This is a genomic window from Paenirhizobium cremeum, assembly GCF_047553425.1.
GTDB lineage: Bacteria > Pseudomonadota > Alphaproteobacteria > Rhizobiales > Rhizobiaceae > Allorhizobium > Allorhizobium cremeum.
The window spans coordinates 4,038,079-4,091,769 of record NZ_CP180217.1; the positions used below are offsets into that span (position 1 = coordinate 4,038,079).

Annotated in this window: 57 protein-coding genes and 2 tRNA genes (1 of these 59 only partly in view); 26 read left to right on the forward strand and 33 right to left on the reverse strand. The window is 62.5% G+C overall.

From position 1 onward, the window contains the following. The 5 genes from ACLBKR_RS19450 to ACLBKR_RS19470 all read right to left on the reverse strand — a co-directional run bounded on the left by ACLBKR_RS19450 (window position 1) and on the right by ACLBKR_RS19470 (window position 5,096). On the reverse strand, window positions 1–1,104 hold the full coding sequence (locus ACLBKR_RS19450; RefSeq protein WP_112827528.1) for an ABC transporter permease: 1,104 nt from the start codon (window positions 1,102–1,104) through the stop codon (window positions 1–3). Between the two features lie 7 nt (window positions 1,105–1,111). Then, window positions 1,112–2,632, reverse strand: a complete 1,521-nt coding sequence (locus ACLBKR_RS19455; protein WP_113447061.1) for an ABC transporter ATP-binding protein — start codon at window positions 2,630–2,632, stop codon at window positions 1,112–1,114. Between the two features lie 166 nt (window positions 2,633–2,798). Further along, on the reverse strand, window positions 2,799–3,791 hold the full coding sequence (locus ACLBKR_RS19460; protein WP_112827530.1) for a BMP family lipoprotein: 993 nt from the start codon (window positions 3,789–3,791) through the stop codon (window positions 2,799–2,801). Between the two features lie 247 nt (window positions 3,792–4,038). After that, window positions 4,039–4,698 carry a peptide-methionine (S)-S-oxide reductase MsrA gene (gene msrA, locus ACLBKR_RS19465; protein ID WP_113486572.1) on the reverse strand — a complete coding sequence of 220 codons (660 nt, stop codon included), beginning with the start codon at window positions 4,696–4,698 and terminating at the stop codon, window positions 4,039–4,041. Between the two features lie 80 nt (window positions 4,699–4,778). Next, window positions 4,779–5,096, reverse strand: coding sequence for a hypothetical protein (locus ACLBKR_RS19470; protein WP_112827821.1), 318 nt, complete (start codon window positions 5,094–5,096; stop codon window positions 4,779–4,781). A gap of 207 nt (window positions 5,097–5,303) precedes the next feature. On the opposite strand from ACLBKR_RS19470, the gene ACLBKR_RS19475 reads away from it, so the two are divergent. Further along, window positions 5,304–5,393: transfer RNA gene (locus ACLBKR_RS19475), tRNA-Ser, on the forward strand. A 44-nt stretch (window positions 5,394–5,437) separates the two neighbouring features. Here the strand turns inward: ACLBKR_RS19475 and ACLBKR_RS19480 are convergent. Beyond that, on the reverse strand, window positions 5,438–6,625 hold the full coding sequence (locus ACLBKR_RS19480) for an IS481 family transposase (RefSeq protein WP_414900064.1): 1,188 nt from the start codon (window positions 6,623–6,625) through the stop codon (window positions 5,438–5,440). A 313-nt stretch (window positions 6,626–6,938) separates the two neighbouring features. Between ACLBKR_RS19480 and ACLBKR_RS19485 the strand changes: the two genes are divergently transcribed. Both ACLBKR_RS19485 and ACLBKR_RS19490 read left to right on the forward strand, forming a co-directional pair. Then, window positions 6,939–7,118, forward strand: a complete 180-nt coding sequence (locus tag ACLBKR_RS19485; RefSeq protein WP_162708159.1) for a hypothetical protein — start codon at window positions 6,939–6,941, stop codon at window positions 7,116–7,118. Window positions 7,119–7,136: 18 nt separating this feature from the next. Next, window positions 7,137–7,724 carry an IMPACT family protein gene (locus tag ACLBKR_RS19490; RefSeq protein WP_113486017.1) on the forward strand — a complete coding sequence of 196 codons (588 nt, stop codon included), beginning with the start codon at window positions 7,137–7,139 and terminating at the stop codon, window positions 7,722–7,724. Between the two features lie 31 nt (window positions 7,725–7,755). Here ACLBKR_RS19490 and ACLBKR_RS19495 read toward each other — a convergent pair whose 3' ends face one another. Further along, on the reverse strand, window positions 7,756–8,559 hold the full coding sequence (locus tag ACLBKR_RS19495; protein WP_112827822.1) for a tetratricopeptide repeat protein: 804 nt from the start codon (window positions 8,557–8,559) through the stop codon (window positions 7,756–7,758). 201 nt (window positions 8,560–8,760) lie between these two features. On the opposite strand from ACLBKR_RS19495, the gene ACLBKR_RS19500 reads away from it, so the two are divergent. The 5 genes from ACLBKR_RS19500 (at window position 8,761) to ACLBKR_RS19520 (ending at window position 12,844) form a co-directional block, all read left to right on the forward strand. Next, window positions 8,761–10,152, forward strand: a complete 1,392-nt coding sequence (locus ACLBKR_RS19500) for a leucyl aminopeptidase family protein (protein WP_113443957.1) — start codon at window positions 8,761–8,763, stop codon at window positions 10,150–10,152. A 93-nt stretch (window positions 10,153–10,245) separates the two neighbouring features. Further along, on the forward strand, window positions 10,246–10,596 hold the full coding sequence (locus tag ACLBKR_RS19505; RefSeq protein WP_113338522.1) for a MarR family transcriptional regulator: 351 nt from the start codon (window positions 10,246–10,248) through the stop codon (window positions 10,594–10,596). Window positions 10,597–10,603: 7 nt separating this feature from the next. Continuing rightward, a complete protein-coding gene (locus ACLBKR_RS19510) occupies window positions 10,604–11,473 on the forward strand; it encodes an NlpC/P60 family protein (RefSeq protein WP_113486019.1) in 870 nt (289 codons plus the stop codon). Between the two features lie 178 nt (window positions 11,474–11,651). Next, entirely contained in the window at window positions 11,652–12,038 is a 387-nt protein-coding gene (locus tag ACLBKR_RS19515) for a hypothetical protein (protein ID WP_113486020.1), read from the forward strand. 80 nt (window positions 12,039–12,118) lie between these two features. Further along, on the forward strand, window positions 12,119–12,844 hold the full coding sequence (locus ACLBKR_RS19520; RefSeq protein WP_113338519.1) for a DUF1003 domain-containing protein: 726 nt from the start codon (window positions 12,119–12,121) through the stop codon (window positions 12,842–12,844). A 103-nt stretch (window positions 12,845–12,947) separates the two neighbouring features. On the opposite strand, the gene ACLBKR_RS19525 is transcribed toward ACLBKR_RS19520, so the two are convergent. Further along, a tRNA-Leu gene (locus tag ACLBKR_RS19525) sits at window positions 12,948–13,032 on the reverse strand. A 298-nt stretch (window positions 13,033–13,330) separates the two neighbouring features. Between ACLBKR_RS19525 and ACLBKR_RS19530 the strand changes: the two genes are divergently transcribed. After that, complete coding sequence (locus ACLBKR_RS19530; RefSeq protein ID WP_113338504.1) at window positions 13,331–13,798, forward strand: BA14K family protein; 468 nt, start codon at window positions 13,331–13,333, stop codon at window positions 13,796–13,798. Between the two features lie 48 nt (window positions 13,799–13,846). On the opposite strand, the gene ACLBKR_RS19535 is transcribed toward ACLBKR_RS19530, so the two are convergent. Continuing rightward, complete coding sequence (locus ACLBKR_RS19535) at window positions 13,847–14,158, reverse strand: SelT/SelW/SelH family protein (protein ID WP_113447055.1); 312 nt, start codon at window positions 14,156–14,158, stop codon at window positions 13,847–13,849. A 149-nt stretch (window positions 14,159–14,307) separates the two neighbouring features. Here ACLBKR_RS19535 and ACLBKR_RS19540 point away from each other — a divergent pair, with 149 nt between their 5' ends. From ACLBKR_RS19540 to ACLBKR_RS19560, 5 genes are all read left to right on the forward strand, one after another. After that, on the forward strand, window positions 14,308–14,754 hold the full coding sequence (locus ACLBKR_RS19540) for a DoxX family protein (RefSeq protein ID WP_113447054.1): 447 nt from the start codon (window positions 14,308–14,310) through the stop codon (window positions 14,752–14,754). Window positions 14,755–14,842: 88 nt separating this feature from the next. Further along, complete coding sequence (locus ACLBKR_RS19545; protein WP_113447053.1) at window positions 14,843–15,553, forward strand: type 1 glutamine amidotransferase; 711 nt, start codon at window positions 14,843–14,845, stop codon at window positions 15,551–15,553. Window positions 15,554–15,578: 25 nt separating this feature from the next. Then, on the forward strand, window positions 15,579–16,136 hold the full coding sequence (locus tag ACLBKR_RS19550; RefSeq protein WP_113447052.1) for a sugar O-acetyltransferase: 558 nt from the start codon (window positions 15,579–15,581) through the stop codon (window positions 16,134–16,136). 93 nt (window positions 16,137–16,229) lie between these two features. Beyond that, window positions 16,230–16,805, forward strand: a complete 576-nt coding sequence (locus ACLBKR_RS19555; RefSeq protein WP_113447051.1) for a hypothetical protein — start codon at window positions 16,230–16,232, stop codon at window positions 16,803–16,805. Window positions 16,806–16,956: 151 nt separating this feature from the next. Beyond that, entirely contained in the window at window positions 16,957–17,448 is a 492-nt protein-coding gene (locus ACLBKR_RS19560) for an acyl-CoA thioesterase (RefSeq protein ID WP_112827544.1), read from the forward strand. A 63-nt stretch (window positions 17,449–17,511) separates the two neighbouring features. On the opposite strand, the gene ACLBKR_RS19565 is transcribed toward ACLBKR_RS19560, so the two are convergent. Continuing rightward, window positions 17,512–17,889 carry a YegP family protein gene (locus ACLBKR_RS19565; RefSeq protein WP_112827545.1) on the reverse strand — a complete coding sequence of 126 codons (378 nt, stop codon included), beginning with the start codon at window positions 17,887–17,889 and terminating at the stop codon, window positions 17,512–17,514. A gap of 232 nt (window positions 17,890–18,121) precedes the next feature. Here ACLBKR_RS19565 and ACLBKR_RS19570 point away from each other — a divergent pair, with 232 nt between their 5' ends. After that, a complete protein-coding gene (locus ACLBKR_RS19570; protein ID WP_113447050.1) occupies window positions 18,122–19,111 on the forward strand; it encodes a hypothetical protein in 990 nt (329 codons plus the stop codon). A gap of 204 nt (window positions 19,112–19,315) precedes the next feature. Here the strand turns inward: ACLBKR_RS19570 and lepA are convergent, their stop codons facing one another. The 4 genes from lepA to ACLBKR_RS19590 all read right to left on the reverse strand — a co-directional run bounded on the left by lepA (window position 19,316) and on the right by ACLBKR_RS19590 (window position 24,057). After that, entirely contained in the window at window positions 19,316–21,139 is a 1,824-nt protein-coding gene (lepA, locus tag ACLBKR_RS19575; RefSeq protein WP_113338496.1) for a translation elongation factor 4, read from the reverse strand. Between the two features lie 91 nt (window positions 21,140–21,230). Beyond that, a complete protein-coding gene (locus ACLBKR_RS19580) occupies window positions 21,231–22,484 on the reverse strand; it encodes an MFS transporter (RefSeq protein ID WP_113447049.1) in 1,254 nt (417 codons plus the stop codon). A 111-nt stretch (window positions 22,485–22,595) separates the two neighbouring features. Then, window positions 22,596–23,468, reverse strand: a complete 873-nt coding sequence (locus ACLBKR_RS19585) for a carbon-nitrogen hydrolase family protein (protein WP_112827550.1) — start codon at window positions 23,466–23,468, stop codon at window positions 22,596–22,598. A gap of 1 nt (window position 23,469) precedes the next feature. After that, window positions 23,470–24,057, reverse strand: coding sequence for a GNAT family N-acetyltransferase (locus ACLBKR_RS19590; RefSeq protein ID WP_112827551.1), 588 nt, complete (start codon window positions 24,055–24,057; stop codon window positions 23,470–23,472). Between the two features lie 81 nt (window positions 24,058–24,138). Between ACLBKR_RS19590 and ACLBKR_RS19595 the strand changes: the two genes are divergently transcribed. From ACLBKR_RS19595 to ACLBKR_RS19605, 3 genes are all read left to right on the forward strand, one after another. Further along, on the forward strand, window positions 24,139–24,540 hold the full coding sequence (locus ACLBKR_RS19595; protein ID WP_113447048.1) for a ketosteroid isomerase-related protein: 402 nt from the start codon (window positions 24,139–24,141) through the stop codon (window positions 24,538–24,540). Window positions 24,541–24,660: 120 nt separating this feature from the next. Further along, on the forward strand, window positions 24,661–25,230 hold the full coding sequence (locus ACLBKR_RS19600; RefSeq protein WP_113447047.1) for an XRE family transcriptional regulator: 570 nt from the start codon (window positions 24,661–24,663) through the stop codon (window positions 25,228–25,230). Window positions 25,231–25,254: 24 nt separating this feature from the next. Then, entirely contained in the window at window positions 25,255–25,773 is a 519-nt protein-coding gene (locus ACLBKR_RS19605; protein ID WP_113447046.1) for a GNAT family N-acetyltransferase, read from the forward strand. A gap of 4 nt (window positions 25,774–25,777) precedes the next feature. Here the strand turns inward: ACLBKR_RS19605 and ACLBKR_RS19610 are convergent, their stop codons facing one another. From ACLBKR_RS19610 to ACLBKR_RS19620, 3 genes are all read right to left on the reverse strand, one after another. Continuing rightward, on the reverse strand, window positions 25,778–26,842 hold the full coding sequence (locus ACLBKR_RS19610) for a dienelactone hydrolase family protein (RefSeq protein ID WP_113447045.1): 1,065 nt from the start codon (window positions 26,840–26,842) through the stop codon (window positions 25,778–25,780). 124 nt (window positions 26,843–26,966) lie between these two features. Further along, window positions 26,967–28,172: an MFS transporter gene (locus ACLBKR_RS19615; RefSeq protein ID WP_113338610.1), complete on the reverse strand. Its 1,206-nt coding sequence runs from the start codon at window positions 28,170–28,172 to the stop codon at window positions 26,967–26,969. A gap of 25 nt (window positions 28,173–28,197) precedes the next feature. Continuing rightward, complete coding sequence (locus ACLBKR_RS19620) at window positions 28,198–28,803, reverse strand: TetR/AcrR family transcriptional regulator (protein WP_113447044.1); 606 nt, start codon at window positions 28,801–28,803, stop codon at window positions 28,198–28,200. A 166-nt stretch (window positions 28,804–28,969) separates the two neighbouring features. On the opposite strand from ACLBKR_RS19620, the gene ACLBKR_RS19625 reads away from it, so the two are divergent. The 6 genes from ACLBKR_RS19625 to ACLBKR_RS19650 all read left to right on the forward strand — a co-directional run bounded on the left by ACLBKR_RS19625 (window position 28,970) and on the right by ACLBKR_RS19650 (window position 36,239). Continuing rightward, complete coding sequence (locus tag ACLBKR_RS19625; RefSeq protein WP_113447043.1) at window positions 28,970–29,995, forward strand: histone deacetylase family protein; 1,026 nt, start codon at window positions 28,970–28,972, stop codon at window positions 29,993–29,995. A gap of 107 nt (window positions 29,996–30,102) precedes the next feature. Further along, window positions 30,103–32,982, forward strand: a complete 2,880-nt coding sequence (locus ACLBKR_RS19630) for a P-loop NTPase fold protein (RefSeq protein WP_113447042.1) — start codon at window positions 30,103–30,105, stop codon at window positions 32,980–32,982. A 145-nt stretch (window positions 32,983–33,127) separates the two neighbouring features. Continuing rightward, window positions 33,128–33,688: an isochorismatase family protein gene (locus ACLBKR_RS19635; RefSeq protein WP_113486092.1), complete on the forward strand. Its 561-nt coding sequence runs from the start codon at window positions 33,128–33,130 to the stop codon at window positions 33,686–33,688. Continuing rightward, window positions 33,685–34,689, forward strand: a complete 1,005-nt coding sequence (locus tag ACLBKR_RS19640; protein ID WP_113447040.1) for a helix-turn-helix domain-containing protein — start codon at window positions 33,685–33,687, stop codon at window positions 34,687–34,689. The genes ACLBKR_RS19635 and ACLBKR_RS19640 overlap by 4 nt, the downstream gene beginning before the upstream one ends. 148 nt (window positions 34,690–34,837) lie before the next feature. After that, entirely contained in the window at window positions 34,838–35,788 is a 951-nt protein-coding gene (locus ACLBKR_RS19645; RefSeq protein ID WP_113447039.1) for an aldo/keto reductase, read from the forward strand. A gap of 4 nt (window positions 35,789–35,792) precedes the next feature. Next, window positions 35,793–36,239 carry a GNAT family N-acetyltransferase gene (locus tag ACLBKR_RS19650; protein WP_113447038.1) on the forward strand — a complete coding sequence of 149 codons (447 nt, stop codon included), beginning with the start codon at window positions 35,793–35,795 and terminating at the stop codon, window positions 36,237–36,239. A 9-nt stretch (window positions 36,240–36,248) separates the two neighbouring features. On the opposite strand, the gene ACLBKR_RS19655 is transcribed toward ACLBKR_RS19650, so the two are convergent. Next, window positions 36,249–37,139, reverse strand: coding sequence for a LysR substrate-binding domain-containing protein (locus ACLBKR_RS19655; RefSeq protein ID WP_414900079.1), 891 nt, complete (start codon window positions 37,137–37,139; stop codon window positions 36,249–36,251). 149 nt (window positions 37,140–37,288) lie between these two features. On the opposite strand from ACLBKR_RS19655, the gene ACLBKR_RS19660 reads away from it, so the two are divergent. Then, a complete protein-coding gene (locus tag ACLBKR_RS19660; RefSeq protein ID WP_414900081.1) occupies window positions 37,289–38,284 on the forward strand; it encodes an aldo/keto reductase in 996 nt (331 codons plus the stop codon). A gap of 289 nt (window positions 38,285–38,573) precedes the next feature. On the opposite strand, the gene ACLBKR_RS19665 is transcribed toward ACLBKR_RS19660, so the two are convergent. The 6 genes from ACLBKR_RS19665 to ACLBKR_RS19690 form a co-directional block, all read right to left on the reverse strand. Beyond that, on the reverse strand, window positions 38,574–39,428 hold the full coding sequence (locus tag ACLBKR_RS19665; protein ID WP_414900083.1) for a GNAT family N-acetyltransferase: 855 nt from the start codon (window positions 39,426–39,428) through the stop codon (window positions 38,574–38,576). Next, window positions 39,425–40,171, reverse strand: a complete 747-nt coding sequence (locus ACLBKR_RS19670; RefSeq protein WP_414900085.1) for an aspartate/glutamate racemase family protein — start codon at window positions 40,169–40,171, stop codon at window positions 39,425–39,427. Before ACLBKR_RS19670 ends, ACLBKR_RS19665 begins: the two co-directional genes overlap by 4 nt. Continuing rightward, window positions 40,171–40,989 carry an ABC transporter permease gene (locus ACLBKR_RS19675; protein ID WP_112827566.1) on the reverse strand — a complete coding sequence of 273 codons (819 nt, stop codon included), beginning with the start codon at window positions 40,987–40,989 and terminating at the stop codon, window positions 40,171–40,173. The genes ACLBKR_RS19670 and ACLBKR_RS19675 overlap by 1 nt, the downstream gene beginning before the upstream one ends. A gap of 1 nt (window position 40,990) precedes the next feature. After that, complete coding sequence (locus tag ACLBKR_RS19680) at window positions 40,991–41,896, reverse strand: ABC transporter permease (RefSeq protein WP_112827567.1); 906 nt, start codon at window positions 41,894–41,896, stop codon at window positions 40,991–40,993. A 194-nt stretch (window positions 41,897–42,090) separates the two neighbouring features. Next, complete coding sequence (locus ACLBKR_RS19685) at window positions 42,091–43,383, reverse strand: ABC transporter substrate-binding protein (protein ID WP_112827568.1); 1,293 nt, start codon at window positions 43,381–43,383, stop codon at window positions 42,091–42,093. A gap of 49 nt (window positions 43,384–43,432) precedes the next feature. Beyond that, window positions 43,433–44,521, reverse strand: coding sequence for an ABC transporter ATP-binding protein (locus ACLBKR_RS19690; RefSeq protein WP_113338479.1), 1,089 nt, complete (start codon window positions 44,519–44,521; stop codon window positions 43,433–43,435). Window positions 44,522–44,765: 244 nt separating this feature from the next. On the opposite strand from ACLBKR_RS19690, the gene ACLBKR_RS19695 reads away from it, so the two are divergent. Next, the gene (locus tag ACLBKR_RS19695) at window positions 44,766–45,494 is read left to right on the forward strand and encodes a GntR family transcriptional regulator (protein WP_414900089.1); all 729 of its coding nucleotides are present in this window, start codon (window positions 44,766–44,768) and stop codon (window positions 45,492–45,494) included. Window positions 45,495–45,582: 88 nt separating this feature from the next. Here the strand turns inward: ACLBKR_RS19695 and pheT are convergent, their stop codons facing one another. From pheT to ACLBKR_RS19740, 9 genes are all read right to left on the reverse strand, one after another. After that, window positions 45,583–48,006 carry a phenylalanine--tRNA ligase subunit beta gene (gene pheT / locus ACLBKR_RS19700; RefSeq protein WP_113447032.1) on the reverse strand — a complete coding sequence of 808 codons (2,424 nt, stop codon included), beginning with the start codon at window positions 48,004–48,006 and terminating at the stop codon, window positions 45,583–45,585. Continuing rightward, window positions 48,003–48,632 carry a 3'-5' exoribonuclease domain-containing protein gene (locus tag ACLBKR_RS19705; RefSeq protein WP_113447031.1) on the reverse strand — a complete coding sequence of 210 codons (630 nt, stop codon included), beginning with the start codon at window positions 48,630–48,632 and terminating at the stop codon, window positions 48,003–48,005. Before ACLBKR_RS19705 ends, pheT begins: the two co-directional genes overlap by 4 nt. A 30-nt stretch (window positions 48,633–48,662) precedes the next feature. Then, window positions 48,663–49,748, reverse strand: a complete 1,086-nt coding sequence (gene pheS, locus ACLBKR_RS19710; protein ID WP_112827575.1) for a phenylalanine--tRNA ligase subunit alpha — start codon at window positions 49,746–49,748, stop codon at window positions 48,663–48,665. A 132-nt stretch (window positions 49,749–49,880) separates the two neighbouring features. Further along, window positions 49,881–50,285 carry a 50S ribosomal protein L20 gene (gene rplT / locus ACLBKR_RS19715; RefSeq protein WP_112827576.1) on the reverse strand — a complete coding sequence of 135 codons (405 nt, stop codon included), beginning with the start codon at window positions 50,283–50,285 and terminating at the stop codon, window positions 49,881–49,883. A 41-nt stretch (window positions 50,286–50,326) separates the two neighbouring features. Further along, window positions 50,327–50,530, reverse strand: coding sequence for a 50S ribosomal protein L35 (rpmI, locus tag ACLBKR_RS19720; protein ID WP_099056273.1), 204 nt, complete (start codon window positions 50,528–50,530; stop codon window positions 50,327–50,329). A gap of 174 nt (window positions 50,531–50,704) precedes the next feature. After that, the gene (locus ACLBKR_RS19725) at window positions 50,705–52,027 is read right to left on the reverse strand and encodes a sensor histidine kinase (protein ID WP_113447030.1); all 1,323 of its coding nucleotides are present in this window, start codon (window positions 52,025–52,027) and stop codon (window positions 50,705–50,707) included. Continuing rightward, window positions 52,024–52,689: a response regulator transcription factor gene (locus ACLBKR_RS19730; RefSeq protein ID WP_113447029.1), complete on the reverse strand. Its 666-nt coding sequence runs from the start codon at window positions 52,687–52,689 to the stop codon at window positions 52,024–52,026. Before ACLBKR_RS19730 ends, ACLBKR_RS19725 begins: the two co-directional genes overlap by 4 nt. Before the next feature lie 4 nt (window positions 52,690–52,693). Further along, a complete protein-coding gene (locus ACLBKR_RS19735; RefSeq protein WP_162757792.1) occupies window positions 52,694–53,161 on the reverse strand; it encodes a hypothetical protein in 468 nt (155 codons plus the stop codon). Between the two features lie 153 nt (window positions 53,162–53,314). Beyond that, window positions 53,315–53,691 carry the 3' portion of a hypothetical protein gene (locus ACLBKR_RS19740; protein WP_414900095.1) on the reverse strand. Its footprint extends 142 nt past the window's final position, so 377 of the gene's 519 nt are visible here — the last part of the coding sequence; its start codon lies off the right edge, out of view — the gene reads right to left on this strand; it ends in the stop codon at window positions 53,315–53,317.

Here is a 53,691-nt window from a genome sequence, read left to right on the forward strand (position 1 = left end):
TCAACCTCTCACGAATTGCTGGTAGATGCGCACGATCGCCGGACGGAACATGTATTCCAGCGCGCCGGCAAACAGGATGACGAGACCCTGGATCACGACGATCATGTCACGGGTGATGTTCGGCATGTCGAAGGAAAGCTCGGCGCCGCCCTGGTAGAGCACCCCGAAGAGGATGGCCGCGAGCAGGATGCCGAGAGGGTGGCTGCGTCCCATCAGCGAAACCGCGATGCCGACGAAGCCGGCCCCGCCGACGAACTCGACCTGCAGGCGGGCGGAGGCGCCGAGCACCGGATTGAGCGCCATCATTCCGGCAAGCCCGCCTGATATCAGCATGGTGACCATGACGATCTTCACATAGGGAATGCCGGCGTAAGCCGCTCCCGGGCGGGAAAGCCCGAGCGTGCGCATCTCGTAGCCGAGCTTGGTGCGCCAGATCAGCACCCAGACGACGACGCACATGAAGAGCGCGATCAGGAAGGAAACATTGAAGGGGGCCGGACCGAGCTTCAGCCCGAACAGCGCCATCAGCCAGTCGAGCTTCGGCAACTGGCCGCCGGGCAGGAAGGTGCGGGTTTCCGGAGCCATCTTGCCCGGCACGATCAGCACGTTGACGAGCAGGTAGACCATCAGCGCCGCGCCGATGAAATTGAACATGATGGTGGTGATGACGATATGGCTGCCGCGTTTGGCCTGCAGCCATGCGGGGATCAACGCCCATGCCGCGCCGAAGGCGGCGGCACCCAGAACCGCGAAGGGCATCGTCACGTACCACGGCACGTAATGGTCGAGCGCCAGCGCCACGAGTGCCGCGCCGAGACCGCCGACATAGGCCTGGCCTTCCGAGCCGATGTTGAACAGTCCCGCATGATAGGCGACGGCGACGGAGAGGCCGGTGAAGATGAAGTTGGTCGCATAATAGAGCGTGAAGCCGATGCCCTCGCCGCGCCCGAGTGCGCCGGCGAGCATGAGCTTCAGCGCCTCATAGGGATTTTCGCCGATGATCCAGACGACGAGGCCGGACACCAGAAACGCCAGGATGAGGTTGAGCAACGGCAGAAGCGCGTAGTTGATCCAGTTGGGAAGGGGTACGGAAGCGGTACTCATCAAAACCTCATGCGGCAATGCCGGCCATCATCAGGCCGAGTGTCTGTTCGCCGGTTTCCGGGCTCTTCTCGCCGACGATCTTGCCGGCGAACATCACCAGGATACGGTCGGAGAGCGAACGGATCTCGTCGAGTTCGACGGACACCAGAAGCACGGCCTTGGCGGCGTCGCGGGTCTCCACGATCCGGCGATGGATGAATTCGATGGCGCCGATATCGACGCCGCGGGTCGGCTGGCCGACGATCAGAAGTTTCGGGTCGCGCTCGATTTCGCGAGCGACGACGATCTTCTGCTGGTTGCCGCCGGAGAAGTTTGCGGTCTTGAGCCGTGGGTTCGGCGGCCGGATGTCATATTTCTCGATCTCTTCGACGGCCGCCTTGCGGATGAGGTCGGGATCGAGGAACGGGCCTTTGCCGTAGCGCGGATCGCGGTGGTAGCCGAGAATGGCATTCTGGCTTTCCTCGAACGGCAGGATAAGGCCCATGTGATGCCGGTCTTCCGGGATATGGGCTAGACCGATTGAGCGCAGCTTCGCCGGATCATAGCCGGCGACCGGTTCGCCGCAAATGAAGATCTCGCCCGATGTCGGCTTGCGGATGCCGGTAATGGCTTCCAGCAGTTCGCTCTGACCGTTGCCCGCCACGCCCGCTATGCCGACGATCTCGCCGGCCCGAACGTCGAAGGAGACGTTGTCGACCATGGTGACGCCGCGGCTGTCCTTGACGGTGAGGTTGCGCACCGAAAGATAGACGTCTCCCGGCTTGGCGCTGCCCTTCTCGACGTGCAGCAGCACCCGTCGCCCGACCATCAGTTCGGCGAGTTCCTCCACCGTCGTCTCCGCCGTCTTGCGGGTTGCCACGATCTCGCCGCGGCGCATCACCGACACCGTGTCGGTGATCGCCATGATCTCCCGCAGCTTGTGCGTGATCAGGATCACGGTCTTGCCCTGGTCGCGCAGCACGCGCAGGATCTTGAACAGGTGATCGGCCTCGGCCGGCGTCAGAACCCCGGTGGGTTCGTCGAGGATAAGGATCTCGGCACCGCGATACATGGCTTTCAGGATTTCGACGCGCTGCTGCAGGCCGACCGGCAGTTCCTCGATGACTGCATCCGGGTCGACCTCGAGCTCGTAATCGTCCTCGAGCTTCTTCAGCGCCGCGCGTGCCTTGTCCGTGCCCTTGCCGAGCAGGGCGCCGCCTTCGGCGCCGAGCATCAGGTTTTCAAGCACGGTGAAATTTTCGACCAGCATGAAGTGCTGGTGCACCATGCCGATGCCGGCGGCGATCGCCGACTGGCTGTCGCGAATCGCAACTGGCTTGCCGTCGATGTGTATGCTGCCGCTGTCGGCATGATAAAAGCCGTAAAGGATCGACATCAGCGTCGATTTTCCGGCTCCATTCTCGCCGATGATGCCGTGGATCGAACCCTTGGCCACGGTCAGGTTGATGTTCTTGTTGGCATGCACGGCGCCGAATTTCTTGTCGATGCCGATCAGCTCGATCGCCGGTGCCCGGTTCGTTTCGCTCATTCCAATCCCCCGGAGCGTTGCCCGCAAGCCTGCAGTGAACGCCCTCTTTTATGGATTTTTGAAGCAGCCCGCCCGTTTGATCGTCCCGCTTCCGGCGCGGACAGGATGCTCAAGACATGGAAAGGGCGCAAGACGGCCGATCATGCCGTCTTGCGCCCGTATCAGATCACTTCGGGCAGGAATTGTCCGACATGTAGTCATGGACCTTGATCGTGCCGGCAATGATGTCGGCCTTGGCCTTTTCGACCGCTGCCTTCATGTCGTCGGTAATCAGCTTGGCGTTGTTCTCGTCGAGGGCATAGGCAACACCGTCTTCCTTGACGCCGAGCGCCTGGACGCCGGCGGTGAACTTGTCGCCCTTGGCATCGGCATAGGCGTTGTACACGGCGAGGTCGACGCGCTTGACCATCGAGGTCAGAACCGAACCCGGATGCAGGTGGTTCTGGTTCGAATCGACGCCGATCGAAAGCTTGCCGTTGTCAGCGGCGGTTTGCAGCACGCCGAGGCCGGTGGCGCCGGCTGCTGCATAGATGACGTCCGCGCCCTGGTCGATCTGGTTCTTGGTGAGTTCACCGCCGCGAACCGGGTCGTTCCATGCCGCACCGGTGGTGCCGGTCATGTTCTGGAAGACCTGGATGTCGGCCTTGGCGGCGCGTGCGCCCTGCTCGTAGCCGCATTCGAACTTGCGGATCAGCGGGATGTCCATACCGCCGACGAAGCCGACCTTGCCGGTCTTGGAGGCGAGGCCAGCCAGGACGCCGACGAGATAGGATCCTTCCTCTTCCTTGTAGACGACCGAGCGGACGTTCGGCAGATCGACGACGCTGTCGACGAGAACGAACTTGGTGTCAGGGAATTCGGCTGCGACCTTTTCGATCGCCGAGGTCCAGGCAAAGGAGACGGCAACGACCGGATTGTAGCCCTTGGATGCGAAGTTGCGGATCGCCTGTTCACCCTGGGTATCGCCGGTCGGCTCGAAATCGCGATACTCGATGCCGGTTTCCGCCTTGAACTTCTCTGCGCCGGCATAGGCCGCCTCGTTGAAGGACTTGTCGAATTTGCCGCCTGTGCCGTAGACGAGCGCCGGCTTGATGTCCGCGGCAAGCGCCGTGGCCGACATCGCGGTCAAGGCAAAGAGGCTCAAAAGGGTTTTTTTCATTGTGCAGCCCTGTTGTTGCTATTGATCTTGTTGGGTCCTCCCGCAAGCCCTTTGGAAGGCATGTCTGCGGAACCACCGACCCCCTCATCAAGGGCCTGGCTGCGCGCATCCTTGCATGGCTCATGGAAAAATTCACCAGATTTTTTTCATCCGGTAAAGGAATAGTGGAACCGCAGGATTTCCGGCGACGATTGCCGAAAATCCTGTCAGATCAATGAGCTTTCTGCCCTTGTCTTGGGCAGGGCGCTTATGCCGCGGGCGTGATCGGGCAGGAGACGCCGGTGCCGCGAAGACCGCAATAACCATCCGGATTCTTCGCCAGATATTGCTGGTGATAGTCCTCGGCATAATAGAAGGGACCGGCCGCCGCGATCTCGGTCGTCACCGTCATCTTTCGGCCGGATGCGATCAGCGCCTCCTGGAAGGCGTCGCGCATGCGGATCGCGGTGTCTATGTCGTCAGGGTTCTCGGCATAGATGGCCGAGCGGTAGGTCGTGCCGATGTCGTTGCCCTGGCGCATACCCTGCGTCGGGTCGTGCGCCTCGAAGAAGATCTTCAGCAGGGCTTCGAGTGTCACCTGTCCCGGGTCGTAGACGACCTTGACCACTTCGGTATGGCCCGTGAGCCCTGTGCAGGTTTCCTGATAGGTCGGGTTCGGGGTGATCCCGCCCTGATAGCCGGCGGCAGTCACCCAGACGCCGGGCGTGTTCCAGAGCAGGCGTTCAGCCCCCCAGAAGCAGCCCATGCCGAGATAGACCGTCTTCAGGCCCTCAGGATAAGGTCCCTTGAGCGGCCTGCCTGAGACGAAATGGGTCTCCGCGGTCGGGATCGGCTGGTCGCGGCCGGGCAGGGCCGTGTCCGGGGTGGGCATGGTGGTCTTCTTGTTGAACATGTCGATCAGGAACATTCTTGCCTCTCTCTGGCCGGTGAAGCGGCCTCTGGCTTTTCATGTCGCATATATAGGTACGGCGCACCGCCGCCGACAGGTCAGGCGGCAAAACGGCCGGCGGGCGAAGGCTTCCGGTAACCGATCATCCACAGCAGCAATGCCAGGAGCAGAAGCACGGCAAAAGCCGGTTGCGGCAGCAGCCAGGCCGAAATGATCTGCCAGACGGGCTTGCCTGCATAGGCTTCCACCAGGGACTGCGCGCCGACCAGAGTTGCAGGGCTAGTCTCCGCCCAGGTCGTGGCGAGCGGAGTGACGGCGACCTGCGAGATCGAGACAGACTCGATCGAATCGATCGTCGCCACGATCACTGCGAGGCAGAGGCAGAGGAAACTCAGGGCACGAAATACAAAGCGCAGCATTTCCATCTCCAGCTTTTGCCGAGAGGGACGGCGAAACGCACAGCACCCGCAGCCAGGCCCCCTTCCTGTCCGCGAAGAGCTAATAGATAGGTATTTGCGCGGACAAGTCAAAAATCTGTCAGATTTGGGTTGATCCGCGGAAATTCATCGGTATATATCGCGCCCGACCGGCTGCACTGCCCGATAGAGGCAGAGAGCTGTTAAGGACAGGTGGCCGAGTGGTTGAAGGCGCACGCCTGGAACGCGTGTATACGTGAAAGCGTATCGAGGGTTCGAATCCCTCTCTGTCCGCCATATCCAACACTGTCCGACCCGGAGACATAGGTAACAGTCTGTACCTAAGACATAGGTGACAACCTCGTGCCGAACGGGTTGTCGATGGTTTGCAAAGTCCTCTGTTCCAGGTCGATATATCCCAGATCATAATGCATGAAGCTGACGAGCCAAATACCGTCGTCGACTTCCTTGATTCCCAGTTTCTGTCCTGCCAGCACGGTCGAGATGTTGATCTTCTTGCGATAGATGCAGATCCGGCCGCACTGGGTCACCAGCGCCTCTCTGTCGTGGAAAGGGTAGTCGATCTCCGGCAGGCCCTGGTAGGGGCGTGACGAAGCGACGTAGAGATCAGCCGGCACCTTCATGTTCAGCGCCTCGTGCGGCCGCTCCTGATTGAATTCGCGGACGAATACATCGAAGCGAGCCTGCTGCTGGAGGATTTTTCTGCCGGGCGGGCGAGTGGCCTCCTTCTTCAACGTCAGGTGCATGCGCTCATGCCGGCCATTCTCTTGCGGATGGCCTGGCTTGATGCGCTCAAGCACGATCCCGAGCCGCAGCCACCAGACGGACAGCTTCGAGAGATTATAAAGGCCGTTGGGGCTGGCGAACGGCAGGCCGTTGTCGCTGCGGATCGCGGCCGGCAGGCCGCATTCGGCAAACAGCCGCCGGAATGCGTCGAAGACAGCCCGCTCTCGCGTCGACTCAAAGGCTTCGCAGGCGAGAAGATAACGGGACGCCTGGTCGGTGACCGTCAGTGGGTAACAATAGCGGCCGTCACCGAGCTTGAACTCGCCCTTGAAGTCCGCGCACCACAGCTCGTTCGGCAGCGATGCCTGAGACAATGCTGTTCCTTCGGCTCGATGGCGTTGCCGTTTGCGCGCATGGGCGACCAGCCCGTGCCGGTCAAGAACGGCATGCACCGTGCTCTTCGACGGCACGCGCACATCGCCGGCTAGGCGTTTCACCAAAAGCTCCCTGATCTTCCTGGCACCCCAATGCGGCTTGTCCTTTTTGAGCCGCACGATCATGGCCTCCACCGGCTCGGGCAACTGGTTGGCATAACGCACCGGCCGCCGAGACCGGTCCGTCAGCGCCTCCAGGCCGTCGTCCTTGTAGCGATTGAAGATCTTGTAGCCGGTCTTGCGCGAGATGCCGAACGACCGGCACACATCGCTCATCCCTTCGCCCTCCAGCAGTCGGGCAACAAATCGTAGACGTTCCTCCATCACCGAAGCCTCTTTCCACGGCATCAACACCTCCCGCCAAAAAGCGAAAAGTGTTACCCATGTCTCCGGTACAAAACGTCACCTATCTCTCAGGTCGGGCACACAATGAATCTGCAGCAGGAAATTGAATCTGCAGCAGGAAATTCTTGTCGATTGATCGGATCGATGAGGCCGAAGCCGGCGCGTGAGAGAGCTCCGAAGGGCACTCTCTCGGTGACCGGATGCCGTCAGGCTTCTGCTGGATCGTTTTAACGAAGCGCGACGTCTGCGTTTTTGTCGCCAAGGGGGCAAAAAACGGCTTTCCGGGGCCGTCCAGCCATTCCTCGAGTGAACTGAGATGGCCGAACTCCTGCTCGAGCGCCCCAATATCGGCTGCACCGGCAAGCAATCCGTCGTCCAAAAGCTCGGCCAGGCGTTTCAGAAAGGGATTGCTGGCGAGCAACTGGTCGGAAATTGCGTGAAAACAGAGAGATGGAGCATTGACGGCGACTCCGTTTTCGCTGGAAACGCTCTATGAGGGTGTCTGGAGAAAGAGATGTTTACCCTCAAGCAGCGCGAAACCTTCACGCAGGATATCAGGAAGAGCCGTTTCATCGCCCATGCCGCGCCGGTCGCGAGCGAGGACGAGGCCAAGGCCTTCATTGCGACCGTGTCGGATGCATCCGCCAACCACAATTGCTGGGCATGGCGTATCGGTCAGGCCTATCGTTTCAGCGATGACGGCGAACCGAGCGGCACGGCCGGAAAACCGATCCTTCAGGCCATTGACGGCCAGGCGCTGGATGGCGTGGCGGCGGTGGTGACGCGGTTTTTCGGCGGCATCCTGCTTGGCAGCGGCGGTCTTGTGCGCGCCTATGGCGGCACGGCGGCCATCTGTCTGAAGGTGGCGGAAAAGGTCGAGATCATCCCACGTTCGTTGGTCCGCTTTGGCTGCGGCTTTTCCGATCTCGCGCTCGTCAAGTCACGCCTGCTTGGCGTTTGCGACTTGCATATCGAGAAGGAGAAGTTCGGCGCCGAGGGCGCATGGCTCGATGTCGCCGTTCCGGTGGCGGAGGTGGAAGCCGTCAACCGTATGGTCACGGATCTGACGAGCGGCCGCGCTCTGATCGACACCGTCGACTGACCGGAGCGCTGCTGATACCGGAAAGCGGATCTCAGTTGGTGCCGTTGTCGGGGCTCGCCTTGTCCTTGGAGGCAAGCTGTTTCCAGGAATTCTGCTGGGACAGCATGGAGCGCAGATAGGCGACGTTCGCATCGGCCTGTTGCGGATCGAGTTCCTGCCGGGCGACCTGTTCGGCTTCCTGGAAACGGCCCTGCAGGCCGATCACCAGAGCAAGATTCTGCCGGACGCGGCTGTCTGCGCCGGGCTGCTGCGAAGCGGATTTCAGGTAGGTTTCGGCGGTGCGCAGATCGCCGCTCAGCACGTAGGACATGCCGAGATTGGAAAGGATCGTCGGCTCGTTCGGCTTGAGGTCGAGCGCCATGCGATAACGCGAGCGCGCCTCGTTCGAGCGGCCGAGCTGGTCGAGAACGGCGCCTTCGGCGGAATAGAGGCGCCAGTCGGGACGGTCGGGGGTCTGCGCCCTGCCGATCGTGTCCAGCGCCTTCTCGAGCTGGCCCGCCGCCGCCTGTGCCTTGCCGAGGGCTGCGAGCACGTCGCGGTCCGATGGATTGGCGATCGCCACCTGCTGCATGACGGCCAGCGCCTGCGTGTTGCGGCCCGTCATCATCAGGACGTTGGCATAGGTCATGCCGACATTGCGGTCCTTCGGATTGCGTTCATAGGCCTGGCCGATGCTTGCAGCAGCATTTGCGAGCTCCGGCGCGGTCATGCTTTCGACCGGTTTGGAAAGTCGCGGGATCGAACCGGTGGTAACCGATCGGTCGGGCCGGGACGTGGAGCAGCCGGCCAGCACGCTCGCCGCCATCAGCAGGCAGATGCCGCCGAAAATTCTCATCCGGCGACCCGTGCCGACCCGATGATGCGAAGACCTGTGCCGAATAACCATGTTCTTCTTCCTGCTGCGATGGCGTTTGCGCGCCCTGCCATGGTGAAAAGCGACGCAATCTCCGCTCCAGCAATAATCTGTTAACCCTAACGGAGTGTTAATCGGGCTCACGCCCTTTGATTCCGCCCGTACCTTTCCGAAAGACAGCTTATGGCCCCCTACCAGTATATCGAGAGACATAACCCCTTCAGTTCCAAGGGGGGGAAGACCCTGCCCGTCTTCGCCGTCACCCCGGCCCATATCGAGACCGGCACGATCGATCCGATCGCGCTCGACTGGGCCCGCAAGGCCGGCTTCAAGGCGGAAGCGGGATCGGTGCTGCTCATCCCGACAGCGGATGGCCATCTCGGCGGCGCGCTCTTCGGCCTTGGTTCCAACCCCTCGGAAAATCCGTTCCTCACCGGCAAGCTGGCCCGCAGCCTGCCGGCGGGCGACTGGCACATCGAGACTGCGCCATTGACCGCCAACCGGCTGCTGCTCGGCTACGGTCTCGGCTCCTACAGCTTCGACCGCTATCGGTCCGAGCGCCCGGCCGAGCCCAAGCTTCTGATCCCGCAGGATGCCGACGCCGCCGACATCAAGCGCCAGCTTGCCGGCGTCTTCCTTGCCCGCGACCTCATCAACACCCCGACCAACGACATGGGACCTGCCGACCTGGAAAACGCCTTCCGGGCGCTGGCGGAACACTACAAGGCCGAAGTCACATCCATCGTCGGCGATGAACTGCTGGAGAAGAACTTTCCGCTGGTCCATACCGTCGGCCGCGCCAGCGCGGTTGCGCCGCGCCTTCTGGAAATGCGCTGGGGCAAGAAGGGGCATCCGCGTGTGACACTCGTCGGCAAGGGCGTCTGTTTCGATACCGGCGGCCTCGACATCAAGCCGGCCTCGTCCATGCTGTTGATGAAGAAAGACATGGGTGGCGCGGCCAACGTCCTTGGCCTGGCGTTGATGATTATGGACGCCAAGCTCAAGATCGACCTGCGCGTCATCGTTCCCGCCGTCGAGAATTCCATAGCCGGCAATGCATTCCGCCCGGGCGATATCTACAAAAGCCGCAAGGGCCTGACCGTCCAGATTGACAATACCGATGCCGAAGGGCGGCTGATCCTTGCCGATGCCCTCGCCTATGCCGACGAGGACGCGCCGGATCTGCTGGTCGACATGGCCACGCTGACGGGTGCTGCCCGCGTGGCGCTCGGTCCGGACCTGCCGCCCTTCTTCACCGACGACGAGGATCTCGCCCATGAACTCGTCGACGCAAGCCTCGAGACCGACGATCCGCTCTGGCGCATGCCGCTCTACAAGGGCTACGAGAAAAACCTGAGGACTTCGATCGCCGATCTCACCAATGCGCCGGCTGGCGGCATGGCGGGCTCGATCACCGCTGCCCTCTTCCTCAAGCGCTTCGTCGGCAAGTCGAAGAGCTGGGTGCATTTCGATATTTTCGGCTGGGCGCAGAGCGAACGGCCCCATTCGCCTGTTGGCGGAGAGGCCCAGGGCATCCGGGCGCTCTACCGCTTCCTGCGCTCCGGGCTGAAGTAATGGCCCCACGGGCGGTGGCCGGCGGTCACCGCTCTTGCAATGCCGCGTCGATTGCCGGAAAAGAAATGCGCAAACGACGTCGCGGACCCGCCCATGACTGTTGAACTGACCGCCACGGAGGCGCTTGGCCTCTGGCACAAGGTGACGCTGCAGCAGGTGCAGCAGGACAAGCGCGACCTGACGCTGCGCCAGATGGCGATCCTTCTGGAGATCTACCTCGTGCCGCCGCCGCATACCGTCCGCGGGCTTGCGGCGAGATTGAACGTCACCAAGCCGGTCATCACCCGTGCCCTCGATACCATGGGCGAAATGGGGCTGGTCGATCGCGTTCGTGATGAGCGCGACCGCCGCAGCGTCATCGTCAGGCGCACGGTGGGCGGCGCGCTCTTCCTCGAAAAATTCGGCGACCTGGTCATCGAGCAGGGCCGCAAGCTGGGCTATTGAGAACACCATGAATACCACCGAAAACATCCTCGACCGCAGGCTCAATGCGTACCGCGCCGATCTGGCTGAGGCCGCTCTGAAAGGGCAGGTGGAAGCGGCCCGCTTCGTCGAGGGAACGCCGGCAAGGTTGGCTGTGCCGGTCGCGGCGCTGCGACCGAGGCCCGACCTCGCCGTCGGCATCGATACCGAACTGCTCTTCGGCGAAGAGGTCACGGTGTTCGACCGGGCCGGCGGTTTCGCCTGGGTGAAGGCCAGGCAGGACGGTTATGTCGGTTACCTGCCGGAAGCGGCGCTCTCCGATGCCGAGGCCGCTCCGACCCATCGTGTCGTCGTGCCGCGCACCTTCGTCTATCCGGGGCCGGACCTGCGTTTTCCCGCCTCATCGGCATTTTCCATGGGCAGCCTTGTCACTGTCGTCGGCGAGGCCGAAACGCGGGGCACGCACTACCATAATCTGCCAGACGGCCGCGCCATCGTCGCCGGCCATTGCTTGCCGCTCGGCTCCTGGCCGTCCGACGATTACGTCGCCATTGCTGCCCGCTTCCTGGAGACGCCTTATCTCTGGGGCGGGCGTTCGGGTTTCGGCATTGATTGTTCGGGTCTCGTGCAGCTTTCCCTGCAGATGACCGGGCGAAGCGCGCCGCGCGATTCCGACATGCAGGCATCGGGTCTCGGAGCGATCATTTCGCGCGAGGAGCTTCGTCGCGGCGATCTCGTCTTCTGGAAGGGACATGCCGGCATCATGGAGGACGAAAACACGCTCCTTCATGCCAACGGCCATACCATGACCGTGGCGCGCGAGGATTTCGAGGCCGCCGTCAGGCGCATCGGCTGGCTCTACGACATGCCGACCGGCTATCGCCGCCCGACTGCCTGAATCCGCCCGACTGCCTGAACCCGGTTGCCAGAAAGCCACGCACCGATCACAAAAGCGTATGCCTCTTTTCGTCGGGATGGTGCCGTCATTATATCTGATAACGAAATGGCCAGCCGGCAAACGATCCCGGCCGATCGTGCCGAGACGAAATGAGGATATGATGTCGGACAGCAGAGGGATGAAGCAGAGACCGGGGGAAGCGGGCCTGAAGCGCGTCCTGATGGCGGGGCTGGCTGTCGCCGTTTCCGTCTCGTCCTTTTCCGGCCCGGTATTGGCCGCCGAAGGGCTGCGCCTGCCGAAAACCTTCGAGCGGTCCGGCGACGCTACCTATTCCGACCTGCCGGGTGTCCGCCCCATGGCGCCCGGCGAATTTTCCTCCGACTCGAACTACGAGTGCCACACCGTGACGCGTTTCGTCGATCGGGGCCGGGACAGTCCTTTCCGAAGCAGCAGCGGCGTGCCGGTCGTGGTTTACCGCTGCACCAGGGACGGCATGGTGTTTGAAGGCCGCAACCCGCCCTCCAGGGGCTGGTATCCGGGCGTCAATCCGCGCAACATCGACTGAGCCGGCTCCCGATCGCTTGCCTCCTTGCACAAGCGTCGCCACCATGGCGGCGATTCGTCACCCGTATCGGAGCCATCGGCATGCCGCACCATCCCGCCCGTCAGAGCCCCCAGGAAACCTGCGGCGTCTGCAAGCGTCTGAAATCGAGACGGGACATGACCGCCTGCGATGTCGTGCGTCCCTCGCTTGCGGAAGAGCTGGACCGGATCACGCCCGACTGGCGCTCCACCGGCTGGATCTGCCGCGATGATCTGCAGGAGTGCCGCCGCCGCTCGGTGGAGGACATGATCCGCCGGGAGCGCGGGCAGTTGAGCGAACTCGACCGGGAGGTGATCGAAAGTATCGCCGCGCACGAGACGGTGACGGAGAACACCGAGGAGAGCTACGAGGAGACCGTCACCCTCGGCGACCGTATTGCCGATCGGATCGCCTCCTTCGCCGGTTCCTGGACATTCATTCTGTCCTTCCTCTTCTTTCTCGTCGCCTGGATGTTCGTCAACGCCATTCCGGCCATCTTCACGAGCTTCGATCCCTATCCCTTCATCCTGCTCAATCTCTTCCTGTCGATGATCGCCGCCTTTCAGGCCCCGCTCATCATGATGAGCCAGCGCCGGCAGGAGGAAAAGGACAGGCTGCGTTCGCAGAACGACTACCAGATCAATCTCAAGGCCGAACTCGAGATCCGGCATCTGCACGAGAAGCTGGATCATATTCTCGTGGGACAGTGGGAAAGACTGTCGAAAATCCAGGCAATGCAGCTCGAACTCTTCGAGGAACTGTCGGAGACGCGAAAATCCCCGCGCTGACGGGACGAAACCCGCCCAAGCCAAAACACTCCGGCGGAAGCCGGTTTGCCTGTTTCGATTTTTTAAAGCTAAATCCTTGATCTGGCAGCGATCAAGATTGGAATGGTGCCCAGAAGAGGACTCGAACCTCCACGCCTCGCGGCACAGGTACCTGAAACCTGCGCGTCTACCAATTCCGCCATCTGGGCGACGAGGAGCCGTGTAAAGGCAGCGACTCGGACTGTCAACTGGCTTTTTGAAGTTTTCGTGTCGGATATCGCAAAGCAGGCCGAAGAGCCTTGGAACGACGGGACCGGCAGTCTTGGAAAAGCCATGATATCGCGGAGGATTAGGCATGTTCGGGGACGGTGGCGCCAGGCATCGTCTTCCGGAAGGCAGGCGGAGAAGCGGCTGGACAGAAGGCCGCATCTGCCGGAGATTGCCGATGCGGGGAAGGGCGCTCCCGATGTCCGTCATGGACGGACGAATCTTCTGGCTGGAGGTAACATGATCAGATTGTTTGGAAAAATCCTGCTGGGGTCCTTCCTGGGCCTTGTCGGATTGTTGCCTGCCGTAACGCAGGCAGCGATGCCGATGACGCAGGTCGCGCCGCCCGCTGCAGAGCGGTCCGGCGTCGAAAAGGTGCAGGTTTACTGCGATGCGTATGGCTGCTACGAAACCCGCCGTCCGCCGGGCTATCGGCGGCCACCGCCGCCTCCCGGCTGGGACGATGGCTACCGCCGCCCGCCACCGCCGCGGTGGGACGATGACTATCGCCGTCGGCCCCCGCCGCGCTGGGATGACGGCTATTATCGTCGCCCCCCTCCGCCGCCTGCCTATGGCATGCCGCCGGGACGCAACTGGAACCGTCACGTCCGCTGGTGCCTCGACCGCTACCGGTCCTACAATCCGCAGACGAACAGGTTCCTGTCCTCCAGTGGTTACTTCAGGGTCTGCCGGTCGCCCTATTATTGACCGGCCCTGCAGCAATCCGGAAAGGGGTGGGCGAAAGCCTGCCCTTTTTCAGTTTTCACCGGCATTACTTGAAGCCGCCGTCACCCGGTCCGCATGGCCGAGGTCGCGTTCGGGTTCGATGATGTCGCGCAGCCGTTGCTTCAGTTCCTTCGGTCCGGGAAAACCGCCGTCGCGCTTGCGTTCCCAGATGAGTTCGCCATCGACGCGGATCTCGAAATTGCCGCCTGTGCCGGGAATGAGCGCCACTTCACCAACACTCTCCGGAAAGGTCTGCAGCAGTTCCTGCGCCATCCAGCCGGCGCGCAGCAGCCAGTTGCACTGCGTACAGTAGAGTATGGTCACCCGCGGCTTGTCACTCATCGTTCCTTTTCCTCGTTACATCTTCACGATAAAGTCAACTCTTAAAGTCATGTTTTTACCGAGGCATGCTTGAGCCTGGCTGTCTTTGCAGCCATTAGCATAACCGCAACAAACCGAGACCCGGAACGCAAAAATCAAGGAGTGCCGACATGTCCAACCCTGTCGACCGCAATCGGCTGATTGTCCCTCAGCTTCGCCCTGTCTACGCCGCCGGCTACGAGACGGTGGAGACCGTGCTCCGCGTCGTCGCCGGCTTCCTGCTGGTGACCCATGGCTACGGCAAGATCATAAATCCGTTCGGCGCCGTGGGAATGGTCGAGAGCCTCGGTTTTTATCCCGGCGCCTTCTGGTCTCCCCTTCTCTCGGCGACCGAATTCTTCGGCGGCATTCTCGTCGCCATCGGCCTCTTCACGCGCCCCGCCGCCTTCGCGGCGATGATCGTGCTGCTGGTCACGGTCTATTTCCACTGGATCGTCAAGGCGGAAGGCCTGGGTGGGGCTGAAAAATCGATCCTCTGGGCGGCGATCTTCCTGTTCTTCTCGATCCGTGGCGGCAATCGCCAGTCGGTTGACGGGCGTCTCGGAAAAGTCTTCTGAGGCCGGGCCGCAAGCATCGTGGCATGCCCTTGAAGAGCGCCGCCGGTCGTGGTCATCTCCGTGGTGGGCGAGTCGGCGGAGACGGACAATGCGCGTGGCGATCATCGAAAACACCCGATATTCGGATCCGGGCCAGGTGGGTATAGCGCTCGCCGAAGCCGGAGCGACAATCGAGGCGATTCGTGCCTATGCCGGCGAACCGCTGCCGGCGACCATTCATGGGCACGACGCCCTCGTTGTCTTCGGCGGCGAGCAGAATGCGCGTGACGACGAGAAGCATCCCTATCTGCCGGCGCTGGCGACGCTGATGCGCGACTTCGGCGATGCCGGCAAGGCCGTGCTCGGCATCTGCCTCGGCAGTCAGGTGCTGGCGCGGGCCTATGGCGCCGAGAACCTGATCGGAGCGGCGCCTGAATTCGGCTGGCATACGGTTTCCCCCACCGAGGAGGGACGGAGCGATCCGGTGATTTCGGCCGCCGCCGCAGCGCCGGGGGAGGGCTTTGTTTCCTTCCAGTGGCATGACGACACGTTCACCCTGCCTCCGGGCGGCGTGCACCTCGCCGGCAATGCGGCGGCCGTCAACCAGGCCTTCCGCGTCGGACGCGCAGCCTATGGCATGCAGTTTCATTTCGAGGCGAACCGCGCGGTGGTTGCGGAATGGAACCGGCTTTTCCCGGAGCATGTCGAACGCAAGGAACCGGGCTGGCTTGCGCGCCACTCGCAATATGCCGCGGCCCATGGCCCGGCCGCCGAAGCGGCGGGTCTTGCGATCGCCCGCGCCTGGGTCTCGCGCATCTGACGGCAAGGCGAGCGGGAGGAAGGAGATGACGGCGAGCGAACGGGAAAAGATGGCCGCCGGCCTCTGGTACAACTGCATCGATCCGGAACTCGACCGCCTGCGCATCCGGGCGCGGGAGGCCGTTCATAGCCACAATACCATGCCGCCCGCGCAACGCGGCTCCGCGGCGCCGGAGCTCGTGCAGCTCTTTGCCGGCTTCGGCGACGGCGCCTTTGTCGAAGCGCCCTTTCATTGCGGATACGGGTTCAACATCACGCTCGGCGAAAGGGTCTATATCAATGCCGGCTGCGTGATCCTCGACAGCGCGCCCGTTGTGATCGGCGATGGATCCATGCTGGGACCCGCCGTGCAGATTTATTGCGCCGAGCACCACAAGGACACCGCCCAGCGCGCCGCGGGCATCGAAATCGCCAGGCCGGTGACCATCGGCAAGGACGTCTGGATCGGCGGGGCGGCGGTCATTCTTGCCGGCGTCACCATCGGCGACGGTGCGATCGTCGGTGCCGGCGCCGTGGTGACCCGCGACGTTCCGGCGGGCGTAACCGTTGTCGGCAATCCGGCGAAGCCTTTGCCGTGCCCGTGAGAGGGCGCGGGCCCCCGACACATTGACCCGTGTCAATTCGCGGCGCATCGTTTGCGCTATGGTGGCATCCGTTCTGTTCCCTGGAAGATATCCATGAGCCTTTTCGCCTTTGCCGCCGCCGTGCTTCTTCTTCTGTTGACGCCCGGACCGACCAATACCCTGCTGGCGTTGTCCGGCGCGGCGAAAGGCGTGCGGCGTTCGATGCCGCTGATGGGCGGAGAGCTTGCCGGCTATATGACCACGGTCCTTCCGCTCGCCACCTTCGCGGGCCCCTGGCTGGAAGGTCAGCCGCTTCTCGCCGATATCGTGCGTCTCTGCGCCGCCGCCTGGGTGCTGATGCTCGCCGTCAGGCTCTGGGCCATGCCGGTGGCGTCGGCGAGTGAAGCGCATATCGATGCGCGCGCCGTCTATTGGACCACGGTCATGAATCCCAAGGGCCTCATCATCGGCCTCGTGCTCGTCCCGCCGGCGGGCTTCCTCGCAACCATCGCCTATCTCGGCGTGCTCACGGGGCTGATCCTCCTGGTCGCAAGCTTCTGGCTTGGCTTCGGCGCGGCGATCCTGCGGCTGATCGCCCGGCGGCATCCGACGCTTGTCGGACGCATGGCCGCCGGCTTTCTTGTCTTCTTCGCCGTTGCCCTGACCGGTCAGGCGGCCGGCTGGGTGTGACCGTTTCACCCCGTTCATAGCAGGCACGTCATCGGGTAAGCAGTCTTTCGAGACCCGGCGCCAAAACACGCGGCCCCTTTTCGAGGCTTCGAGGAGCGGTTACAGCTTCGGGGAACATTGCTCGCCACAGCGTATTGCGAAAGGACATTTGATGGACCGTGCCCATGATCCGAGCCAGTTGGAAATGGTGGTGCTGATGACGCCGGACATGGCGAATTTTTCCGGCAAGGTGCATGGCGGCGCGCTGCTGAACCTGCTCGACCGGGTGGCCTATTCCTGCGCCTCGCGCTTTTCCCAGCAATATGCCGTGACGCTCTCGGTTGATCAGGTGGTGTTCCGCCAGCCGATCCATGTGGGCGAACTCGTGACCTTCCGCGCCTCGGTCAATTTCGCTGGCCGCACCTCGATGGAAATCGGGATCCGGGTGGAGGCCGAGAATATCCGGACCGGCGAGCGGCGCCACACCAATTCCTGTTATTTCACCATGGTGGCCGTCGATGCCGAAGGCAAGCCGACGGCGGTGCCGGAGCTCGGGCTCGATACGGAGGCCAAGCGGCGGCGCGCCCGACAGGCCGTCGAACGGCGCACGCTGCGTCACGAATTCGAGACGCGTTTCCGGGAAGTCAAGGAAGGCAACGATTGACCAGGCGTCCGTGCCGGTCCTGCCACCGGTCGCGGGGATCGCGCGGCGGGCGGACCCGTCCGCTCAGGCTGTCGCGGCCGTCTCGTCCTCGACCGGCGCCTCGGGGGCATTCTTCTTGACGGACTCGGCGCAGTTCCTGGCGCTCGATTTCGAAGAATAGGTTTCGGACCGGACCATGATCTCGCCGTTTGCCGCGCGGAAACGGACAAAGGTCTCTCCGCTCTTCGCCGCGTCGATTTCGAAGCGATAGCCGCTGCCGGTTTCTTCCTTCGTCAGGTCGACGATGGCCGCGCCGGGGGCGTTCTTCTTGATGGATTCGACGCAGTTCTTGGCGCTTGCCTTGGCCGCGTAGTTTTCCGACCAGACCATGACTTCCGAATTGTAGACGAACTGAACGCGGAACTCGCCTTTTTCATTCTTCAGGATCTTGAACTTGTGCATGTTTCCTCCGAACACTCAAGTCGTTGCTGTTCTCAGCCGGCAACTACCAGGAATACTTAGAATGCAATTGCGGGAAGCACAAGACGGACGCCGGCCGGGTCGTTGGATCGAATGCGACCGATGTGATTAGCGGCATGGAAAGCCTGAAGCCAAGGTTCCCTTTCCCGTTAACGGCTCGCTCAGTTTTGCCGGCCAGTCTCGCCGCGAAACAGAAGGGAATGAAGGACGGCGGATGGCGAAGCGGGATCGGGAATGCGGGAAATTCCTGCCGAAAATGCTGATCGGCCTCGCGGGCGTTCTGACCGTCTTTCCAGCCGCGCCGGCTCTCGCCTGGACCCAGGTCGAGATCGATGCCGCGATTGCCACGCTTGACACGCCCGAGGCCCGGCTTTGCCCCGAATCGAACGGTTCGAAGCTCGAGCTTCCTTACGAGATCAAGGACATCAACGGCGATGCCGTCGATGAGATCGTCGTTCACCGGCGGGCCAGCGGCGCGGCGAGCTGTTTCGGCCGTGCCGGCTCGGAAATCAGCCTCCTGATCTCGGACGGAAAAGGTGGCTGGACCGACGCCTTTGGCTTTCCGGGTTCCGATCTCGCCTTCCATCCGCGCACCGACAGCGACTGGCCGGATGTCGAGATCCTCGGTCCCGGCTTCTGCTTTCCCGTCTGGCGCCACCATGAGGGCAGCTACGGCATCTGGCGTACCTGCGAGGACGGAAAACTCGTCTATGCCGAGGGCCTGCGCGACAGCGCCGTGCCGAGCGGTGTGACAAAGGCGAAGCCGGTGAGCCATCCGGGCAGCAACGGCATCGGCACGCTCTCCCCCGTCGAGGTGATCGACATTGCCTCCCTCGACGGCATTCCCTACGACCACAACGGCTCCATCATGATCGTCGACGGCGCGAAGGGGGTTATCGTCTATGACCGGCCCAAAAGCTCGATTGCCGGCACCGTCAAGCGCGGCACCGTGCTCTTCCGGGGCAAGCCGTGGGACATGAACAATCCTGACGGCGCCCTGATCGACGGCGTCGCCCATACCTTCAAGAAGGGATGCGACGCGACCGAATATCCCGTGCGTGGCCGCTACCACGTCATGTACGGCATGTCGCAGTTCATGCTCGAAGGGGCGGCCCCGGTGCGCTCCAAGGCCAATTGCGATATCACCGGCCACTCCATGACCAGCGGCAATGCCAAGCTGAAGTTCGATATCGCCTGGGATTGAGGAGCGGCGGGCGTTGAAAAACGCCTTTCAGAAGCCCTGAAAGAGGAAATCGGTGGCGGCGGTGACGTTGTTGTCCCCCAACGCCTCTATCGTCTGTCTAAACGATCGACGCGGAAGGCGCTTCCGTTGTACCTATGGTGAAAACCGGCCGAATATCCCGGGCTTGTTCGGAAGCGGAATGAAGAGGAGCGAGAACCTGAGTCCTCACTCATCCCCCATCTTCAGCGCTGCAATAAACGCTTCCTGCGGGATCTCGACCTTGCCGAACTGGCGCATGCGCTTTTTGCCTTCCTTCTGCTTTTCCAGAAGCTTGCGCTTGCGGGTGGCGTCGCCGCCGTAGCATTTCGCGGTCACGTCCTTGCGCAGCGCCCGCACCGTCTCGCGGGCGATGACCTTGCCGCCGATCGCGGCCTGGATCGGGATCTGGAACATGTGCGGCGGGATGAGTTCCTTCAGCTTTTCGCACATGGTGCGGCCGCGTCGCTCGGCCGCGGAGCGGTGGACGAGCATCGACAGTGCATCGACCGGCTCGCCGTTGACGAGGATCTGCAGCTTGACCAGATCGCTCTCGCGATAGTCCGCGAGATTGTAGTCGAAGGAGGCATAGCCCTTGGAGATCGACTTGAGGCGGTCGTAGAAGTCGAACACCACTTCGTTGAGCGGCAGTTCATAGGTCAGCATGGCGCGATTGCCGACATAGGTGAGCTCGGTCTGGATGCCGCGGCGGTCCTGGCAGAGTTTCAGGATGCCGCCGAGATAGTCGTCCGGCGTCAGGATCGTCGCCTTGATCCACGGCTCGCGGAATTCGCGGATCTTGACCACGTCAGGCATGTCGGCCGGATTGTGCAGCTCCTTCTCTGTGCCGTCGGTCAGCGTCAGCTGATAGACGACCGAGGGCGCGGTCGCGATGAGATCGAGGTCGAATTCGCGGGAAAGGCGCTCCTGGATGATTTCGAGGTGCAGCAGGCCGAGGAAGCCGCAGCGGAAACCGAAGCCGAGGGCGGCGGAGGATTCCATTTCGAAGGAGAAGGAGGCGTCGTTGAGCCGCAGCTTGCCCATGGCAGCGCGCAGTTCCTCGAAATCGGCAGCGTCGACCGGGAAAAGGCCGCAGAAGACCACCGGTTGCGCCGGCTTGAAGCCCGGAAGGGCCTCCGCCGTCGGGCGCTTGTCGTCCGTGATCGTGTCGCCGACGCGGGTATCGGCCACTTCCTTGATCGAGGCGGTGATGAAACCGATCTCGCCGGGGCCGAGGCTGTCGACATTCACCATCTTGGGGGTCAGCACGCCGACGCGCTCGACCGTGTATTTCGCGCCCGTGCCCATCATGCGGATCTGCTGGCCCTTGGTCAGCACGCCGTCGATGATGCGCACCAGAACCATGACGCCGAGATAGGTGTCGTACCAACTGTCGACCAGCAGCGCCTTGAGCGGCGCGCTCTCGCCACCCGTGCTCTTCGGAGCCGGCAGCTTGTGCACGATGGCTTCCAGCACTTCCGGAATGCCGAGGCCGGTCTTGGCGGAGATCAGGACCGCCTCGGATGCGTCGATGCCGATCACTTCCTCGATCTGTTCCTTGATGCGGTCGGGTTCGGCGGCCGGCAGGTCGATCTTGTTGAGAACGGTGACCAGTTCGTGGTTGTTGTCGATCGCCTGGTAGACATTGGCGAGCGTCTGCGCTTCCACGCCCTGGGAGGCGTCGACGACGAGCAGCGACCCCTCGCAGGCCGAGAGCGAGCGCGACACTTCATAGGCGAAGTCGACGTGGCCGGGCGTGTCGATGAGATTGAGGATATAGGTCTCGCCATCCTTGGCCTTGTAGTGCAGACGCACCGTCTGGGCCTTGATAGTGATGCCGCGTTCGCGCTCGATGTCCATCGAGTCGAGCACCTGTTCCGACATTTCGCGTTCGGCCAAGCCGCCGGTCAGCTGGATCAGGCGGTCGGCGAGCGTCGATTTTCCGTGGTCGATATGCGCGACGATCGAGAAATTGCGAATATGGTCGAGGGGCGTGCGGTTCTGTGTGCTCATGGCCTGCGCATATAGCAGCGGCAATGAAGCCCGCAAAGCGGAAAAGCAGGGATTTGTTCACCTTGAGGGGTGGATTGCCGGCCTTTTCGCATCAGCGCGGTTGCCGGACGTTCTCGCCATCCGGTTCGGTGATGACGCTGGCGTTCGGCACCTGGGCGCTGCGGATCTCGAAGCCGTCGCGGCCGGTGGCTTCCGCAGGCTTCCGCCGCTGCATGCGCCAGACCACGAAGGCGAGATAGAGCAGCGCCACGCCGATGGCCGCGAAGATGAAGGTCTGCTGATCGAATACCGGCGTTGCGAGCGTGACCGCGAGCGGCACGAGCGTCGCCGAGGTGGACCAGGCAACCAGTAGCGTCGACGACAGCGGCACGAAATCCTCTGGCGCCGTGCGGTCGTTGGCATGGGCGTTCGCAACCGAATAGATCGTCTCCACCGCACCGGACCAGATTGCGAATACCAGCATCAGAAGCAAGAGGTTGTTGAAGGACACGAAGAAGGCGCTGACCGCCATCACGGTGATAAGACCGCAGGTGATGATGAGCACGACGCGACGGTCGATCCGGTCCGACAGCGCTCCCAGCGGATATTGCACGAAGAGCATGCCGAGCTGCATGACGAACATCAGCATGGCCACGTCGCCCTGTGACACGGCGTTGTCGGCGGCATAGATCGGCGTGAAGCCCTGCACCACCATCGACAGTCCGCCGGCAGCCAGAACGCCGACGAGGCCGACCGGCGAATTGCGCCAGACCATGGGAATATCGACGCTGACATGGGCTGGCGGCGGTGGGTTCGGCAGGCGGGTGAGGCTGATCGGCAGGATGGCGAGCGCCGTGAAGAAGATGGTGGCGAGCGGCGCGAGATTGCCGTCGGCCGGGATCTGCCCGAAGATCCAGGCCCCGGCGCCGAGCCCGATGACATAGGTCATGTAGAAGAACGACATCGCCTTGCCGCGCCATTCGTTTGATGCGGCATGGTTGAGCCAGCTCTGGGCGATGATGAAATTGGTATTGCCCGCCGCTCCGTAGAGGCCGCGTCCCAACACCCAGAAGATCGGATTGACGCCAATGGCAATCAGCAGGGCGCCGAGGGTGACCAGCGCCATCGAGGCGGCAAAAAGCCGTGCATGGCCGACACGGCGGATGAGCGGCCCGGCGACCACGCAGCCGATGAGCCCGCCGAAGGCGACCGCGGTGATGGCCGCGCCGGCGGCCCAGGAGGGTGCTCCGGACCGGGTGAGCACGAAGGGAACATAGGCCGACATCACGCCGTTGCCGAGCGCCACCGCCGTCATCGAGACGATGATGCTGGCAATGGAAAGGGGGGAATTCCTGCGGTTCTGCATGATTTTTCACGGGCTTGCCGGACGGAGCGAAATGGTCCGGCCGGTCCGCACACTAGCCGGCGCCGCGCAAAAGGCAACCGGCCCGCAGGCGCATCCGCGCCGGGTTTCCCGTCAGACCGAAAACTGTTCCGGCCAGTCGCGGCGGGTGGCGACCTGTCCTTCGGTACGCAGCTTTGCGACAGCGGCAAGGTCGATGGAGGTAACGAGCCAGCTGGTCGCCTCCACCTCCGCGCTCTCGCTCTCGGCAAAGACCCCGCTCGGTGGCATGCCGTAGTCCGAGGGCACGTAAAGCGCGGCGCGGCCCCGGTTTTCGTCGAGCGCCGGCGACCAAGGGGCGGTGCCCGCCGTTGGCGAGGCAAGCACGGCGAACTGGTTTTCGAGCGCGCGCGCCTGCGCGCCGATCCGCACGCGGTAGGCTCCCGCCAGCGTGTCGGTGCAGCTTGGGGCCAGCACCAATTCGGCGCCCATCTCGGCGAGCTTTCGGCTGAGCATCGGAAATTCGTTGTCGTAGCAGATCAGGATACCGAGTGTGCCGACCGGCGTTTCGAAGACCCGCAACCCCTCCGCACCCGCGGCTATGCCCCATTGCTCACGCTCGAAGCGTGTCATGACGATCTTGTCCTGATGGCCGATCAGCCCGTCCGGGCCGAAGAGCCAGGCGCGGTTGCGATATTGCCCGTCGGGGTCCCGAACGGGCGCCGAGCCAGGCTGCAGCACGACGGAATGCTTGCGGGCTAGTTCCTCGCAAAGCCTCAGCCAGTCCGGCAGCAGCGGTTGGATGCCCGCGATGGAGCCGTGCAGGTCGGAGCGAACGGCCTCGTCCAGTTGGCCGGCGAGCACGAGGCCGGCATATTCCGGCAGGAGCAGCAGTTCCGCACCCCTGCCAGCGGCTTCCTCCACCAGCTTCGTCAGGTGGAGGATGTATTCCTCCCAGGTCTCGATCAGTTCGATCTTGTACTGGCAGGCAGCGAGGGTAACGGTCATCTCAGAGTTTCCGGATCCAGAAGGAGAGAGGTTTCGGGCTTTCGCTGGTTTCGTCGAGGTCGCGCCAGGAGAAGGTGGTCCGAAGCTCGGGGTGATGGGCGTAGCCGCGTTTTGCCCAGAACGCATCGAGTGGCTGATAGTTTTCGGGGCGCCGCGGATGGTCTGTGGGGCGCTCGACCGCGCAGAAAGTGGCGTAACGCAGGCCGAGTTTTCGCGCCTGGGCCTCGCGGTTCTCGAAGAATTTCACGCCGATGCCCCGGCCGCGATACTGGGGAAGCAGCACGCTTTCGCCGAAATAAAAATACTGGGCGGGATCGCGGCCGGCGGCGATGAACGGTGCCTTCACCTCGTCTGTTTCCGCAGTCATGGGCGTCCCCGTCGAGGCTCCGACAACGACATCGTCTTCGATCGCCAGGACGAAGATCGAGCCCTGCGAGCGTGCATAGATTTCCATGTACTGGCGCTCGTAGTCGCTGTCGCCATGATAGAGATAGGGAAAATCGCGGAACACCGCGATCCGCAGTCGCGCCAGGTCGTCGAAGAAGGGGCTCGCGTCGCCGCCTGAAAAGGATTTGATTTCCAGAGTCATAGATTGTCTTCTAGCGTTTCAATGCCGGTTATACCGTCTCGAATCATCCGATCCAAGTTTGCATGCGCCAGGGAGTTTTGCATGACCGCCGCCGACACCATCCGCGCCTATTACGATGCCTTCAACGTCCAGGACATGGAGCGCTTCCTGTCGCTCCTGACCGACGATGTTGCCCACGACATCAACCAGGGCGACCGGCAGATCGGCAAGGAGACCTTCGCAAAGTTCATGGACCACATGAACCGCTGCTATAAGGAAGAACTGACCGACATGGTCATCATGGTCAACGCCGACGGCACCCGGGGTGCTGCTGAGTTCATCGTCAACGGCACCTATCTCGCGACCGACGAGGGCCTGCCGGAAGCCAAGGGCCAGACCTACAAGCTGCCGGCCGGCGCCTTCTTCGAGCTGAAGGACGGCAAGGTTGCCCGCATCTCCAACTACTACAGCCTCCCGGACTGGATCCGTCAGGTTCAGGGCTGAACAGACAGGCGCGGGGTACCATCAGCACTTATCACAGGGCGGGCGGTCATCGTGACCCCCGCCTTTTGTTCGTCGCTTGACTCCACTATAAGAGAAATGCATTCTTTTATAATGGAATCAATGGATGCATATTTCGAAAAGACGGTCGGTGAGCGGGTGAAGCGCCTTCGTGGCGAGCGCAACTTGACGCTTGACCAGCTGGCGGAGCTTTCCGGCGTCAGCCGGGCGATGATCTCGCGTATCGAGCGTGCCGAGGCAAGTCCGACGGCGGCTCTGCTGGCGCGGCTCTGCTCGGCGCTCGGTGTTTCACTTTCGGTGTTTTTTGCGAGTGCGGGGCCCGAGGTTTCGCCCATTGCCCGACGAGAGGACCAACCGGTCTGGCGCGATCCGGAAAGTGGTTACCTCCGCCGCGCCGTCTCGCCCGGCGGCACCGGTTCGCGGGTGGATGTGGTCGAGGTGGAGTTTCCACCCGGTGCCGAAGTGCGTTTCGATGGGCAACAGGCGAGCCGCGCCCAATGGCAGCATGTCTGGCTGTTCGAAGGCGAGATGGAGCTGACGGTCGGCGACACGGTCTACACGCTTCGGCCGGGAGACTGCGTCTTCATGAATGTCGGCGATGTCCACGGCTTCCGCAACGCCACCTCGCAACCCGCCCGCTATGCCGTCGTCATCGACCTCGGCCACCGATAATTCCCGCCTCCCGGAGACGCTCTCATGGTCACGATCCGCATGCTTGACGAACAACAGGCGCTTGCCGCCCTGCCGGACCTTTGCGAGGTGCTGGCCGATTGCGTGGAGGGCGGCGCTTCCGTGGGCTTCATGTCGCCATTTACGCCGGAAGATGGCGAACTCTACTGGCGGGGTGTGGCCGCAGCCGTCGGCCGGCGTGAGGTGCTGCTCTTCGTCGCCGAGGTGGATGGCCGTGTCAGTGGCACGGTGCAGATCGGTTTCGCCTTGAAGCCGAACCAGCCGCACCGCGCCGACCTGATGAAGCTGCTCGTGCACCGCCGCGCGCGCGGCCTTGGCCTGTCGAGGCTCTTGATGCAGGCGGCCGAAGCCGAGGCCGCGAAGCACGGCCGCAGCCTGTTGGTGCTCGATACCGCGACCGGGGAACTGGCCGAGCAGATCTACGAAAAACTCGGCTGGACCAGAGGCGGTGTCATTCCGGACTACGCGCTCTTCCCCGATGGTCGCTACTGCGACACCACCTTCTTCTGGAAGCGCGTCGGCTGACGGTTCATTTTCCCGCTTGCAACGTGCGCTCGAAGGCGGAGACGATCAGGCCCGTCAGCTCCTCGTGGATGCTGGCGCGCGACCTCTTCGGGTTCTCGTTGCAGATCGGGTCGGGTTCGCCGATGGATGCCAGGAAGTTAGCCGACCCCGGCTTGCAGATGGGCAGGAAGCTGAAATGATCGGAATTGTCCACCTGCGCATAGCTGGCCTTCCGCACCTGTTTCGCCAGGTTATCCGATAGCACCGCGACCGGGATTTCGCCCGCGCTGCCGAGATTGATGAAGGTTAGCGGAATGTCTATGGCCTCCACGCTTTCCGGTTTGAACACGGTGGCAAGGCCCGGATCGACCAGCACGGCCGAGACGATGCGCGGATCGCGGTTCGATTGCTCGAAGCGGGTCCGGTCGATCCTGCGCAGGTCGAGCTTTTCCACCGTGACCTCTTCGTTGTCGGCAAAACCCCTTCCACCGCGGAACCACCGGCAATCCATCATCGCGGGATAGGTCTCGCAATAGCGGGCAAAGGCGTCGAGATCGGCGCGCGCGCCGGCAAGTTCCATCGCCGTGCTGCCCCCGAGGGAAAAGCCGAGGACGCCGATGCGATCCCTGTCGATACTGTCCCTGAAACGGCTGTCGGCGGTCAGCGCGGTGACGATCTCCGAAAGATCCTTTGTCCGCTCCCAGATCTTCGGCGTGGCGGCAGGCGTGGAATCGCCGCTCGTGGTGCCGGGATGGTTGGGGCCGGCGACGATGAAGCCGGCCGCTGCGATCCTTGCGGCGATCCATGCCATGCCCTCGACACGGGAACCGGAGCCGTGGGACATGAGCACGAGCGGGAAGTGGCCCCGCTTGATGGAGGCGTTCCTCAAGGCGGGAGATCCCTCGAAGATGCGGTTTTCCCCGGCGATCACCTCTTCGCCGTCACCCGCGGAAGGATACCAGACGGTGACCGCAAGCGACCGGTCCCGTTCTGGGGAAACGACGCTGATCTTCCGGATACCGACTGTCTCGGCGGAGAATGCCGGGCAGGCGGCCAGAAGGAAGGCAAGGAGTGTGAGTTTCAATCGCATGGGAGCTTATCCTGTTTTGCTGGAGAAGGCTCCCTCTTCATGCCGCGACGGGTCTTTCGCGACCTTGATCGCGTTCGAGGACGTCCCCGAACGCGATCCTGTCCGGCTGCGTCAGAGTATCCTGTCAGGCTGTCGCGCGCTTCTCCGTCAGGAAGTACAGGAAGGCGAGAGCCGGAAGCGCAAGGCCGATCATCGAGGCAAGCGGCCATCCGCCCTCGGCAAAAGCCCATGCGCCGACGGCCGAACCGATTGCGCCGCCGAGAAAGAAGATGGCCATGAACAGGCCGTTGAGGCGGCTGCGCAACTCCGCGCCGAGGCTGTAGATGGCGCGCTGGCCGGTCACGAGCGTCATGCTCACACCGAAATCGACGAGGATGGCGGCGAGCGTCAGCAGGGCAAGCGCAAGCGTGCTGCCTTCCGGTGCGACATGGGTGACAAGATAGCCTGCCGCGACGCTGGCGATGCCGAGTGCGGTCGCCGGCTTGCCGAGGCCCCTGTCGGCCAGCCTTCCGGCAATCGGCGAGGCGATGGCGCCGGCAACGCCGGCGAGCGCGAAGAGCGCGATGCCGGCCTGGCTGAGATGGAAGGCGGGGCCGGCGAGATAGAGTGGCGTCACCGTCCAGAACAGGCTGAAGGCCGCGAACTGGCAGGCCTGATAGGCGGCGCGTCGCTGCAGCACCTTCTGCGTGGCGAGCTGAATGCCCATCGAGCGGAGAAGACCGAGATAGCCAAGATGCGTTGTCGGGCGGCGGGCGGGCAATCTTGCGGCCAGCAGGACGGCGAGCGCCACCATGACGCCGGCCGAAACGAAGAATACGGTGTGCCAGGAGGTAAGGCGGGCGAGAAAGCTCGCAACCGGCCGGGCCATCATGATGCCGATCATCAGGCCGCTCATGACATTGCCGATCACCCGCCCACGGGCGTAATCCGGCGCCAGATTGGCGGCGAAAGGTACGATCATCTGCACGGCGACCGAGCCGAGGCCGATGGCGAGCGATGCCGCGAGGAAGGGGACGGGGCTTAAGGAAAGGCCGGCGGCGATCAGCGAAAGCGTGACAACGCCGATCATGGTGAGGATCAGCCGCCGGTTCTCGACGAGGTCGCCGAGCGGTACGAGGAAAAGCAGGCCGAGCCCGTAGCCAATCTGCGTCAGCGTCACGATCAGGCCGGTGGCGTGCACCGGCAGGCCGATGGCTTCGGCAATCGGGCCGGCAAGCGGCTGGGCGTAATAGAGGTTGGCGGCGATCAGGCCGCAGGCCGCAGCCATGACGAAGGTCATTCCTGCGGATATGCCGGGTGCTGCGGTCGGGCTGGCGGAAAGGGAGGTCATGGAAAAATCCTTCGGGAGAGGAGGGTCAATCGAGAATTCTGAGAAGCGCATCGGCGGCGGCATGGGTGGCCGCCGGCTTCGGGCCGGTCTTGCCAACGATGCGGATGCCCTGGAGAAAGGCCATGACGGCAAGCGCGGCTGTATCCACATCGACATCGCGCGAGATCGACCCGTCCGCCTGCCCGTCGCGAATGAAGCCGCGGATCTGCTCCAGTGTACGGGCTTGCGAGAGGGCGACCCGTGCATCCACTTCGGCGTCGAAAAGGGCGAGTTCGACGGCGGCGCCGATGGCAAGGCAGCCGCGGCGTCCGGTCTCGCCGCAGGCTGCGTCTGCATAGAAATGCAGCATGCCGCGCACCTTGTCGCGGCCGGTCGAAAACGGTGCAAGCTCGGCTTCGAGCAGGGCGTTGCGCACCTGCTTGTAGCGATCGAAGGCCGCAAGGAAGATCGCCTTCTTGTCCTGGAATGCTTTGTAGATGCTGCCGGCCGTCAGGCCCATCGCCGCCTTGAGATCGGTGATGGACGTGCCGTGATAGCCGCGCTCGGTGAAGACGACGATGGCCGCGTCGAGCGCGTCATCAATGTCGAATTCCCGGGGACGGCCTGCGGTGCGGTAACTGGTGGCGGACATGATCGAACCGTATTGGCGGTTAATTTGGAAATGATTGTTTCCAAATAGAGAAAGAATTGCCCGCCGTCAAGGCCGGCCGACAGGCTGCAATGGTGTCCTTCTCTTCGCTTGCCTGCCGCGACAGGCGGCGCTAGCCTCCGCCCAGCGTTAGAACAGAGGGAACGAGATGCGGGTTTTCTATTCCGAAAAACATAAGCTTAGGGATGCCAAGACGGAGTTGCACGGCGGCCTGCTGGTGAAGCCCTTCGAGGGGCCGTTCCGGGCCGAATGGATATTGGCGGCGGTGAAGGAAGCGGGTTTTGCCGACGTGGTGGCCCCGGCGGAATATGGCCTCGACACTGCGAAAAAGGTGCATGACGAGAACTTCCTCGAATTCCTGCGCACCTGCTGGGATCGCTGGACGGCGGCCGGTTATCCGGGCGAAGCGATCCCAACGGCTTACGCTTATCGCCGCAGCCGTAACCGCGCGCCGCGCAATATCGACGGCGCCGTCGGTTATTATGCCAATTCCGTCGAGACTTCGATCTCGGGCGGCACCTATGAGGCGGCGCTATCGTCGATGAATGTCGCGCTTTCCGGCGCCGACTGGCTGAAGGAGGGCAACCGCTTCGCCTTCTCGCTCTGCCGTCCGCCGGGCCATCACGCCGGCATCGATCTTTTCGGCGGCTACTGCTTCATCAACAATGCGGCCGTTGCCGGCCAGCGCCTGCTGGACCATGGCGCGAAGAAGGTGGCGATCCTCGATGTCGATTTCCACCACGGCAACGGCACGCAGGACATCACCTATCATCGCGGCGACATTTTCTTCGCCTCCCTGCATGGCGATCCGGCTGACGCCTTCCCCTATTTCCTCGGTTATGCCGACGAAACCGGCGAAGGCGCTGGCGAGGGGCTGAACGCCAACTATCCGATGCCGGCCGGCACGCCCTTCGACGTCTGGTCGGAAGCCCTTGCGGATGCGCTGAAACGGATCGAGGCCTATGGCGCCGAGGCCATCGTGCTGTCGCTTGGTGTCGACACCTTCGAGAAGGACCCGATCAGTTTCTTCAAGCTGACCACACCGGACTATATCCGCATGGGCCGGATGGTGGCCGCAACCGGCCTGCCGGTGCTCACCGTGATGGAAGGCGGCTACGGCGTGCCGGAAATTGGCCTCAACGTCGCCAACGTGCTGAAGGGGCTGGAGGGGTAGGAGGCATCTTGAAGATGCGGCCGCGGCATCCTGAATATCCCTTGATTGCACTATTGTAATTATGCATCTTATGAGTGTCTTCAGGAGGTGTTTTTCAGGGGGGCTGGATGGCCAGTTTGATTATTGAGGATGGTTCCGCTTCATTGCGGACTGTTGAGGAGGCAGAGCGTTCTTTCCTGCTGTCGAGAACGGTCCGCGATCTGCTGAGGCATGGACGGACGGTTGATCATTCTGACGGACCCATGCTGAACGCCACCGGCTTTCTCGCCACCGCGGTGGAGCGTGGTGGCCCGCTAACGGCCGCCATGGCGTTACAGAACGTTCTCGGCGCCGAAGACAAGGCCAGATTGCAATCGGTCAGCGGCAGGGCATCGGAACGCGCAAGACCGGGCGTCCTGCTCTCGGAGGGGCTTTGGAAAGCGTTGTCCGAGGCCCAGTCGCTGCGATTGGGAACAGGCGGGAACGATCAGTTCGTTGGCCTGCGTTATGTGCTGTTCACACTTTTCACATCGACTGACGCAGTCATAAGCGGCGAGATCGACGAGGTTTATTCGCTTCTCGATCTCAACCGTGACGACGCTCGGCTGCGGGTCGCGGACTATTGCATCCAGTATCACGAACCGACCGAGAATCTTAATCTCTGGCACAGGATCATGGTGGAGCGGGGTCTGAATTCGGTGTTGGAACGGTGGAGCGCGGGTGAAATATTGTCGGTGCCGCTCGTCGATAGCGAGCCGAGAGCAGCCGCCATTGCACTGCTCAAGCCCGACGACCCCTGGTCGGTCACGGTCGATGATGAGAGCGGCGCCGAACTGGAAGCTCGGGCATTCGCGGACATGATTGTTGCAAAGGAATTCGAGCCTCCACTTGCTGTCGGCATTTTTGGCGATTGGGGGGCCGGCAAGTCCTATTTCATGCGCCTTCTGTATGAAGCCGTCGCGGACAACCGCCGGCGATTGGCCCGTGACAGCCGCTCCGGCGGTATCACCTTCTGCCAGAGGGTTGTCCAGATCCGGTTCAACGCATGGCATTATGCCGAGACCAACCTTTGGGCGAGCCTTGTCGACCACATCTTCACTTCGCTCAATCAATGGACAGTTGCGACCGGAACGGCCAGCGAAGCGGATCATCTGTTCGAGAAGCTGACCACCGCGCAACGATTGACCATCGAGGCTGCGTCGGAACTTGCCGCTTCACGTCGTGCCCGGGCAGATGCTGCCAAAAAGCTCATCGAAGCCGAGGAGGCACTGAAGGCAAAACGATCGGAGCTCGCGGCAAGTCCTGCGACTTTCCTCAAAAGCGCCTTCAAGCTCGTTATCGGGAATGAGGAGTACAAGGCCCAGCTTGCGGCGGCCGGCAAAAAGCTCGGGCTTTCGGAAATCGCGGACGATGTCGAGGCATTGAAGAGCGCATCGCGCGCGCTTGATGACGAGGTTTCCCGTTTCGCCCTGTTACGGAACGGGATGGTACGCCAGTTGGCATCGCCTGTTGTGGTCATTCTGGTCGCTGCTGGAACATTGCTGTTGCCGCCGCTGGCAAGCGCTGTAGCCGGATGGTTCGATTTGCAGGTTGCCCAATTCGGGGCCTCCATCGGCGGCTTCGTTGCCCCCATCGTTGCTGCGCTTGGATGGGCGACAGCGAAGACAAACACAGCCGTCACCGTGGTTGGCCGCTATAGGTCGCAACTGGACGCGGAGCTGGACAAGCTGACCGAAAGTCACAATCAGGAGACTGCCGAGCGTGAAACGGCACTGGTTGCCGCTGAAGCGAAAGCAGCTGAAGCAGCCGAGGCGCTGAAGCTCGCAACGGCCTCCGCCACCGAGGCAGCTCTCGCATACAACAGCGAAACCGGCGGTGGCCGGGTGCTGCGGTTCGTCCGCGATCGCGCCGCCAATGGTGAATATGCCAAGCATCTGAGTTTCATAGCGACGGTCCGCAGGGATTTCGAGGAACTCAACCGGCTAATGACCGAAGCGTCCCTGCCGACCCCGGATGCGGCTACCGCCCAGCGGGCTCATCGCAGGCGCATTGAGGATTTCCTTGTTCGCGACGGCTCCCTGCTGACAGAACCGGAAAGGGAAAAACTTCTGGCAACAGCGGAAACGCCGGACGCCCCGGTGGAGAAGACCTTCGAACGCATCATCCTCTATATGGATGATCTCGACCGATGCGCGCCCGAGCAGGTTGTTGCTGTGCTCCAGGCAATTCATCTTCTTCTGGCCTTCCCGCTTTTCGTCGTATTCGTGGCTGTCGATGTTCGCTGGCTGAGACAGGCACTCGCGCAATATTATCCAGGACAGATCAGTGAGGAAGACAATACCAGCGCCAGCACAAGCGACTATCTAGAGAAGATCTTCCAGATTCCATATTGGGTGCGTGCATTCGATGCCGACGTGACGCGCCGTGTGCTGGAGGCAAGGATTGGACAGCAGTCGGCAGCGTCTGGAGACGGAGAAGTAGAGGCAACGACACCGAAGCTGCCGACCAAGGAAGAGGTAGGAGCCTCGCGGCCACAGACAACAACGAAAGCCGCGAGATGGTTGCCGCCGGAGGAAACCTATACAAATGTTCGCTCCCTCAGCCTTGCAGATAGTGAAAGGCAGTGCATTTCACAGATTGCCGACGTTCTGGATGGCTTGCCACGACGGACGCTGCGTTTCATTAACACCTACTGGATCATCAAGGGGGGGCTGAACGATGGCGACCAGTTGCGACTGGAAACAGGTGGCTGCAGAGCATTGGCCGCCCTTCTGGCTATAGCAATTTCCATGGAGGATGGTTATCCGGGCTTCGCCCTAGCGTTGGGGCGGCTAAAGGCGGGAACCGACCTGAAGGTAAATCTGGCTAAGGCGACAGGGGTAAGTTCCGAAATGGCGGACCATGCTGAACGGTGCTTCACAGTGGCGGGCGACCCGGCGCTTGCGGATGTGCAATACTATGCCGGTCTGGTGTCGCGCTACAGCTTCCATCGCGGGCTTGGCGCCTGACGAACGCCGAGGCTCCAGCCCGAAACCGGCCATCTGGTGAGGCATGCCTTTGGCCGGATATGTCCGCCATTCGTCCAGTCCGATGCTTTTTCCCTATGTTGAAAGGGCTATTCTCGGCTATCTCAAAATTCATGGAGAGCGAGAAATGTCCGATATCAACACCGCATTGATTGTCATCGACGCCCAGGAGTCCTTTCGCCAGCGGCCCTACTGGGATCAGGAAAGGGCTGAGATATATATCGAGCGCCAGCAGGCTTTGATCGACGGCGCCCGCGCCGCGGGCATTCCGATCGTGCGTATTTTCCATGTCGATGCCGATGAACCTTTCACGCTCGAAAGCGGCTTCGTGCGCACGCTCGCCGAACTGCGGTTTGAGCCCGACGTTACCTTCCACAAGAGCCGGCATTCAGCGCTCGTCGGGTCCGGCCTCGATGTCTGGCTGGTGGAAAACGGCATACGTCGGCTGATTATATCCGGTATCCGCACGGAGCAATGCTGCGAAACGACGACGCGGCATGCCTCCGATCTCGGTTGGGACGTCGATTTCGTTTCCGAGGCGACGCTGACCTTCCCGATGACCCATGCCTCGGGCGAGACCTTCGATGCCGACGCCATCCGCAAACGGACCGAACTGGTGCTTTCAGGCCGCTTCGCCCGCATCGCGACCGTCGAGGAAGCGCTCGGGAAAAAGGCGCTTGCCGCATGACAAGGAGCGGTCCGGAAGGAGAAAGGCAGACCGTTCCGGTGTTCACGCTGGTGCCGCCGGAGGCGCTGCTGATCGATATCGCCGGACCGCTCGAAGTGCTGCGCTATGCCAATATCGAGCAGAACGACCTGCATTTCGATTGCCGCTATATTTCCGACCGCGCCAGTCAGACGACCTCAATCGGGTTGAGGATCGACGGCCTCGAACCCCTGCCGGAGCAATTGCCGCAAGGGGCGATGCTCGTCATCTCCGGGAGTCTTTCGGTCGGGCTTGCCGAATTGCGCGGCGATCCCGAGCTTCGTCGGCTGAGAGACTGGCTGCGCGCGGTCGTCACGGACGATACGCGGTTGGTGACGGTGTGCTCCGGCGCCTTGCTCGCGGCTGCGGCCGGGCTGATGGATAGCCGGCAATGCACTACCCATGCGGATTGCATCGAAGAGCTTCGGTCGATCGCGCCGACCGCGGACGTGCTGGAAAACCGGCTCTATGTCGAGGACGGCAACCGCTTTTCCAGCGCCGGCATTTCCACCGGCATCGACCTCATGCTGCACGTGGTCGCGCGTCTCACTTCGGCGCGAGTTGCACTCGCCGCCGCCCGCCGCATGGTCATCTATCTGAGGCGGAGTGGGTCCGATCCGCAATTATCGCCCTGGCTCTCCGGCCGCAATCACATCCATCCGGCCATCCATCGCATTCAGGATGCGGTAATGCAGGAGCCGGCGCGGGATTGGAGCCTTGGCGATCTGGCGCGTCTCGGGGCGCTCAGCGAGCGCCATCTGACGCGGCTCTTCCGCGAGCATACCGGCCTGTCGGTGACGGAATATGTCAACACCATGCGGGTCGCGCTCGCCCGCGATCTCCTTTCCCAGACCCGTCTCGATATGGAAAGCGTTGCGGAACGCGCAGGTTTCTCTTCGACCCGCCATCTGCGCCGCGTCTGGGCCGAACATCAGCCCCTGCCGCCGAGCCAGTATCGCAGGGAGAGATACGGAGAAGGGTGAAGACAGCTTTTTTGGACGGCGAGGCTTTCGCCCGCCGTCGCGAATGTCGGATTACAGAAATTGAATGGTGGATCGTCTCTCCGGTTGCTAACCTTGCGCAATACCTGCCTGACCATCATGGTCGTTTTCAAGATTCCGGAGTTATTTCATGCAGATGCGCGCACTCGGCCGTACCGGCCTTTCGATCTCCCCGGTCGTTTTCGGCGGCAACGTGTTCGGCTGGACGGCAGACGAGAAGACCTCCTTCGACCTGCTCGACGCCTTTTTCGACGCTGGCTACAACGCCATCGACACGGCCGACGTCTATTCCGCCTGGGTGGATGGCCATGAGGGTGGCGAGAGCGAGACGGTCATCGGCAGGTGGCTGAAGCGTGGCCATGTTGCCCGCGACAAGGCGGTGATCGTTACCAAGGTCGGCTTCGACAACAGGGGACGCAAGACGGGGCTCAGCGCCAAGTGGATCGCGGAAGCCGTGGAGGCTTCGCTCCGCCGGCTGCAGACCGATTACATCGACCTTTATCTCTCCCACGCCCCGGATACGGACGTACCCCATGAGGAAACGCTCGGCGCCTTCTCCAGGCTGAAGGAGCAGGGCAAGGTGCGCGCCATCGGCTGCTCCAACTTCGATGCCGGTCAGCTTGCCGCATCCTTCGAGGTGTCCAAGGCGAACAACCTGCCGCGCTACGACGTGATCCAGCCGGAATACAATCTCTACACCCGTGACAAGTTCGAGGGTGCGCTGGGCGATCTCTGCATCGCAGAGGATATCGGCGTCATCAGCTACTACGCGCTGGCCGCCGGCTTCCTCACGGGCAAGTATCGCGAAGCCAAGGATACCGAGGGTGCGGCCCGCGGCTACCGCGTCAACGATTACCTGAACGACAAGGGTTTCCGCATTCTGGCCGCGCTCGATCAGGTGGCGAAGGAAACGGGGGCGACGCCTGCCGCGATCGCGATCGCATGGGTTGCCGCGCGCCCGGGCATCACCGCGCCGATCGCCAGCGCCACCAGCCTGCGCCAGCTTGAAAGCATGATCGCGGCCGGCAAGCTGCAGCTTTCCGATGCGCAGATGGCGCTTCTGACCGCGGCGGGTGCCTGAGGCTATGTCGTTTGAGATCCGTGACGTGCGGCCGGAAGACGAGGCGGCGTGGCGCCGCCTCTGGGCCGGCTATCTCGCCTTTTACAAGGTGACGCTCGGCGAGGATGTCGTCGCGAGCACCTGGTCCCGTATCCTCGATCCGCAGTCCCGCGTTGCCATGCGGGTGGCGGTCGTAGACGGGGAACTCGCCGGCTTCGCCATCCATCACTACCATCATTCGACCTGGGTGAAGACGCCGGACTGCTATCTGGAAGATCTCTATCTCGACGAGCGGTTTCGCGGCCATGGTATTGGCCGGGCGCTGATCGACGACCTGATCGGGATTTCGCGGGAGAAGGGCTGGTCCCGCCTCTACTGGCACACCGACCGCGACAATGAACAGGCGCGAAAGCTCTATGACACCTACGCCCGTGAAGACGGGCACGTGCGCTATCGGCTGACACTCGACTGACGTCTGTTGTCAGTCCGTATGCCGGAAGAAATCGATGAAGGCTCTGAGCGCCGGCCGCATCTGCCGGCGCGATGGATAATAGATGTAAAAGCCTTCGAAGGGTGGGCACCAGTCTTCCAGCACCCTGACCAGCTGCCCGCTTTGAAGCTCCTCGTGGATGCGGGCATCGAACAGATAGGCGAGCCCAGCGCCGTCGAGACAGGCCGAAAGGATGAGCTTGTCATCCGGCAGGATCAGCGGGCCATCGACGGAAACCGTGAGCGGACGGCCGTCGTTCTCGAATTCCCAGCGATAGAGGCGGCCGCTGGAAAAGCGTCGGCGGATGCAGCGATGATCGGCCAGATCGCGCGGATGGGCGGGCTTCGGATGATTGGCGAAATAGCCCGGCGTCGCCACGACCGCGCCGCGCAAGGGACCGCAGGCGCGCACCGCGATCATGTCGGCCTCGAGGCTTTCGCCAAGCCGTATTCCGGCATCGTATCCCTGCACGACGATGTCCTCGAAGATGTCGTCGGTTACAAGTTCGACGGTGATATCGGGATAACGCGCAAGGAAATCGCCAAGACGCGGCGCGATCAGATATTCGGCTGCCGGACGTGGCATGGTGATCTTCAGGAGGCCGGCCGGTGCGGCGCGGCTGTCGGCAAGGGCCGCGATAGCACCATCGATATCGTGAAGCGCTGGAGCCAGGCTGTCGAGCAGTCTGCGGCCCTCCTCGGTTGGCGCGACGCTGCGGGTGGTGCGTGCCAGAAGCCGGATGCTGAGGCTTGCCTCCAGCGAGGCGACGGCATGGCTGACGGCCGAAGGCGCAATTGCCAGCTCGTCGGCCGCCTTACGGAAGCTGCGATGCTCGGCGACGGAGGCGAAAACTGCGAGCTGGGAAAGTTGGATCCGGTTCATTGTTCTATCTGATAGAACAAACTGAGCGCCTTTGCAGCAATTATCAGAGCGGCGATCAGGGCTTACCTTGCCTTTGTCCGCTTGAGGCCGCCTCCCGGCCGTAATTTACGGATATCAAGATAAACAAAGCTCGATCAAAGGAGCCTTTCATGGAAACCCGCAAGCTCGGTAGTCTTTCCGTTTCCGCCATCGGCCTCGGCTGCATGGGCATGAGCTACGCCTATGGCGCGACCGACGAGAAACAGGCCGTCGCCACTTTGCATCGCGCCGTCGAACTCGGCGTTACCTTGTTCGATACCGCCGAGATGTACGGCCCCTATGTCAACGAAATCCTCGTGGGCCGGGAACTCAAGGCTGTGCGCGGCAAGGTGGTGATCGCCACCAAATTCGGCTTCAAGATCGACGACAGCAAGCCGCATGGACAGAACATCGTCGGCGTCGACAGCCGCCCCGAACATGTGAAGGCCGTGGCCGAGGCTTCGCTGAGGCGGCTCGGCACCGATGTCATCGATCTCTATTACCAGCACCGCGTCGACCCCTCCGTGCCGATCGAGGACACCGTAGGCGCAATGGCCGAACTGGTGACGGAGGGCAAGGTCCGGGCGCTCGGGCTTTCCGAAGCGAGTGCCGCCACCATCCGCCGCGCCCATGCCGTTCATCCGATCGCCGCCGTGCAGAGCGAATACTCGCTGTTCAGCCGCGATCCGGAGGAGAACGGCGTGCTTGCCACCTGCCGCGAACTCGGCATCGGCTTCGTGCCCTACAGCCCGCTCGGACGCGGCATGCTGACGGGAGCGATCCGCAAGCCGGAGGACATCGGAGCCGATGATTTCCGCTCGCAGCTCCCCCGGTTCCAGGCGGAAAACCTTGCCGCCAACGAGGCGCTAATCGATCTCCTGACCGCGATGGCCGGGGAAAAGGGTGTGACCGCCGCGCAGCTTGCGCTCGCCTGGGTGCTGCATCAGGGCAAGGACATCGTGCCGATCCCCGGTGCGCGCAAGATCCCGCATCTGGAACAGAACGCGGCGGCTGCCGACATCGCGCTTTCGGCCAAGGAGCTTACCCGCCTGTCATCGGCGCTCTCGCCCGACAAGGTGGCCGGCAAGCGCTATAGCGACGCCTCGCTGGCGATGACGAACCTCTGAGAGCCGAAGCGGCGACGTTCTTGGGTTACACCCCTCTGCCCTGCCGGGCATCTCCCCCTCAACGGGGGAGATCGGCAGAACGGCTGACCTTTCTACCTCCCCAATTTTCTCCCCCACATGTCGAAAGTGTTTTCGCTAGAGAGGGAGCGAGAGACGGCGACTATCCGATCTCCCCCCTTGAGGGGGAGATGCCCGGCAGGGCAGAGGGGGGTGAACCACAAGCGAATAGCTTCGGAATCCAAGACAGCTCGCGTCCTTGCCGGGATTGCTCCCTGAAGTTGGGGTAGCTCTAGCCAAGTTCCAGCGTCGTGATGCCGTAGACGCCGGACTGGTCCACTGTCGGCGCCGGCCCGCGATACATGCGTCGCGTGGCAAAGCCGCGAGTAAAACCGAGCCGGACGAGCCGGTTGGAAAACGCCTCCTGCGCCTCCGGCACATCGATCTGCAGCTCTTCGCCGCCGATGCATTGCAGGCACGCATCGAACAAGGCGTTGGCCGCATCGTCGTCGACGGCGAAGAGCGGGCCGAGCTTGTAGCCGACAAGGCAGCGCCGCAAAACCGCATAGCCGGCTATGCCGGCGGCGGTGGTTGCAACCAAGGTTTGGTGTGGGGCGGAAAGCCACTCAGTGAGGAAGCTGCCGCGCTCGGCCGGAAAGAACCGGCTGTCGAAGGCTCTGATGGCCGGCAGAAGGTCGGGCGTTGCCGCGCGTACCCCGATGGGCGATGTGGAAGGTTCCGATGGCGACGTCACGCGGCCGCTCCAGCGGAAGGTCTGGTAGATCGGCATAAAGCCCATGCTGGCATAATTGGCCTGTTGCTCGGGAACGCCGTCGAGACCGATGGTCCGCCCGTCGAGATGGGCCATTCCGGCATCCCAGACCTGCCGGCCATAGCCCTTGCCGCGATAATCCGGATGGCAGATGTAGAGGCCGATGAAACCGAAATCCGTGCCGTAGGCGACCGCCGAAATGCCCGCGGCAAGCACGCCATCCACGAAGCAGCCCAGGAAGCCCTGCGGATCGGCGGCGCGGAAGGCGTTTGCATCGGCAAGTCCGGGGTTCCAGCCTTCGTCCCCGGCCCAGCCGATCAGCGTTTCGACATCTGCCGGCGAAAGAGGCCGGATCTCCGTTCCCGGCGCGCTCATAGCCTGACCATGGCCGCCGGGGCGAAGGCTTCGAGCGCGCCGGTATAGGTCTTGTTGATCGGCGAGGCATAGGCGCCGCGCTTGGCTGTCGAAAGTCCGAGCGCCACCAGCGCTTCGGCCTGCTTCACGGCGGCGGCAACGCCGTCGATCACCGGGACGCCGAATTCGCGCCTGAGTTCGGCTGTGAGATCCGCCATGCCGGCGCAGCCGAGCACGATGGCTTCCGCCTTGTCCTCGCGCAGCGCGACTGCGATCTCGTTGCGCAGCCGATCGCGCGCATTCGATTGCGGGTCTTCGAGCGATAGCACCGGGATATCGGCGGCGCGCACCTTGGCGCGGCCGCTCATGCCATAGCGATGGACCAGATGTTCGAGCGGCAGGCGCGAACGCTCCATGGTGGTGACGATGGAGAAGCGCTGGGCGATGAAGGAGGTGGCGGCAAGGGCTGCCTCGCAGATGCCGATGACGGGCATATGGGCAAGCGCCCGGGCGGCGTCGAGGCCGGTATCGTCGAAGCAGGCGATGATCGCAGCCGATGCCCCGGCCTTTTCCGCCCGGGCGATCTCGACCAGCAGGCCGGGAACGGCGAAGGCCTCGTCATAATAGCCTTCGATGGAAACCGGTCCCATGGAGGAGGTGACCGCGACGATCTCCGTGCCGGGATTGGCCACGCGGTGGGCGGCGTCGGCAATCGTCGCCGTCATGCTGCGGGTGGTATTGGGATTGATGACCAGGATGCGCATCAGCCGCGCGCCCTTCTGCGGTTCATGGCGACGATCAGGCCGAGCGTGCCGGCAATCACCAGGAAGGAGAAGACGGTGGTGACTGTGCCGAGCGCGTAGAGCACTGGCGTCGTGACGTTGGTGGTCATGCCGTAGATCTCGAGCGGCAGGGTATTGTAGGTGCCTGATGTCATCAGCGTGCGGGCGAACTCGTCATAGGAAAGGGTGAAGCCGAACAGGCCAACGCCGATCAGGCTCGGCGCGATCATCGGCAGGACCACATGGCGGAAGGTCTGCCATGCGGTGGCGCCGAGGTCGCGGGCGGCCTCCTCATAGGACGGCGAGAAGCGGTTGAAGATGGCGAACATGATTAGCACGCCGAAGGGCAGTGTCCAGGTGAGGTGCGCGCCAAATGCCGACGAATACCATGCGGGCTGAAGCCCCGCCTGGCTGAAGACGACGCCGATGCCGAGGGAGATGATGATGGAGGGCACGACGAGGCTTGCGACCGAGAGATAGAACAGCGCGGTGGCGCCGATGAACTTGCGGCGGAAGGCGAGCCCCGCCAGCAGCGAGACGACGACGGTAACGACCATCACCATGAGGCCGAGCGCCAGCGAGCGGCGGAAGGAGCCGCCGAAATCGCCGACCGCCTGCTGTTCGAAGAGGTTGCCGAACCAGTGCACCGAGATCCCGTTCAGCGGAAAGGTGAGGCCGCCATTCTCACCCTGGAAGGACAGGATCAGGATCGCCGAGAGAGGACCGTAGAGGAACAGCACGAAAAGCGCAAAGAAAGCGGCGAGGATATAGAATTCGCGGGAGCGTTTTTCGGAATTCATCTCAGAGTTCCTTGCGGATATCGACGACGCGCAGGATGGCGGCGACCATCAGGAGAACCAGAACCAGCAGGATCACCGCATTGGCGGCTGCTGCCGGATATTGCAGCAGCGACATCTGGTTCTTCATCATCAGCGCAACGGAAGCGCTCTGGCCGCCGGACATCACCTGAACGGTGGAGAAATCGGCCATGACCAGCGTCACCACGAAGATCGTGCCGATCGCCATGCCGGGCTTGGACAGGGGAATAATGACATTGGTGAGGATCTGCCGACCGGAAGCGCCGGCGTCGCGAGCGGCTTCCACCAGCGCGCGGTCGATGCGCATCATGGTATTGAAGATCGGCGTCACCATGAACAGCGTATAGAGATGAACCATGGCGAGCACCACCGCGAAATCGGAATAGAGCAGCCACTCGACGGGCTCGGAGACGATGCCGGTGCCCAGGAGGGCGCTGTTGACAAGCCCGTTGCGGCCGAGCACCGGGATCCAGGAGATCATGCGGATGATGTTGGACGTCAGGAACGGCACGGTGCAAACGAGGAACAGCACCATCTGCATGGTGGTGGTGCGGATGTGGAACGCGAGGAAATAGGCGACCCAGAAGCCGATAAAGAGCGTGATCGCCCAAACGAGGAAGGCGAATTTCAGCGTGTTCAGGTAGGTCTTCCATGTCACCCACGAGCCGAGCGTTTCGGCGTAGTTGAAGGTGACGAAATCGGGATACATCTGGGCGAAGTCGTAATCCCAGAAACTGACGATGCCGATCATCAGGATCGGCAGGAGCAGGAAACAGCCGAGGATCAGCGCCAGGGGTGCTGCCTGTAGATAGGCGGGGAGCCAGGCAGGCAGGCGGATCTCGCGTTTCGGCTTCTCCTCGCCGACGCCGATAAAGCGCACTGTGTTCATCGTCTGTCTCTCCGTGTTGGCTCGATTGTCTGCATGCCCCAACGAAGGTTCCGCTTTGGACCCTCCTCTGGCCTGCCGGCCATCTCCCCCAACAAGGGGGGAGACACCGTTTTGTGACCTTGCATCCGCCACTCCAGGTGACGGGATGCACCGGAAACCCCTCCCCCTGTTGGGGGGTGGGGAGGGATTACCCCTTACGCTGCGATGAACTCGTTCCAGCGGCGGACCATGTAGCGGTCTTCGTCCATGACCGAGTTCCAGCAGGCGACCTTGCCCATGCGTTCCTCGAAGGAGCCGCCGTCGCGGATGGCGCCGGCCTTTTCCATGACCTTGCCTTCCGGCGAGAGGATATCGCCCTGGGCGGCCTTGCCCTCGATCCAGTAGCCCCATTCGTCGGCGGTCATGAAATTCTTGGCCGTTTCCATGCAGGCCGAGTAGTAGCCTTGACGGTTGAGGTAGCCGCCGACCCAGCCGGAGGTGTACCAGTTGATGTATTCATAGGCGGCGTCGAGCTGTGCGCCCTTGAGGTGCGAAGCAAGGCCCAGACCGCCGCCCCACGAACGGTAGCCTTCCTTGAGTGGCTGGTACTTGCAGGCGATGCCCTTGGAGCGGACGGCGGCAACGGCCGGCGACCACATGGACTGGATCACGACTTCGCCCGAGGCCATCAGGTTGACCGATTCGTCGAAGGACTTCCAGAAGGCGCGGAACTGGCCGTCCTGCTTCGCCTTGATGAGGAAGTCGATCGTCTTGTCGATCTCTTCTTTGGTCATGTTACCCTTGTCGGCATACTTGATGTTGCCCATGGCTTCCATAATCATGGCGGCGTCCATGATGCCGATGGAGGGGATGTTGAGGATCGATGTCTTGCCCTTGAAGGCTGGGTCCATGATGTCGGCCCAGGTGGTGATCTCGCGACCGACGAGATCCGGGCGGATGCCCAGCGTGTCGGCGTTGTAGATCGTCGGCATCATGGTGAAGTATTCGGTTTCGGCCTTGGCGAAGGTCTTGTCGCCGGGCTTTTCGACATAGCCGACCGTATGCGGCGCCGTACCCTGGGCGATCACGCTGTCAGGCAGCAGCTTGCCGTTCTTGAACAGCGGCACGACCTTGTCGTAATACTTCAGCTTCTTGGTTTCCATCGGCTGGATCACGCCGGTCGGATAGACCTTCTTGAGAATCCAGTATTCGATATCGGCGATGTCGTAGGAGTTCGGCTGGGTGACGGCGCGCTGGGCGGCGGCGTCCGAATCCGTTGCCGTCATTTCGAGCGTGATGCCGAGGTCCTTCTTGCACTGCTCGGCGATGGCGTTGATGTTCGAGACGCCGGTGCCGAACTGGCGCAGCGTGATGTTCGACTGCGCCCAGATGGTTGGGAAGCCGGTTATGGCGCCGGAGCCGGCGGCAAGACCGGCGGCAGCCGCGCCGGTCTTCAGGAGATTGCGGCGGGTCATTCCGCCGGTTTCGGTCTTGGTCTTCTCAGTCATGGCCCAGTTCTCCTCTGAGGTTTTGGTTGGTTGTGTTTGGCTTATCCGGTCAGTGCTGCAGACGGCCGAGCACGATGGCGTCTTCCGCCGGCCAGGAAAGCGGCACGGCATCGCCCACCTTGACGGGGCTTGCGAAGAAGTCCGCGTCGCTGACGATGGCCGTGAAGTCTTCGATCCCGGCGCCGGAGAGGGAAAGCTTCACGGACGAGCCGCGATATTCGATATTCGAGACGATCCCGGTGAAGCCGAGGCCTTCTGCAAACTCCCGGCCGATGCGCACCCGATCCGTGCGCACGGCGATGTCGGCGGGTGCGCCGGTTTCCTGCGCAGGACCCTGGGCGACAAAGCGCCCGCCGCCGATGACCTCGATCACCGGGCCATCTTCGCCAGATGCGGCAATCTTGCCCGAAATGACGTTGTGATCGCCCATGAAACGGGCAACGAAGGCCGTGGCCGGGCGCTCGAAGACCGTGCGCGGATGGGCGGCCTGTTCGATGCGGCCCTCGTTCATCACCACGATCAGGTCGGCAAGCGCCATGGCTTCCTCCTGGCTGTGAGTGACGTGGATGAAGCTGATGCCGAGTGTCGTCTGCAGCTTTTTCAGTTCCGCGCGCATGCGGATCTTGAGAAAAGGGTCGAGCGCCGAAAGCGGTTCATCGAGAAGCAGCGCCTCCGGCTTGGTAATAAGCGCGCGGGCAAGCGCCACGCGCTGCTGCTGGCCGCCTGAAAGCTGCGCCGGCCGGCGGTTGGCGTAGGGTTCGAGCTGCATCAGCTTCAGCATTTCCAGCGCCTCGCGCCGGCGGGCTTCCTTCTCCACACCTTTCATCTTCAGGCTGAAGGCGACGTTGTCGACGAGGTCGAGATGCGGGAACAGCGCATAGGACTGGAACATCATCGCCGTGCCGCGCTTTGCCGGCGGCAAGTCGGTGACATTGTTATTGCCGAGCAGGATATCGCCGCTCGAAACGCTTTCATGCCCGGCGATCATCCTAAGCGTCGACGTCTTGCCACAGCCCGAGGGACCGAGCAGGCAGCAATAGGTGCCCGCCGGTATCTTCAGGCTGATCGCATGCACTGCGGTGGTCGTTCCGTATACCTTGGAGACGGCGGCAATATCGATCTCTGCGGCTCTCGTCATGATTTACCCCTCTGCATGGGAAATCCAGATGCATGAGCCGTGCCAGTTCGCGTTTTGCCACTCCTCCGCCCTGATTCTAAGGTGTGTGGCGCAACTATGCCGGAACCTTGAGCGCATTCCGTTGCTGTATGCATAAAAAAGATGCGATTGCGTTCGATCATTAGGATATATTGTCGACAATCATTTTGCAGATCAGATGCAGCTTTCTGTTCCCATTGCATCGCATTGACGCTAAAAAGGCAGCATGCGCAAAGAAGACATGTCGCCCGCCCCGGGAACCCAGAGCCTGATCGATCCCAACCAGGAGGATCGCGCACGCGCCATCCGCGATCAGTTGCGTGACGCCATCGTCGACCGGCGTCTGGCGCCCGGCACCAAGCTTTCAGAAGCAGAAGTCGGCACGCTGTTCGATGTCAGCCGCACCGTGGTGCGTTATGCGCTGCAGATGCTGGCTTTCGAGGGGCTGGTGCGCACCGAACGCAATCGCGGCGCCTTCGTTTCCAATCCTTCCCCGGAAGAGGCCATGCAGGTCTTCGCCTCGCGCCGGCTGATCGAGCCCGGTATCGTCGCGGCCGCCGCCGAGCGGATCACCGTGGCCGATATCGCCGCCTTTCGCGAACAGTTGAAGGAAGAAGAACGCTTCCGCAGCGAGCGTGGGGCGAGCGCCCGGCGCGCCGAGATCAAGGCGTCGGGTGATTTTCACCTGATGCTGGCCAGGGTTGCCGGCAATGCCATTCTCGAAAAGTTCATGGACGAACTCGTCGCCCGCTCCTCGCTGGTAATCGCGCTTTATGGCCGCACCGGCGTTTCGAGCTGCGGCCACGACGAGCATGGCGAGATCCTCGACGCTCTGGAGAAGAAGGACGTCGCCCGCGCCACCGAATGCATGCTCCACCACATCGCCCATATCGAGGCCGACCTCGACCTCCGCGTCGGCGAGGCGCTGACGCTGAAGGACGCGCTCAATTTGTGAGCCGGAATCCGGGTCCGCTTTTAAGGTCTGAAACAAAAAAGGCCCGCTGATGTCCCGGCGGGCCATTTTTGTCTGGATCCTATGAGCCTTAAGCCCGAAGGCTGCCGCCGGTGGTCTTTTCGACGTTGCCGACAATCTTCTTCGTCAGGGCTTCGAAATCATCGTCGGTGAGCGTCTTGTCGACCGGCTGTATCAGAACCTCGATGGCGACCGACTTCCTGCCCTCGCCGACGGAGGCGCCCTCGAACACGTCGAAGACGTTGACGGCGGTAATCAGCTTGCGGTCGGCACTGCCGGCGGCCTTGATGATCGCGCCGGCCTCGATGGTCTCGTCGACCACGAAGGCGAAGTCGCGCTTGACCATCTGGAACGGCGAGAGATCGAGCGCCGGCTTGGTGCGGGTCGCCTTCTTCTTCGGTTCCGGAAGGGCATCGACGAACACCTCGAAGCCGCAAAGCGCGCCGGAGACATCGAGCGCTTCGAGCGTCTTCGGGTGGAACTCGCCGAAGTAACCGAGGATCACCTTCGGGCCGGCCTTGATCGTGCCGGAACGGCCCGGATGGTACCATGCCGGAGCGCCGACCTCGATCTGCACATTGCCCATCGGCAGGCCGCAGGCTTCCAGCACGGCGAGCGCATCGGCCTTAGCGTCATAGACGTCGACCGGCTTTCCACCGCCCTTGGCGGCGTTCGACCACATGCGGCCGGCGCCGGCAAGCGAGGCCGTACCGCGGCGGATACCGCCGGCGACGCGGCGCTGCCCTTCCGGCGTATCGTTCTCGTACGTGCCCGAAACTTCGAAGATCGCGACGTCACCGAAGCCTCGGTCGGCATTGCGCTGGGCGGCGACAAGCAGGCCGGGCAGCAGCGAAGGCCGCATGTCCGACATGTCTGCGGCGATCGGGTTGGCGAGCTTGAGCGCGGCGCTGCCGCCGCCGAAGAGCTTTGCCTGTTCCTCGGAGATGAAGGACCATGTGACGGCTTCCAGCATGCCGCGTGCGGCAAGCGTGCGCTTGGCGGTGCGGGTGCGGATCTGCAGCGTCGTCAGGATGCGGCCATTGACGGAGCCGGTCGGTGCCAGCGGCTCGGGCTTGATGTTGTCGACGCCATGCACGCGCATGACTTCTTCCACCAGATCGGCCTTGCCGTCGACATCCGGACGCCAGGACGGCACCGAAACCTTGACCTGTTCGCCTTCGCCGATCACCTCGAAGCCGAGGCCGGTGAGGATCGTGCGGGCTTCCTGGTTGGAGACGGTGAGGCCGGTGAGGCGCTTCACTTCCGAGAACGGGAAGTCGACGATCTTGCGGACATGGCCCTTGTAACCGGTGACCTTGGTGGCCGCCGCCGTGCCGCCGCACATCGAGAGCACCAGTTCGGTGGTGCGTTCGAGGCCGGGCACCATGTATTCCGGATCGACGCCGCGCTCGAAGCGGTAGCGGGCATCGGTAATGATGCCCTGCGAGCGGCCGGTCTTGGCGATGTTGATCGGGTCCCAGAGCGCCGACTCGATCAGCACGTTGACGGTGTTCTCGTCGCAGCCGGAATGTTCGCCGCCCATGATGCCGCCGATCGATTCCGGACCGTTGTCGTCGGAGATGATGACGTTCGAAGGATTGAGCTTGTAGGTGCGGGTGTCGAGAGCGAGGATTTCCTCGCCCTCCTGCGCGCGGCGCACGGTGAGCGTGCCCTTGACCTTGTCGGCGTCGAAGACGTGCATCGGACGGCCCTGGTCGAAGGTCATGTAGTTGGTGACGTCGACCAGCGCGGAGATCGGGCGCAGGCCGATGGCAAGCAGCCGCTGCTGCATCCATTTCGGGCTCGGGCCGTTCTTCACGCCGCGCACGAGGCGATAGGCAAAGCCGGGGCAGAGACGCTCGTCGTCCAGCACGATCTTCACCTCATGCGGCGTCTCGCCCTCGACCTTGAAGTCGGGCACCTTCGGCTGCTTCAGCGTGCCGAGGCCGGAAGCGGCGAGGTCGCGGGCAATACCGAAGACAGAGGTGCAGTCCGGGCGGTTCGGCGTCAGGTTGATCTCGATGACCGGATCGTCAAGGCCGGCGTAAGACGCGAACGAGGTGCCGACCGGGGCATCCTCGGGCAGGTCGATGATGCCGTCATGATTGTCGGAAATGTTGAGCTCCTTTTCGGAGCACATCATGCCATGGCTTTCGACGCCGCGGATCTTGCCGACTGAAAGCGTAACGTCGATGCCGGGAACATAGGTTCCGGGACGCGCCAAAGCACCGACGAGACCGGCGCGGGCATTCGGCGCGCCGCAGACGATCTGCACCGGCTTGCCGTCCCCGGCATCGACCGACAGAACCTTCAGCCGGTCTGCTTCCGGATGCTTCTCGGCGGAGAGAACCTTGGCGATGACGAAGGGCTTGTAGGCCGCCTTGTCATCGACATCCTCGACTTCGAGGCCGATTGCAGTCAGGCGCTCGCAGATCTCGTCGAGCGTGGCGTCGGTTTCCAGATGATCCTTGAGCCAGGAGAGTGTGAATTTCATTTTTGCACCCTTGTAAAATCGAGCGGGTTTGCCGGCAGCTCCCGAGCCACCTCGAATAGTTTTGAAAGAAGCGACGCGTATCCGCGCGCATCGTCGATAGCCCGGTGAGTGTGCGGATGATGTCCGAGCCACTCGGCAGGGAATTCAGTTGGGCCTGCCGACGGTTCCGTCTTGCCGAAGACGCCGAGCAGGTAGGTGCCGATGTCGAGCGGCGCGCGATTGAAGACGCAATGGCCCCAGATCGCGGCATCCAGCAGGAAGCGATCGGCGAATGTTTTCAGGTAGTGGTCGATCCACAAGCCGTCGAACATCACCGGTCTTGCCGCAAAGGCCCGCTGTCCGCCGAAGTTTTCGATCCAGTCGACGAAACGCTTCATGACGATTGCCGGGTCTTCCGGATCGGCCGTCGCTGCCATCCATGCCTCCGGCTGCGTCTTCCACCAGCCCATGGTCCGATCATCCGTCTGACGATCGGGACGAGGCTGGAGCACGGCTTCGAACTCGCCGCACAGCGCGCCATCGGAACGCAGGACGACGGTGGCAAAGCTCAGCATCGAATGGTGCATGGGATCCGGCCCATTCGTCTCGATGTCGGTCACGAAATAGTATGTCGGTGTCTGGCTCATCGCAGAAGACTTCCGCAGGGCTATCGGTAATTACGCGCTCAAGCCGCCGAAGAGTGTCGGCACGTCGAGCGGGCGGAAGCCGTAATGGCTCATCCAGCGCACGTCGGCGTTGAAGAAGTCTCTGAGGTCCGGCATGCCGTATTTCAGCATGGCGATGCGGTCGAGGCCCATGCCCCAGGCAAAGCCCTGATACTCGTCCGGATCGAGACCACCGGCGCGCAGCACGTTCGGATGAACCATGCCGCAGCCCAGAATTTCCATCCAGTCGGTGCCTTCGCCGAACTTGACGATCGGGCCGGAGGAGCGGTCGCACTGGATGTCGACTTCGAAGCTCGGTTCCGTGAAGGGGAAGAAGGACGGGCGGAAGCGCATCACCACCTTGTCGACCTCGAAGAAGGCCTTGCAGAATTCCTCGAGGACCCAGCGCAGGTGGCCGACATTGGCGGTCTTGTCGATGACGAGGCCCTCGACCTGATGGAACATCGGCGAATGGGTGGCGTCACTGTCCTGACGATAGGTCTTGCCGGGAATGACGATGCGGATCGGCGGCTTCTGCGCTTCCATGGTGCGCACCTGCACCGGCGAGGTATGGGTACGCAGAACCTTGCGCTCGCCGTTCTCGTCGGGCGACAGGAAGAAGGTGTCGTGCATCTCGCGGGCCGGATGACCCTCGGGGAAATTGAGCGCCGTGAAGTTGTAGTAGTCGGTCTCGATATCCGGGCCTTCGGCGATGGAGAAGCCCATGTCGGCGAAGATGGCGGTGATCTCGTCGACGATCTGGCTGATCGGATGGATGCGGCCGCGCTCAGCGGGCGAGGAGCGCACCGGCAGGCTGACATCGACGGTCTCTGCCTTCAGGCGGGCGTTGATCGCCGCGTCGCGCAGCTCGCTCTTCCGGGCGGTGATCTTCTCGGTCAGTTCGTTCTTCAGCGCGTTGATTGCGGCACCGCGCGTCTGGCGTTCTTCCGGCGTCATGCTGCCCAGCGTCTTCAGCAGTTCGGAAACCGAACCCTTCTTGCCGAGCGCGGCAACGCGCACTGCCTCGATCGCGGCCTCGTCTTCGGCTGCCGTAACATCCGAAAGAAGCGCTATTTTCAGACTGTCGAGATCGGACATCTTGTCTTTCCTGCCCTGGTTCCTCTGCCGAGCCTGACGTCCCGGCGTGACGATGATATGAAAAAACCCGCGCCAGCCCTGCCAGCGCGGGTTTCCCAATCGGATTGTGCAATGAGCTTGGGAAGCGCTGGCTTACTTGACCGCGCTTTCAAACTCGTTGGCCGTGCCGTTTTCCTTGAGGTAGGCAAGTGCCTTCTTGGAAGCTTCGACGAGGGCGCCGAAAGCTGCCGGCTCATGGATGGCCATGTCGGACAGAACCTTGCGGTCGACTTCGATGCCGGCCTTGTTGAGGCCGTCGATGAAGCGGCCATAGGTCAGGCCGAATTCGCGGACGGCAGCGTTAATACGCTGGATCCACAGGGCGCGGAAGTTGCGCTTGTTGACCTTGCGGTCGCGGTAGGCGAACTGCTTGGAACGATCGACGGCAGCCTTTGCTGCGCGGATCGTGTTCTTGCGGCGGCCGTAGAAGCCCTTGGCTGCCTTCAATACTTTCTTGTGCTTGGCGTGGGCGGTAACGCCGCGTTTTACGCGTGCCATGTCATGATCTCCTTAAACTTGGTCCAGTTGGGCGGAAGGTCTCAGAGACCGTTCGGCAGGTAGTTCTTGATAACCTTCTTGCCGTCAGCTTCGGCGAGGATCATCGTACCGCGAGCATCGCGGATGAACTTGTTGGACCGCTTGATCATGCCGTGGCGCTTGCCGGCAGCCGCAGCGACAACCTTGCCAGTGGCGGTGATCTTGAACCGCTTCTTGGCCGAGGACTTCGTCTTCATCTTGGGCATTTTGCTACTCCATTGTTTTTGTGAGAAACCAGCCGACGAAAGCCGGTTTTCAAGCATTAGAAACGGCCACGGCATGCCCTGCCGGACCGTTCGGACGCGCGCTTATAACCGCGAAGGGACAAAAGCGCAACGGGGTTCGACGGATTCTTGGGCTTTGTCTCTCCTCGTGATCCGCTACGTGCGCAGCGGAACCCTCAGTCTGACCGCCAGACCGCCGAGTCGGGAGCCTTCGAGCTCCATTGCGCCCGCATAGGCAGCAAGAATCTCCGCCGTGATCGATAGACCGAGACCGGAACCCTCGTCGTCCGCCCCGAGGTGCCGGCCCCTGGAAGGAAGTGTCGCGAGTTCGTGCGGAGCGATCCCGGGTCCGTCGTCCTCGACGGTGATGACGATTGCTCCATCCGCAACAATGGCCGCTATATGAATCCGACCGAGGGCATAGCGCGCCGCGTTGTCGAGCACATTGCCGAGCGCTTCCGCGAGATCGGCCGCATCCATGTCGGCGGTCAGCCGCTCATCGATATGGATTTCCCAATCGACATTGCGGGACTGGGTCACGGGTTTCAGCACGCTCACCAGCTTGCCGACCAAGGGAGCCAGTTCCGTCCGCGCCATCTGTTCTACGCCGAGCCTTGCCGATTGGAGCTGGCGGTCGGCGCGTTGGCGAACCAGGTCCACTTGCTGGCGCGCGAGCTTCTTCTGGGCCGGAGGCAGATGATCGGTCAGTTGCAGTAGCACGGTGAGCGGCGTTTTCAGCCCGTGGGCAAGATCGCTCGCGCGTGCCCTTGCCCTTTCCACCGCGGTTTCCCGCTCAGTCAGCAGCAGGTTCAGTTCGGACACGAGTGGCCGGAGTTCGGAGGCGCCGACATCCTCGACCGAGTTGGCCTGCCCCGAGCGGACAAGGCCGACCCGTTGCTGAAGTCGCGCAAGGGGGGAAAGCCCGACGCCAACCTGGAAAATCGCGGCAGCGACCAAAACCGCTGCCGTCAGAACGAGCATCAGCGCCATCGTGCTGTGAAACTGTGCGACGGCGTCATCGAGTTCGCTTCTATCGAACGCAGCCGAAAGCATGAAGCCGTGGGATCCGCCTTCATCGTCGAGCGCAATCTGGCGTCTGTAGACGAAAAGGCCGGCGCCATCCGGTCCTTCCGCCGCCATGAAGCCATGGTCGGCTCGTGGCAGGTCGGCGGGCAGTTCAACGTCCCAGAGCGACCGCGAACGCAGCGCGGCGCCCGTCGCGGGCGTTATCTGCCAATAACGGCCGCTTCCCGGAAGGTTGAAGCGGGGATCGGTCGGCGTTTTTTCCAGAACGGCTTTTCCGTCGCGAAGCTCGAGAGCTGCTGCAAGCTGATCGATGATCGTCGCGCATTCGACCCGATATCGCTCTGCAACGTAGTTCGAGAAGACGCGGCTGAGACCGAAGCCCACCAGCAGCAGGATGAAGACGATCGCAACCATGGCGCCGGCGGCGAGCCGGATCCGGAGGGATTGGATCATGTCTGGTTGTCCGGCAACAGGTAGCCGAAGCCGCGTCGCGTTTCGATCGCTTCCGGATCGGTCTTGCGACGGAGCCTTGTGATCATTGCCTCGACGGCGTTCTTGGCGGCATCGTCATCGCGGCCCTGGACATGGCGGGCAATTTCGATAGGGTCGAAGACGCGACCGGGGGCGCTGGCAAGAAGCTGCAACAAGCGATATTCCAGCGTTGTGAGTTCGAGCGGGCGGCCGTCATAGGTGACGCGGCGAGTTTGGTCATCGATGACAAACCGGCCGGCGGAGTTGACAGGGGAAGGCTTGCCCCGTGCGCGGCGCAGCAACGCCTTGAGACGTGCGAGCAGTTCCTCGCTGCGGAACGGCTTGGGCAGGTAGTCGTCCGCACCGGCCTCGAAGCCGTCAACCCGCTCCATCCATGAACCCCGGGCCGTCAGCACTAGGATCGGCGTGTCGAGGCCGGCTGCTCGCCAGCGCTTCAATATGGAGAGGCCATCCATGCCAGGTAGGCCGAGGTCAAGAATGATCGCCGCATAGTCGCCTGTTTCACCCTCGGCCCATACTTCCGGACCCGTAGCGAGATGGTTGACGAGATACCCCTCGGCCTCAAGTTTGGCCTTGGTGTGATCTGCTATGTCGCGATCGTCTTCGGCGAGCAGCAGTTGCATCGCGTTACCACCCGAACAGGGACAGCTTGCGGCCGGTCACCGCATTGAGGCGAAGAGTGCGCACGCTGCCGTTATTGTTCTCGACCTTGAGCGTATAGAAGGGCGATTTGCCTTCGAGCGAGAGATCGACGGAGATCACACGCCCGGCCTCCATGGCGTCCACACGGCGAAGGATCTCGCGAAGCGGCAGGATGCGCCCCTCGCGGACGGCGTCGCGCGCCTTGACGTGATCGTCCTCGCCGGCTTCGCTTTCGCCAGTGGAGCTGTCATTGCTCTCGTTGTCTTCGGATCCGGAATTGCTCCCGCCGCCGCTATCGTCACTACCATCATCACCGCCATCACCGCCATCACCGCCGCTGTCATCGCCGCCATCGTCGTCGGCTCTGGCTGGTGCGGCATGCGCAAGTGTGATGGCAAGCGGCATCGCCGCTGCGAGCAACAAGATGAAATGTCGCCTTTCCATAGCCATCATGCCTATGACGCTTTTCCTCGGACTTGGTTCATGGTTGAGAGTAGCGTTTGTTTCATTGCCGCGCCACCGGGGCGAAAGGAGCCCCGCCCGAGGCCGGGCGGGGAGAAATGGCGCGCAGTACCGGCGGCCGCGCCGCGGCCATTTCAAGCGCAATCAGTTTACAGGGACGACTGTAACTTGCGTGACCGTGCCTCTGGGAGCTTCGAACTTGACCTCGGTCATGCCGTGTTCCTGTTCGATTTCGACCCGCAGTCGACGACCGTTCTGGTCTACCGCGATCATCGTTCCGTTCGTCAGGCCACGCAGTTGGGTTTCGTTGACGACCAGACTGGTCTCGACATTGCGATCGCGGCGGTTGCTGGTCTGGTCGTCATGGATATCGCTGTCGTCCGTCTTGTCGTCATCGGAGGCGTCGTTATCGCTGTCGTCGTCGGAAGCATCATCTCTGCTATCGTCGTCACCACCGCTGTCGTCTGAACTGTCGTTTCCGCTGTCATCGCCATGGTCATCGCCTCCATGATCGTCTCCGC

Bases quoted from the DNA above. Each gene is read 5' to 3' on its own strand.
- ACLBKR_RS19530 (WP_113338504.1), top strand. From the start codon at position 13,331: ATGATCAGATTGTTTGGAAAAATCCTGCTGGGGTCCTTCCTGGGCCTT.
- ACLBKR_RS19480 (WP_414900064.1), bottom strand. From the start codon at position 6,625: ATGCCGTGGAAAGAGGCTTCGGTGATGGAGGAACGTCTACGATTTGTT.
- ACLBKR_RS19500 (WP_113443957.1), top strand. From the start codon at position 8,761: ATGGCCCCCTACCAGTATATCGAGAGACATAACCCCTTCAGTTCCAAG.
- ACLBKR_RS19655 (WP_414900079.1), bottom strand. From the start codon at position 37,139: ATGAACCGGATCCAACTTTCCCAGCTCGCAGTTTTCGCCTCCGTCGCC.
- ACLBKR_RS19620 (WP_113447044.1), bottom strand. From the start codon at position 28,803: ATGTCCGCCACCAGTTACCGCACCGCAGGCCGTCCCCGGGAATTCGAC.
- ACLBKR_RS19730 (WP_113447029.1), bottom strand. From the start codon at position 52,689: ATGCAACTGCTGCTCGCCGAAGACGATCGCGACATAGCAGATCACACC.
- ACLBKR_RS19705 (WP_113447031.1), bottom strand. From the start codon at position 48,632: ATGAGCCAGACACCGACATACTATTTCGTGACCGACATCGAGACGAAT.
- ACLBKR_RS19550 (WP_113447052.1), top strand. From the start codon at position 15,579: ATGACGGCGAGCGAACGGGAAAAGATGGCCGCCGGCCTCTGGTACAAC.
- ACLBKR_RS19485 (WP_162708159.1), top strand. From the start codon at position 6,939: ATGGCCGAACTCCTGCTCGAGCGCCCCAATATCGGCTGCACCGGCAAG.
- ACLBKR_RS19490 (WP_113486017.1), top strand. From the start codon at position 7,137: ATGTTTACCCTCAAGCAGCGCGAAACCTTCACGCAGGATATCAGGAAG.
- ACLBKR_RS19455 (WP_113447061.1), bottom strand. From the start codon at position 2,632: ATGAGCGAAACGAACCGGGCACCGGCGATCGAGCTGATCGGCATCGAC.
- ACLBKR_RS19695 (WP_414900089.1), top strand. From the start codon at position 44,766: ATGCGCAAAGAAGACATGTCGCCCGCCCCGGGAACCCAGAGCCTGATC.
- ACLBKR_RS19690 (WP_113338479.1), bottom strand. From the start codon at position 44,521: ATGACGAGAGCCGCAGAGATCGATATTGCCGCCGTCTCCAAGGTATAC.
- ACLBKR_RS19680 (WP_112827567.1), bottom strand. From the start codon at position 41,896: ATGAACACAGTGCGCTTTATCGGCGTCGGCGAGGAGAAGCCGAAACGC.
- ACLBKR_RS19615 (WP_113338610.1), bottom strand. From the start codon at position 28,172: ATGACCTCCCTTTCCGCCAGCCCGACCGCAGCACCCGGCATATCCGCA.
- ACLBKR_RS19600 (WP_113447047.1), top strand. From the start codon at position 24,661: ATGGATGCATATTTCGAAAAGACGGTCGGTGAGCGGGTGAAGCGCCTT.
- ACLBKR_RS19580 (WP_113447049.1), bottom strand. From the start codon at position 22,484: ATGCAGAACCGCAGGAATTCCCCCCTTTCCATTGCCAGCATCATCGTC.
- ACLBKR_RS19460 (WP_112827530.1), bottom strand. From the start codon at position 3,791: ATGAAAAAAACCCTTTTGAGCCTCTTTGCCTTGACCGCGATGTCGGCC.
- pheS (WP_112827575.1), bottom strand. From the start codon at position 49,748: ATGTCCGATCTCGACAGTCTGAAAATAGCGCTTCTTTCGGATGTTACG.
- ACLBKR_RS19510 (WP_113486019.1), top strand. From the start codon at position 10,604: ATGAATACCACCGAAAACATCCTCGACCGCAGGCTCAATGCGTACCGC.
- ACLBKR_RS19495 (WP_112827822.1), bottom strand. From the start codon at position 8,559: ATGAGAATTTTCGGCGGCATCTGCCTGCTGATGGCGGCGAGCGTGCTG.
- ACLBKR_RS19735 (WP_162757792.1), bottom strand. From the start codon at position 53,161: ATGATGGCTATGGAAAGGCGACATTTCATCTTGTTGCTCGCAGCGGCG.
- ACLBKR_RS19605 (WP_113447046.1), top strand. From the start codon at position 25,255: ATGGTCACGATCCGCATGCTTGACGAACAACAGGCGCTTGCCGCCCTG.
- ACLBKR_RS19595 (WP_113447048.1), top strand. From the start codon at position 24,139: ATGACCGCCGCCGACACCATCCGCGCCTATTACGATGCCTTCAACGTC.
- ACLBKR_RS19560 (WP_112827544.1), top strand. From the start codon at position 16,957: ATGGACCGTGCCCATGATCCGAGCCAGTTGGAAATGGTGGTGCTGATG.
- msrA (WP_113486572.1), bottom strand. From the start codon at position 4,698: ATGTTCCTGATCGACATGTTCAACAAGAAGACCACCATGCCCACCCCG.
- rpmI (WP_099056273.1), bottom strand. From the start codon at position 50,530: ATGCCCAAGATGAAGACGAAGTCCTCGGCCAAGAAGCGGTTCAAGATC.
- ACLBKR_RS19570 (WP_113447050.1), top strand. From the start codon at position 18,122: ATGGCGAAGCGGGATCGGGAATGCGGGAAATTCCTGCCGAAAATGCTG.
- ACLBKR_RS19670 (WP_414900085.1), bottom strand. From the start codon at position 40,171: ATGCGCATCCTGGTCATCAATCCCAATACCACCCGCAGCATGACGGCG.
- ACLBKR_RS19630 (WP_113447042.1), top strand. From the start codon at position 30,103: ATGGCCAGTTTGATTATTGAGGATGGTTCCGCTTCATTGCGGACTGTT.
- ACLBKR_RS19660 (WP_414900081.1), top strand. From the start codon at position 37,289: ATGGAAACCCGCAAGCTCGGTAGTCTTTCCGTTTCCGCCATCGGCCTC.
- ACLBKR_RS19625 (WP_113447043.1), top strand. From the start codon at position 28,970: ATGCGGGTTTTCTATTCCGAAAAACATAAGCTTAGGGATGCCAAGACG.
- ACLBKR_RS19520 (WP_113338519.1), top strand. From the start codon at position 12,119: ATGCCGCACCATCCCGCCCGTCAGAGCCCCCAGGAAACCTGCGGCGTC.
- ACLBKR_RS19650 (WP_113447038.1), top strand. From the start codon at position 35,793: ATGTCGTTTGAGATCCGTGACGTGCGGCCGGAAGACGAGGCGGCGTGG.
- ACLBKR_RS19515 (WP_113486020.1), top strand. From the start codon at position 11,652: ATGAAGCAGAGACCGGGGGAAGCGGGCCTGAAGCGCGTCCTGATGGCG.
- pheT (WP_113447032.1), bottom strand. From the start codon at position 48,006: ATGAAATTCACACTCTCCTGGCTCAAGGATCATCTGGAAACCGACGCC.
- ACLBKR_RS19640 (WP_113447040.1), top strand. From the start codon at position 33,685: ATGACAAGGAGCGGTCCGGAAGGAGAAAGGCAGACCGTTCCGGTGTTC.
- ACLBKR_RS19685 (WP_112827568.1), bottom strand. From the start codon at position 43,383: ATGACTGAGAAGACCAAGACCGAAACCGGCGGAATGACCCGCCGCAAT.
- ACLBKR_RS19590 (WP_112827551.1), bottom strand. From the start codon at position 24,057: ATGACTCTGGAAATCAAATCCTTTTCAGGCGGCGACGCGAGCCCCTTC.
- lepA (WP_113338496.1), bottom strand. From the start codon at position 21,139: ATGAGCACACAGAACCGCACGCCCCTCGACCATATTCGCAATTTCTCG.
- ACLBKR_RS19565 (WP_112827545.1), bottom strand. From the start codon at position 17,889: ATGCACAAGTTCAAGATCCTGAAGAATGAAAAAGGCGAGTTCCGCGTT.
- ACLBKR_RS19725 (WP_113447030.1), bottom strand. From the start codon at position 52,027: ATGATCCAATCCCTCCGGATCCGGCTCGCCGCCGGCGCCATGGTTGCG.
- ACLBKR_RS19535 (WP_113447055.1), bottom strand. From the start codon at position 14,158: ATGAGTGACAAGCCGCGGGTGACCATACTCTACTGTACGCAGTGCAAC.
- ACLBKR_RS19585 (WP_112827550.1), bottom strand. From the start codon at position 23,468: ATGACCGTTACCCTCGCTGCCTGCCAGTACAAGATCGAACTGATCGAG.
- ACLBKR_RS19540 (WP_113447054.1), top strand. From the start codon at position 14,308: ATGTCCAACCCTGTCGACCGCAATCGGCTGATTGTCCCTCAGCTTCGC.
- ACLBKR_RS19555 (WP_113447051.1), top strand. From the start codon at position 16,230: ATGAGCCTTTTCGCCTTTGCCGCCGCCGTGCTTCTTCTTCTGTTGACG.
- ACLBKR_RS19545 (WP_113447053.1), top strand. From the start codon at position 14,843: ATGCGCGTGGCGATCATCGAAAACACCCGATATTCGGATCCGGGCCAG.
- ACLBKR_RS19645 (WP_113447039.1), top strand. From the start codon at position 34,838: ATGCAGATGCGCGCACTCGGCCGTACCGGCCTTTCGATCTCCCCGGTC.
- ACLBKR_RS19675 (WP_112827566.1), bottom strand. From the start codon at position 40,989: ATGAATTCCGAAAAACGCTCCCGCGAATTCTATATCCTCGCCGCTTTC.
- ACLBKR_RS19505 (WP_113338522.1), top strand. From the start codon at position 10,246: ATGACTGTTGAACTGACCGCCACGGAGGCGCTTGGCCTCTGGCACAAG.
- ACLBKR_RS19450 (WP_112827528.1), bottom strand. From the start codon at position 1,104: ATGAGTACCGCTTCCGTACCCCTTCCCAACTGGATCAACTACGCGCTT.
- ACLBKR_RS19635 (WP_113486092.1), top strand. From the start codon at position 33,128: ATGTCCGATATCAACACCGCATTGATTGTCATCGACGCCCAGGAGTCC.
- ACLBKR_RS19610 (WP_113447045.1), bottom strand. From the start codon at position 26,842: ATGCGATTGAAACTCACACTCCTTGCCTTCCTTCTGGCCGCCTGCCCG.
- rplT (WP_112827576.1), bottom strand. From the start codon at position 50,285: ATGGCACGCGTAAAACGCGGCGTTACCGCCCACGCCAAGCACAAGAAA.
- ACLBKR_RS19665 (WP_414900083.1), bottom strand. From the start codon at position 39,428: ATGAGCGCGCCGGGAACGGAGATCCGGCCTCTTTCGCCGGCAGATGTC.